The 56,921-nt window shown below is 60.8% G+C and carries 52 protein-coding genes and 4 tRNA genes (1 of these 56 running past the window's edge); 29 read left to right on the top strand and 27 right to left on the bottom strand.

Translation table 11 applies throughout. From position 1 onward, the window contains the following. Positions 1-182: 182 nt before the first annotated feature. The 6 genes from msrQ to EGM97_RS20385 form a co-directional block, all read right to left on the bottom strand. On the bottom strand, positions 183-803 hold the full coding sequence (gene msrQ, locus EGM97_RS20360) for a protein-methionine-sulfoxide reductase heme-binding subunit MsrQ (protein WP_238964058.1): 621 nt from the start codon (positions 801-803) through the stop codon (positions 183-185). Beyond that, on the bottom strand, positions 803-1,819 hold the full coding sequence (msrP, locus tag EGM97_RS20365; RefSeq protein ID WP_238964056.1) for a protein-methionine-sulfoxide reductase catalytic subunit MsrP: 1,017 nt from the start codon (positions 1,817-1,819) through the stop codon (positions 803-805). Before msrP ends, msrQ begins: the two co-directional genes overlap by 1 nt. Positions 1,820-1,894: 75 nt before the next feature. After that, complete coding sequence (pssA, locus tag EGM97_RS20370) at positions 1,895-2,740, bottom strand: CDP-diacylglycerol--serine O-phosphatidyltransferase (RefSeq protein WP_053153452.1); 846 nt, start codon at positions 2,738-2,740, stop codon at positions 1,895-1,897. Between the two features lie 144 nt (positions 2,741-2,884). Next, positions 2,885-3,901: a ketol-acid reductoisomerase gene (gene ilvC, locus EGM97_RS20375; protein ID WP_022641000.1), complete on the bottom strand. Its 1,017-nt coding sequence runs from the start codon at positions 3,899-3,901 to the stop codon at positions 2,885-2,887. A gap of 45 nt (positions 3,902-3,946) precedes the next feature. Next, positions 3,947-4,438, bottom strand: coding sequence for an acetolactate synthase small subunit (gene ilvN / locus EGM97_RS20380; RefSeq protein WP_003205610.1), 492 nt, complete (start codon positions 4,436-4,438; stop codon positions 3,947-3,949). A 2-nt stretch (positions 4,439-4,440) separates the two neighbouring features. Beyond that, positions 4,441-6,165, bottom strand: a complete 1,725-nt coding sequence (locus EGM97_RS20385; RefSeq protein WP_238964046.1) for an acetolactate synthase 3 large subunit — start codon at positions 6,163-6,165, stop codon at positions 4,441-4,443. Between the two features lie 401 nt (positions 6,166-6,566). Here EGM97_RS20385 and EGM97_RS20390 point away from each other — a divergent pair, with 401 nt between their 5' ends. Further along, a complete protein-coding gene (locus EGM97_RS20390; protein ID WP_238964045.1) occupies positions 6,567-6,992 on the top strand; it encodes a DUF4124 domain-containing protein in 426 nt (141 codons plus the stop codon). A gap of 6 nt (positions 6,993-6,998) precedes the next feature. Here the strand turns inward: EGM97_RS20390 and EGM97_RS20395 are convergent, their stop codons facing one another. The 3 genes from EGM97_RS20395 to mrcB are packed head-to-tail and all read right to left on the bottom strand — an operon-like array spanning position 6,999 to position 10,394. Continuing rightward, positions 6,999-7,328: a YqcC family protein gene (locus EGM97_RS20395; protein WP_238964042.1), complete on the bottom strand. Its 330-nt coding sequence runs from the start codon at positions 7,326-7,328 to the stop codon at positions 6,999-7,001. Then, the gene (locus EGM97_RS20400) at positions 7,328-8,059 is read right to left on the bottom strand and encodes a tetratricopeptide repeat protein (protein ID WP_238964039.1); all 732 of its coding nucleotides are present in this window, start codon (positions 8,057-8,059) and stop codon (positions 7,328-7,330) included. The genes EGM97_RS20395 and EGM97_RS20400 overlap by 1 nt, the downstream gene beginning before the upstream one ends. Positions 8,060-8,075: 16 nt before the next feature. Next, positions 8,076-10,394: a penicillin-binding protein 1B gene (gene mrcB, locus EGM97_RS20405; RefSeq protein ID WP_238964037.1), complete on the bottom strand. Its 2,319-nt coding sequence runs from the start codon at positions 10,392-10,394 to the stop codon at positions 8,076-8,078. A 149-nt stretch (positions 10,395-10,543) separates the two neighbouring features. On the opposite strand from mrcB, the gene EGM97_RS20410 reads away from it, so the two are divergent. From EGM97_RS20410 to EGM97_RS20420, 3 genes are all read left to right on the top strand, one after another. Then, positions 10,544-12,100: a bifunctional aminoglycoside phosphotransferase/ATP-binding protein gene (locus EGM97_RS20410; RefSeq protein WP_238964034.1), complete on the top strand. Its 1,557-nt coding sequence runs from the start codon at positions 10,544-10,546 to the stop codon at positions 12,098-12,100. Between the two features lie 90 nt (positions 12,101-12,190). Continuing rightward, a complete protein-coding gene (locus EGM97_RS20415; protein WP_053153470.1) occupies positions 12,191-12,532 on the top strand; it encodes a pentapeptide repeat-containing protein in 342 nt (113 codons plus the stop codon). Between the two features lie 230 nt (positions 12,533-12,762). Continuing rightward, on the top strand, positions 12,763-13,035 hold the full coding sequence (locus tag EGM97_RS20420; RefSeq protein ID WP_072398649.1) for a TfoX/Sxy family protein: 273 nt from the start codon (positions 12,763-12,765) through the stop codon (positions 13,033-13,035). Positions 13,036-13,272: 237 nt separating this feature from the next. Here the strand turns inward: EGM97_RS20420 and EGM97_RS20425 are convergent, their stop codons facing one another. Genes EGM97_RS20425 through EGM97_RS20440 form a run of 4 tightly spaced genes read right to left on the bottom strand, consistent with a single transcriptional unit; the run spans position 13,273 to position 16,813 of the window. Then, a complete protein-coding gene (locus EGM97_RS20425; RefSeq protein WP_238964032.1) occupies positions 13,273-14,112 on the bottom strand; it encodes a ChaN family lipoprotein in 840 nt (279 codons plus the stop codon). A 21-nt stretch (positions 14,113-14,133) separates the two neighbouring features. After that, the gene (locus tag EGM97_RS20430; RefSeq protein ID WP_238964024.1) at positions 14,134-14,901 is read right to left on the bottom strand and encodes a heme ABC transporter ATP-binding protein; all 768 of its coding nucleotides are present in this window, start codon (positions 14,899-14,901) and stop codon (positions 14,134-14,136) included. Further along, on the bottom strand, positions 14,901-15,884 hold the full coding sequence (locus EGM97_RS20435) for a FecCD family ABC transporter permease (RefSeq protein WP_238964062.1): 984 nt from the start codon (positions 15,882-15,884) through the stop codon (positions 14,901-14,903). The genes EGM97_RS20430 and EGM97_RS20435 overlap by 1 nt, the downstream gene beginning before the upstream one ends. Before the next feature lie 50 nt (positions 15,885-15,934). Continuing rightward, positions 15,935-16,813 (bottom strand): heme/hemin ABC transporter substrate-binding protein, encoded by an 879-nt coding sequence (locus EGM97_RS20440; protein WP_238964022.1) that lies wholly within the window; start codon positions 16,811-16,813, stop codon positions 15,935-15,937. A 190-nt stretch (positions 16,814-17,003) separates the two neighbouring features. Here EGM97_RS20440 and EGM97_RS20445 point away from each other — a divergent pair, with 190 nt between their 5' ends. Continuing rightward, a complete protein-coding gene (locus EGM97_RS20445) occupies positions 17,004-17,321 on the top strand; it encodes a Rieske (2Fe-2S) protein (RefSeq protein ID WP_238964020.1) in 318 nt (105 codons plus the stop codon). Here the strand turns inward: EGM97_RS20445 and sfsA are convergent. Together sfsA and EGM97_RS20455 are read right to left on the bottom strand one after the other, a co-directional pair. Continuing rightward, positions 17,277-18,032: a DNA/RNA nuclease SfsA gene (gene sfsA / locus EGM97_RS20450; RefSeq protein WP_238964019.1), complete on the bottom strand. Its 756-nt coding sequence runs from the start codon at positions 18,030-18,032 to the stop codon at positions 17,277-17,279. The genes EGM97_RS20445 and sfsA overlap by 45 nt on opposite strands. Beyond that, positions 18,032-19,204, bottom strand: a complete 1,173-nt coding sequence (locus EGM97_RS20455; protein WP_238964017.1) for a pyridoxal phosphate-dependent aminotransferase — start codon at positions 19,202-19,204, stop codon at positions 18,032-18,034. The genes sfsA and EGM97_RS20455 overlap by 1 nt, the downstream gene beginning before the upstream one ends. Positions 19,205-19,542: 338 nt before the next feature. Here EGM97_RS20455 and dksA point away from each other — a divergent pair, with 338 nt between their 5' ends. The 15 genes from dksA to EGM97_RS20530 all read left to right on the top strand — a co-directional run bounded on the left by dksA (position 19,543) and on the right by EGM97_RS20530 (position 39,591). After that, the gene (gene dksA / locus EGM97_RS20460; protein WP_072398641.1) at positions 19,543-19,986 is read left to right on the top strand and encodes an RNA polymerase-binding protein DksA; all 444 of its coding nucleotides are present in this window, start codon (positions 19,543-19,545) and stop codon (positions 19,984-19,986) included. A 231-nt stretch (positions 19,987-20,217) separates the two neighbouring features. Next, positions 20,218-21,105, top strand: coding sequence for a tRNA glutamyl-Q(34) synthetase GluQRS (gene gluQRS / locus EGM97_RS20465; RefSeq protein ID WP_238964015.1), 888 nt, complete (start codon positions 20,218-20,220; stop codon positions 21,103-21,105). 78 nt (positions 21,106-21,183) lie between these two features. Further along, the gene (locus tag EGM97_RS20470; protein WP_003176118.1) at positions 21,184-21,360 is read left to right on the top strand and encodes a hypothetical protein; all 177 of its coding nucleotides are present in this window, start codon (positions 21,184-21,186) and stop codon (positions 21,358-21,360) included. Next, positions 21,344-24,298 carry a sensor histidine kinase gene (locus EGM97_RS20475; protein ID WP_172679638.1) on the top strand — a complete coding sequence of 985 codons (2,955 nt, stop codon included), beginning with the start codon at positions 21,344-21,346 and terminating at the stop codon, positions 24,296-24,298. Before EGM97_RS20470 ends, EGM97_RS20475 begins: the two co-directional genes overlap by 17 nt. A gap of 22 nt (positions 24,299-24,320) precedes the next feature. Next, entirely contained in the window at positions 24,321-25,757 is a 1,437-nt protein-coding gene (locus EGM97_RS20480) for a sigma-54-dependent transcriptional regulator (RefSeq protein WP_238964013.1), read from the top strand. An 809-nt stretch (positions 25,758-26,566) separates the two neighbouring features. Then, the gene (locus EGM97_RS20485) at positions 26,567-27,955 is read left to right on the top strand and encodes a polynucleotide adenylyltransferase PcnB (RefSeq protein WP_238964012.1); all 1,389 of its coding nucleotides are present in this window, start codon (positions 26,567-26,569) and stop codon (positions 27,953-27,955) included. Positions 27,956-27,958: 3 nt separating this feature from the next. Continuing rightward, on the top strand, positions 27,959-28,441 hold the full coding sequence (folK, locus tag EGM97_RS20490) for a 2-amino-4-hydroxy-6-hydroxymethyldihydropteridine diphosphokinase (protein ID WP_238964010.1): 483 nt from the start codon (positions 27,959-27,961) through the stop codon (positions 28,439-28,441). Between the two features lie 242 nt (positions 28,442-28,683). Continuing rightward, positions 28,684-29,484, top strand: coding sequence for a 3-methyl-2-oxobutanoate hydroxymethyltransferase (panB, locus tag EGM97_RS20495; RefSeq protein ID WP_238964008.1), 801 nt, complete (start codon positions 28,684-28,686; stop codon positions 29,482-29,484). After that, on the top strand, positions 29,481-30,341 hold the full coding sequence (gene panC / locus EGM97_RS20500) for a pantoate--beta-alanine ligase (protein ID WP_238964007.1): 861 nt from the start codon (positions 29,481-29,483) through the stop codon (positions 30,339-30,341). Before panB ends, panC begins: the two co-directional genes overlap by 4 nt. A gap of 137 nt (positions 30,342-30,478) precedes the next feature. Further along, positions 30,479-30,859 carry an aspartate 1-decarboxylase gene (gene panD, locus EGM97_RS20505; protein WP_053153519.1) on the top strand — a complete coding sequence of 127 codons (381 nt, stop codon included), beginning with the start codon at positions 30,479-30,481 and terminating at the stop codon, positions 30,857-30,859. 348 nt (positions 30,860-31,207) lie between these two features. Next, the gene (gene pgi, locus EGM97_RS20510) at positions 31,208-32,872 is read left to right on the top strand and encodes a glucose-6-phosphate isomerase (RefSeq protein ID WP_238964005.1); all 1,665 of its coding nucleotides are present in this window, start codon (positions 31,208-31,210) and stop codon (positions 32,870-32,872) included. Positions 32,873-33,088: 216 nt separating this feature from the next. Then, the gene (gene acs / locus EGM97_RS20515; protein ID WP_238964003.1) at positions 33,089-35,026 is read left to right on the top strand and encodes an acetate--CoA ligase; all 1,938 of its coding nucleotides are present in this window, start codon (positions 33,089-33,091) and stop codon (positions 35,024-35,026) included. Positions 35,027-35,227: 201 nt separating this feature from the next. After that, positions 35,228-36,244 carry a class I SAM-dependent rRNA methyltransferase gene (locus EGM97_RS20520; RefSeq protein ID WP_238964001.1) on the top strand — a complete coding sequence of 339 codons (1,017 nt, stop codon included), beginning with the start codon at positions 35,228-35,230 and terminating at the stop codon, positions 36,242-36,244. Between the two features lie 118 nt (positions 36,245-36,362). Further along, a complete protein-coding gene (locus tag EGM97_RS20525; protein ID WP_238963994.1) occupies positions 36,363-39,293 on the top strand; it encodes a DUF748 domain-containing protein in 2,931 nt (976 codons plus the stop codon). A gap of 1 nt (position 39,294) precedes the next feature. Beyond that, positions 39,295-39,591: a DUF2845 domain-containing protein gene (locus EGM97_RS20530; protein ID WP_238963992.1), complete on the top strand. Its 297-nt coding sequence runs from the start codon at positions 39,295-39,297 to the stop codon at positions 39,589-39,591. Positions 39,592-39,899: 308 nt separating this feature from the next. On the opposite strand, the gene EGM97_RS20535 is transcribed toward EGM97_RS20530, so the two are convergent. Together EGM97_RS20535 and EGM97_RS20540 are read right to left on the bottom strand one after the other, a co-directional pair. Then, positions 39,900-40,256 carry a BON domain-containing protein gene (locus EGM97_RS20535; protein WP_238963990.1) on the bottom strand — a complete coding sequence of 119 codons (357 nt, stop codon included), beginning with the start codon at positions 40,254-40,256 and terminating at the stop codon, positions 39,900-39,902. A gap of 284 nt (positions 40,257-40,540) precedes the next feature. Next, on the bottom strand, positions 40,541-40,966 hold the full coding sequence (locus EGM97_RS20540; protein WP_238963989.1) for a pilin: 426 nt from the start codon (positions 40,964-40,966) through the stop codon (positions 40,541-40,543). A gap of 223 nt (positions 40,967-41,189) precedes the next feature. Here EGM97_RS20540 and pilB point away from each other — a divergent pair, with 223 nt between their 5' ends. Genes pilB through yacG form a run of 5 tightly spaced genes read left to right on the top strand, consistent with a single transcriptional unit; the run spans position 41,190 to position 45,807 of the window. Beyond that, a complete protein-coding gene (gene pilB, locus EGM97_RS20545) occupies positions 41,190-42,890 on the top strand; it encodes a type IV-A pilus assembly ATPase PilB (protein ID WP_238963987.1) in 1,701 nt (566 codons plus the stop codon). Between the two features lie 2 nt (positions 42,891-42,892). Then, positions 42,893-44,110 (top strand): type II secretion system F family protein, encoded by a 1,218-nt coding sequence (locus tag EGM97_RS20550; RefSeq protein WP_238963985.1) that lies wholly within the window; start codon positions 42,893-42,895, stop codon positions 44,108-44,110. A 1-nt stretch (position 44,111) separates the two neighbouring features. Then, positions 44,112-44,981, top strand: a complete 870-nt coding sequence (locus tag EGM97_RS20555) for a prepilin peptidase (RefSeq protein ID WP_238963979.1) — start codon at positions 44,112-44,114, stop codon at positions 44,979-44,981. Then, positions 44,981-45,604 carry a dephospho-CoA kinase gene (coaE, locus tag EGM97_RS20560; RefSeq protein ID WP_238963971.1) on the top strand — a complete coding sequence of 208 codons (624 nt, stop codon included), beginning with the start codon at positions 44,981-44,983 and terminating at the stop codon, positions 45,602-45,604. The genes EGM97_RS20555 and coaE overlap by 1 nt, the downstream gene beginning before the upstream one ends. Further along, positions 45,601-45,807, top strand: coding sequence for a DNA gyrase inhibitor YacG (yacG, locus tag EGM97_RS20565; RefSeq protein WP_238963969.1), 207 nt, complete (start codon positions 45,601-45,603; stop codon positions 45,805-45,807). The genes coaE and yacG overlap by 4 nt, the downstream gene beginning before the upstream one ends. Here the strand turns inward: yacG and EGM97_RS20570 are convergent. Then, positions 45,804-46,019 (bottom strand): hypothetical protein, encoded by a 216-nt coding sequence (locus EGM97_RS20570; protein ID WP_003185533.1) that lies wholly within the window; start codon positions 46,017-46,019, stop codon positions 45,804-45,806. The genes yacG and EGM97_RS20570 overlap by 4 nt on opposite strands. A 63-nt stretch (positions 46,020-46,082) precedes the next feature. Then, a complete protein-coding gene (locus EGM97_RS20575) occupies positions 46,083-46,769 on the bottom strand; it encodes an energy-coupling factor ABC transporter permease (protein ID WP_238963967.1) in 687 nt (228 codons plus the stop codon). A gap of 126 nt (positions 46,770-46,895) precedes the next feature. On the opposite strand from EGM97_RS20575, the gene EGM97_RS20580 reads away from it, so the two are divergent. The 3 genes from EGM97_RS20580 to EGM97_RS20590 all read left to right on the top strand — a co-directional run bounded on the left by EGM97_RS20580 (position 46,896) and on the right by EGM97_RS20590 (position 49,161). Beyond that, complete coding sequence (locus EGM97_RS20580; protein ID WP_024779575.1) at positions 46,896-47,522, top strand: DUF1780 domain-containing protein; 627 nt, start codon at positions 46,896-46,898, stop codon at positions 47,520-47,522. 68 nt (positions 47,523-47,590) lie between these two features. After that, positions 47,591-47,764, top strand: coding sequence for a DUF3094 family protein (locus tag EGM97_RS20585; protein ID WP_053153560.1), 174 nt, complete (start codon positions 47,591-47,593; stop codon positions 47,762-47,764). Between the two features lie 98 nt (positions 47,765-47,862). Next, on the top strand, positions 47,863-49,161 hold the full coding sequence (locus EGM97_RS20590; protein WP_238963965.1) for an NAD(P)/FAD-dependent oxidoreductase: 1,299 nt from the start codon (positions 47,863-47,865) through the stop codon (positions 49,159-49,161). A gap of 127 nt (positions 49,162-49,288) precedes the next feature. Here EGM97_RS20590 and EGM97_RS20595 read toward each other — a convergent pair whose 3' ends face one another. From EGM97_RS20595 to rluD, 8 genes are all read right to left on the bottom strand, one after another. Further along, positions 49,289-50,914, bottom strand: a complete 1,626-nt coding sequence (locus tag EGM97_RS20595; protein ID WP_238963964.1) for a methyl-accepting chemotaxis protein — start codon at positions 50,912-50,914, stop codon at positions 49,289-49,291. 146 nt (positions 50,915-51,060) lie between these two features. Then, a tRNA-Pro gene (locus tag EGM97_RS20600) sits at positions 51,061-51,137 on the bottom strand. A 94-nt stretch (positions 51,138-51,231) separates the two neighbouring features. Then, positions 51,232-51,307: transfer RNA gene (locus EGM97_RS20605), tRNA-Lys, on the bottom strand. 5 nt (positions 51,308-51,312) lie between these two features. Beyond that, positions 51,313-51,389, bottom strand: a tRNA-Pro gene (locus tag EGM97_RS20610). Between the two features lie 7 nt (positions 51,390-51,396). Further along, a tRNA-Asn gene (locus EGM97_RS20615) sits at positions 51,397-51,472 on the bottom strand. Between the two features lie 307 nt (positions 51,473-51,779). After that, positions 51,780-54,344 (bottom strand): ATP-dependent chaperone ClpB, encoded by a 2,565-nt coding sequence (gene clpB, locus EGM97_RS20620; RefSeq protein WP_238963962.1) that lies wholly within the window; start codon positions 54,342-54,344, stop codon positions 51,780-51,782. Between the two features lie 255 nt (positions 54,345-54,599). After that, on the bottom strand, positions 54,600-55,322 hold the full coding sequence (gene pgeF / locus EGM97_RS20625) for a peptidoglycan editing factor PgeF (RefSeq protein ID WP_238963960.1): 723 nt from the start codon (positions 55,320-55,322) through the stop codon (positions 54,600-54,602). Then, a complete protein-coding gene (gene rluD, locus EGM97_RS20630) occupies positions 55,319-56,281 on the bottom strand; it encodes a 23S rRNA pseudouridine(1911/1915/1917) synthase RluD (RefSeq protein WP_053153575.1) in 963 nt (320 codons plus the stop codon). The genes pgeF and rluD overlap by 4 nt, the downstream gene beginning before the upstream one ends. A gap of 151 nt (positions 56,282-56,432) precedes the next feature. On the opposite strand from rluD, the gene EGM97_RS20635 reads away from it, so the two are divergent. Further along, positions 56,433-56,921, top strand: the 5' portion of a protein-coding gene (locus tag EGM97_RS20635) for an outer membrane protein assembly factor BamD (protein ID WP_238963958.1). Its footprint extends 528 nt past the window's final position; the window shows 489 of its 1,017 coding nt (coding positions 1-489); the start codon lies at positions 56,433-56,435; the stop codon falls past the right edge of the window.

Raw genomic sequence — 56,921 nt, forward strand, 5'->3', positions numbered from 1 at the left:
AGAAGATCGAACCGTCAACTGAGCCCAAGAACGGCTCTAGCGACTCCTTCCGTGCTTCGATGACCTGAAGCCCCGCTTCACCGAAACTTACTTAACTCATTGAATTTCAAGGAGTTTACCGTTTCGACTGCGCCGGAAGTGGGGCGAATTATAGAGACTCAGAATCTGCCGTCAACCCTTAATTATGCTTTTGTTGAAAAAGGAACCTTGCGTCCCATTAGACGCGGGATCCGACGCATCACCGGCGGGACTCTCAGCACCAGCAGTAAGACGCCTATGCCAGCATAGATAGCCCATTCCTGAAGATCCGCCCGTACGATCCACAGCATATGTAGCAATCCAAGCCCGAGTATCGGATAGACCAAACGATGCAACTTTTTCCAGCGTGCACCCAATCGCCGTTGACTATAACGGTTGGAGGTAAGCGCCAAGGGCAATAAGCCGAGAAAGCCAAGCACACCGACGATGATGTAAGGCCGCTTGCTCAACTCGATCCCCAACTGCGACCAGTCGAAACCAAGGATGAAAGCCAGATAGCTGGACAGGTGCAACACCACATAGGTAAAGCACCACAAGCCCAGTTGACGCCGGAAAGAGATCCACCCTGCCCACCCCGTCAATTTCTGCAGCGGCGTCATGCTCAAGGTAAGCAGCAAAAGAATAAGCGCCCCCAAACCAAGCCTGTCCACCAACACTTTGCCAGGGTCAGGACCCAACGCATTCATCAGCGCCTGATAAAGCCATAACAACGGCCAGACAGCCGTTGCCACGAAAATGCCGATTCGCCACAGCGGAAAACGCATCAGTAGTCCTTCCTCAAATCCATCCCCGCATAAAGAGAAGCGACCTCGTCCTGATAACCATTGAACATCAAGGTATCGCGCACGTTGGGACTGAATAGCCCGCTCGGCAAACGACGCTCATGGGCTTGCGTCCAGCGCGGATGATCCACCGTCGGATTGACGTTCGCATAGAAGCCGTACTCATCTGGCGCGATGCTTTGCCATGTCGTTTTGGGCTGTTCGCTGACCAGGCTGATACGCACAATGGATTTCACACTTTTGAAACCGTATTTCCATGGCACCACCAACCGCAATGGCGCGCCGTTCTGGTTCGGCAACTCGCGTCCATACATGCCAACCGCGAGGATGGCCAGCGGATTCATTGCCTCGTCCAGCCGCAGTCCCTCGACATAGGGCCAGTCGATCAAGGCAAAGCCAGAACGCTGCCCGGGCATGACCTTGGGGTCCTGCAGTGTTTCAAAGCGTATGTACCTGGCCTTGGAGGTCGGCTCAACCTGCTTGAGCAAGGCAGAGATGGGGAAACCGATCCAGGGAATGACCATCGACCACGCCTCAACACAGCGCAAGCGATAAATCCGCTCCTCCAGTTGGTAAGGTTTCATGAAGTCCTCCAGAGCATAACGCCCCGGCTTACCCACCTCGCCGTCCACCACAACGCTCCAGGGCTCGGTTTTCAAGGAGCCCGCATTGGCAGCCGGATCTCCCTTGTCGGCCCCGAACTCATAAAAGTTGTTGTAATGGGTCGCGTCCTTGAACGGCGTCACCGACTCATCCTTGACGACGACCGCCCCCCACTGGGTAGACGGCAGTTTATCGGCGAACCAGGACGGTGCCTTGCCGGGCTCTACATCGGGATAACGTGCGGCGTCGGCAGCATATGCCCAGTGTGGCAGGCCACCCATGGCAAGGCCAGCCACCATGGTTGCCCCCAACATTTGACGACGGGACAGGTAGAGGGATTCAGGGGTGACGTCCGATTCACGGCAATCGGACGACTTGGGGATCTTGATCAACATGACGACTCCGCAGCATTGGAGGGCAGATGCACCAATAGACTGCGGAGTATGGGGGAAATTACATTAAGGCAACGTTTAGCGTCGGCGAAGGCGCAACAGGTACTGCACCGGCCCGGAAGCGGCATACGCGAGGAACACCAGCAGCAGGATCCGTGGCGGATCACTGAAAACCACCGCGAAGACCAGTACCACCGCCAGAATCGCAACGAACGGCACGCGCCCTTTCAGATCCAGCTCCTTGAAACTGTTGTACTTGATGTTGCTGACCATCAGCATACCGGCTGCTGCTACGAGCAAAGCCACCAGGAAAGACATTTTCGACCCCTGGATGCCATAGTCGCTGAACGCCCAGACAACCCCAGCCACGACACCTGCCGCAGCCGGACTGGCCAGGCCGATGAAATAGCGTTTGTCAGCCTTGCCGACCTGGGTATTGAAACGCGCCAGACGCAACGCGGCGCCCGCCACATAAATGAAGGCGACCATCCAGCCAACCTTGCCCATGTCTCCCAGCGCCCAACCAAACGCCAACAATGCCGGGGCCACGCCAAAGGCAACCATGTCGGACAGCGAATCATACTCAGCGCCGAACGCGCTCTGGGTATTGGTCATGCGCGCCACCCGCCCGTCCAGGCCGTCGAGCACCATGGCGACAAAGATAGCAATGGCGGCGAAGGCAAAATAACGACTCGCCCCGGCACTATCGCCAGCGCTCAATGCAGCCTGGGCGCTCATGGAACTGATGATGGAATAGAAACCGGCGAACAGGTTTGCGGTGGTGAACAGATTTGGCAGCAGATAAATGCCACGATGCCGGACCTTGCGGCCTTCAGCGTCATGACCTTCTTCGACGTGCTCATCGATGGGCAGCATGCTTTCGGCGTCAGGAGCCTGGTTTGGCTCGTCGGGACGTTCGCTCATGGACAGTACCTTGCAACGGTGTGAAAAATTTCGACAGGTGTCTGGGACGACGGTTCGGCCGCAAACGATGCAGCTTTATACCAGAAGCCGTCGCTCAAACGAAAAAACGCGGCCGAAGCCGCGTTTTCCGATCAAGCTCGCGACTCAGTTCTTGGTTTTGTCGACGATCTTGTTGGCGCTGATCCAAGGCATCATCGAGCGCAGTTGCTCGCCGATGATTTCGATACCGTGGGCAGCGTTGTTGCGACGCTTGGCGGTCATCGAAGGGTAGCCGGTGGCACCTTCGCTGATGAACATCTTGGCGTATTCGCCGTCCTGAATACGTTTCAGGGCATTGCGCATGGCCTGACGGGACTCGGCGTTGATCACTTCCGGACCGGTCACGTACTCACCGTACTCGGCGTTGTTGGAGATCGAGTAGTTCATGTTGGCGATGCCGCCTTCGTACATGAGGTCAACGATCAGCTTCAGCTCGTGCAGGCACTCGAAGTAGGCCATTTCTGGAGCATAGCCCGCTTCCACCAGGGTTTCGAAACCGGCCTTGACCAGCTCGACGGTACCGCCGCACAGAACGGCTTGCTCACCGAACAGGTCGGTTTCAGTCTCGTCCTTGAAGGTGGTTTCGATGATGCCGGTACGACCACCGCCAACGCCGGCAGCGTAGGACAGGGCCACGTTCTTGGCGTTGCCCGAAGCGTCCTGGTAGATGGCGATCAGGTCAGGGATACCACCGCCCTTGACGAATTCGGAACGCACGGTGTGGCCCGGAGCCTTCGGCGCGATCATGATCACGTCGAGGTCAGCACGCGGCACGACCTGGTTGTAGTGGATCGAGAAGCCGTGGGAAAAGGCCAGAGTAGCGCCCTTCTTGATGTTCGGTTCGATTTCGTTCTTGTACAGCGCGCCCTGGAATTCATCCGGGGTCAGAATCATGACCAGGTCGGCGGCGGCAACAGCAGTCGCCACGTCAGCCACTTTCAGACCATGGGCTTCTGCCTTGGCGACGGTAGCCGAGCCTTTGCGCAGACCGACGGTTACGTCGACGCCGCTGTCTTTCAGGTTGCACGCCTGGGCGTGACCCTGGGAACCGTAACCAATGATGGCGACTTTCTTGCCCTGGATGATCGACAGGTCGCAATCTTTATCGTAGAAAACTTTCATGAATTTCCTCTCTATCCGGCCATTCAGGCCATTCGCTAATTTGGTTTAGATGCTCAGCACTTTGTCGCCACGGGCAATCCCGGTGACGCCACTGCGTACGGTTTCCAGAATCGAGGCAGTGCCGATCGACTGAATGAAGCTGTCGAGCTTGTCGCTGGTACCGGTCAACTGAACGGTATAGACGCTGGCGCTGACATCGACGATCTGCCCACGATAAATATCGGTGGTGCGTTTGATCTCGGCGCGCTGCGCGCCGGTGGCCTTGACCTTGACCAGCATCAGTTCGCGCTCGATGTGAGCACTTTCCGACAGATCCACGAGCTTGACTACCTCGATCAGCTTGTTCAGGTTCTTGGTGATCTGCTCGATGATTTCATCGTGGCCCACGGTGGTCAGCGTCAGACGCGACAGAGTCGGGTCTTCGGTTGGCGCCACGGTCAGGCTTTCGATGTTGTAGTTGCGCTGCGAGAACAGGCCCACTACACGAGACAGAGCACCCGGTTCGTTTTCCAGAAGCAGGGAAATAATATGTCGCATGATTAGGTACGCTCCGTCTTGCTCAGCCACATATCGCGCATGGAACCGTCTTTGATCTGCATCGGGTAGACGTGTTCGCTGGTGTCCACCTGGATATCGAGGAACACCAGGCGGTCCTTCATGGCGAAGGCTTCTTCAAGCCCGGACTTCAAGTCCTTCAGGTCGGTGATGCGGATCCCCACGTGACCATAGGCTTCGACCAGCTTGACGAAGTCCGGCAGCGACTCCATGTAGGAATGCGAGTGACGGCTGCCGTAGCTCATGTCCTGCCATTGACGAACCATACCCAGCACGCCGTTGTTCAGGTTGACGATCTTCACCGGCAAACCGTACTGCATACAGGTGGACAGCTCCTGGATATTCATCTGGATACTGCCTTCGCCCGTGACACAGGCGACGTCGCTATCCGGGAAGCTCAGCTTCACGCCCATGGCCGCCGGGAAACCGAAGCCCATGGTGCCCAGGCCGCCGGAGTTGATCCAGCGGTTGGGCTTGTTGAACTTGTAGTACTGTGCGGCGAACATCTGGTGCTGGCCCACGTCGGAGGTCACGAAGGCGTCGCCCTTGGTCACTTCGCACAGGGTCTCGATCACGGTCTGCGGCTTGATCACGCTGCCATCGCCCTTGTCATAAGGGAACAGGCCACGGTCGCCACGCCATTCGTCAACCTGCTTCCACCAGCTGGCGACGGCCTCCTTGTTCGGGGTCTCGCCGATTTCCTTGAGGATGGCGACCATTTCGGTCAATACGCTTTCCACTGGCCCAACGATCGGCACGTCTGCCTTGATGGTCTTGGAAATGGACGCCGGGTCGATGTCGATATGGATGATCTTCGCGTTCGGACAGAACTTCGCCGGACCGTTGATGACCCGATCATCAAAACGCGCGCCAACGGCCAGGATCACATCCGCATGGTGCATCGCCAGGTTGGCGGTGTAGCTGCCATGCATGCCGAGCATGCCGATGAACTGACGATCGGTGCCCGGGAATGCACCCAGGCCCATCAGCGTATTGGTAACCGGCAGGTTAAGCATCTTCGCCAGTTCGGTCAGCGGCGCGGAGCCACCACCGAGGATCACGCCGCCACCGGAATACAGCACGGGACGTTTGGCCGCCAGCAGCATTTCGGCCGCCTTGCGGATTTGCCCGGAGTGGCCGCGTACGGCCGGACTGTAGGAACGCAGCTTGGCTTTTTTGGGGAAGACGTATTCGAATTTCTCGGCCGGGTTGGTCATGTCTTTCGGGACATCGACCACCACCGGGCCCGGACGACCGGACTCGGCCAGATAGAAAGCCTTCTTCATGACTTCCGGGATTTCCGAAGCGTGCTTGATCATGAAACTGTGCTTCACGATCGGCCGGGAGATACCGATCATGTCGGTTTCCTGGAACGCATCGGTACCGACCATGGTGCTGGGCACCTGACCGGAGATGATCACCATCGGAATGGAGTCCATGTAGGCAGTGGCGATACCGGTGATGGCGTTTGTGGCGCCAGGACCGGAAGTCACCAGTACCACGCCGGCCTTGCCGGTGGCACGGGCGTAGCCGTCAGCCATGTGGGTTGCTGCTTGTTCGTGACGAACCAGGATGTGGGTCACTTCCGGTTCTTTGAACAGGGCATCGTAGACATGAAGAAGAGCACCACCCGGGTACCCATAGATATATTTGACGCCTTCGTCACGCAAGAAGCGGACGAGCATCTCACCGCCAGATAAAAGCTCCACGTTGTTCACCTCTAAAACGCCAGAATACCGACCCTCGGGAAAGGGGACGGGTCTTAATAGGTTTACTTCTCGGCAGAGCATGAGCGACGGTGGTCGCCGACTACGTCAGCACTGACTGAGCAAGTATTGGGATCGTCCCAAGTGTTGCGGGCCTTTCCCACCCAGCGCGAGGTAACGCGTTGCGGGTGTAACAGGTCGACGCGGATATGCGCCTCATGATCTGCCGAGTGGGTCTGCTTCTGGCAGTCCCTCTACAGCGGACTTTGGATTCTTCTGTTTCGCCTTCTGCAAGTCAAGTCGTCTATGTGCTTTATTCAAGTAAGCGCATGAGAACGCAAGAAAAAACCTTTAAACGGCAACTGTGTTAGCTTCAATTGCGCAACCCAAGACAAGGAAACAGCATGCGAACGTTATTGTTGACCGCCGGCCTGCTGGTCGGCCTGAGCCCGATGTGCATGGCCGGCCAGGTCTATAAGTGGGTGGACGCCCAGGGTGTCACCCACTTCGGCTCCCAGCCTCCTCAAGGCACGGAAGCCACCACCGTGATCAAATCCGCTGCGCCGCCCGCCGGCAAACCGCCAGCGCCCCCTTCCGGCGGCGCCATTGGCGACCAGAAGGCCATCGACCAGGACGTGAAGAAACAGATCGCCGAGCAGGAAGCCCAGCTCAAGGTCTTCTGCGAACAGGCCCGGACCAACCTGGCGCAGCTGCAGAACAATCCCAGGCTGCGCGAAGAGGTAGAAGGGGAAATGCGCCGTCTTACGGACGAAGAGCGGAGCCAGCGTATCGATGAAACGCGCAAGCAGATCGAAGAGCACTGCCAGTGACGGCGGTTAACTGACCTCTGCGATCAATTGGTCGAACTGCGCCAGCAACCGTTGCAGTTCTATGCCCTGCCCTGGCCGCTGGGCATAGACCATCTCGGCCATGGCCAGGATGCCCGAGGCATTGGGCAGCGGCAGATCGTTTTCCAGGATGCTTTTCATCCGTGGCAGGAAAATCCACTGCAGCCACTGCTCGAAATCGAGGGTGTCGACCGCGAACGGCTCGACGCTGGCCAGCGCTTCGACCGAAGGCGAAACGCTGCTCCACCACCCCTGAACCCGTAGCTCTCGCTCGATCAGCAGCAACTGATCGGCGATCCGAGGGAAACGAACGTCCATCAGAGCGCAACCTTGGCCTTCTGACGGGCCAGCGCCGCGCCAGCGGAATCGCCCTGCTTCTCGCGAGCCTGGGCGATCAATTCCCACAGGCTGGCCTGAAGTGCCGGACGGCCACTGGTGAATGTCAGGCCACGACGGGCCAGTTGCTCGGCTTGTGGCGCATCGCCCTGGGCCAGACGCACCTGGGCCAGGCGATAGAGAACCTGGGGCTCACGAGGCGCAACGCGCTGCGCACGCTCCAGGCTCGACGAAGCACCGTTGAGGTCGCCACCGGCCTGTTGTTGCTGCGCCGTGGTCAGGAGAGCCAATACCGGTCCGTCCAGTTGTTCATCCGCAGACAAACCGCCGCTGTTGGACGGCGCAATGCTGCCGGGGGTCGACGGCATGCTGTAGCTACCCTGGTCGATTGGCGAACCACTGACAGGTCCGGGCGTAATCGGACCCGACGTGACCGGCCCTGGCGTGATCGGCTGGCTACTGATCGGAGCCGAAGTGGCGCCGCCACCCGGTACCATGACCACGACGCCGGAATCACCCTGAGGAATTGCCTGGGCCTGCCCCTGCGCCGGGCGCTTTATCGTCGTCTGGCGGAAACCGCCGCTGGCGGAGACCCGCTCGCTATTGGAAACCGCCGTGCCGGCATCCACCACCGGAATCGAACCACGTTGCACGGTGGAGCAACCGCTGAGCAAAGCCACGGCAGTCACCGCTGGAATCAACCACTTGTTCACTTGAAACCCTCTTTGCTTAATTCATCCAGTCCTTGACCCAATCCATCACCGATTCGGCGGGATTCGTACTGCCACAGGCGGCACCGGGTGGCGGTTCGCTGCCGCGAATATACGGCATCTGCACCGCTCCCGGACAATTGGCGTCAGAGCCCTGTCCGGTATGGGAATCTACCCAGGCCTGGACGATGTTGTCCGGTTGCGGCATGTCCAGCGGCAACGGATCGGCCTTGCGCATGAAGCTGGTCCAGACTTGCAACGCGCCGGTGGCCCCGGTGAATGGCGTCTTGCCATTGTCATCACGGCCAAGCCAGACCACAGCCAGCAGGTCCTGGCTGAAACCTGCGAACCAGCTATCGCGCGAGTCATTACTGGTACCGGTCTTGCCTGCCAACGTCAAAGTCCGGGGCAACACGTTATAAACCGAACTGCCGGTGCCTTCACGCATGACACGTTGCATGGCGTTCTGGATCAGATAAATGGAAGCCGGATCGAAGCGCTGCTGGATCTGGAACGGATAACGCTTGAGTGGCTCGCCGTCTGCGGTGAGCACGCTGCGGATACCGCGCATCGGCGTATTGAAGCCGCCATTGGCCAGCGTCTGGTACATGGCCGCCACTTCAATTGGCGTAAGACCGCCGGCGCCCAGCAACATTGATGGGAAGGCCGGCAGTTCGCGATTGACACCCAGGCGGGCCAGGGTCTTGAGCACATTCGGCACACCGACTTCCATTCCAAGGCGCGCAGTCGACAGGTTGTAGGAATGCGCCAAACCCTGGTACAGGAACACCGTGCCGTGAGTACGGCGGTCATAGTTCTGCGGTTTCCAGACCTGGCCGTCTGCCCCCTTGACTGAGAACGCTTCGTCGGACAGCCAACTGGTCAAGGTGTACTGGCTCGGTTTTTCCAGAGCCGTGAGGTATACCGCCGGCTTGATCAGCGAACCAATCGGACGCACCGCATCCAGCGCCCGGTTGAATCCGGCAAAGCTGGCCTGGCGACTGCCGATCATGGCTTGCACCTCACCCGTTTCGGGGTTGGTCACTACCATCGCGGCCTCGACCTCGTCCGCGCCCTTGCGCCCACCCAATCGCTTGAAGGTGTCTTCGACCGACGCTTCGGCCTTCATCTGCAGGATCGGGTCGAAACTGGTGAAAATCCGCAGGCCTTCTTCGGTCAGGTCTTCGTCGCGGTAGTCCTCACGCAACTGACGTTTGACCAGATCAAGGAAACCGGGAAACGAGCTATCCGCCAGGCTGCCGCGCTTGGTCACGCCCAATGGCATTTTCTTGGCCGCCTCGACTTGCTCGGCCGTCGCCACGCCCTGTTGCTGCAACAGATCGAGCACCAGGTTGCGCCGCTCCAGGGCGCGCTCGGGGTTGCGACGCGGGTTATAGGAAGAAGGCCCCTTGACCATGCCCACCAGCAATGCCACCTGGTGCAGCTTGAGCTCGGACAGGGGCTGACTGAAGAAGAACTGGCTGGCGAGACCGAAACCGTGCACCGCCCGCTGGCCATCCTGGCCGATGAACACCTCATTGAGGTACGCCTCGAGGATCTCCTGCTTGTCGTAATGCAACTCCAACAGCAGCGCCATCATGGCTTCGGTGAGCTTGCGGGTGAGGCTGCGCTCGTTGGTCAGGTAGAAATTCTTGACCAATTGTTGGGTCAGGGTACTGCCGCCCTGGCGCATGTGGCCTGACGATGTGTTGACCCAGACAGCCCGGGCAATCGACTTGGGCGAAACGCCAAAGTGGTGATAGAAATCGCGGTCCTCGACGGCGATCAGCGTGTCGATCAGGAACGGTGGCACCTGGTCGATCTTGATCAGGATCCGGTCTTCCAGATTCTTGGGGTACAGGCCACCAATCAGCAGGGGCTCAAGGCGCACCACCGAGAGATTCGTATTCTTGGCGCCAGTCAGCGCAGCCACATAATCGCCGGAAAAACGCACGCGCACCGATTGCGCCTGCTCCATGCCTTCGTAGAACTGGAAGCCACGGGTATTGAGGTCGACGGTATTGCCGTTGACGGAAGCGGCGCCCGGCCCGTTGGCCACGCTCTCGCGGCGGTAGCCCAAGGCATCGAGCTCGGTGAGGAAGTCGTCCCGGCTCAGTTTCTGGCCGACGAACAGCTCCAGGGGACGTGCGTAGACCTTGGCCGGAATCATCCAGCGTTTGCCGGAGAATTTTTCCTGGACGATGGCATCGAGGTAGACGGCAAAACCGACGAGCACGACAAGGCCCACCAGGCTCAGTTTAAGGGCCCAGCCCAACCAGGGCCGCAGGCGGCTGGCGGGTGGTTTCTTTGGGGTACGGGGGGATCGGGTACGAGTCATGGCGGCGGATTATACGCACTTTGCGACGGTTCAACATGAGCCTGCAAAACGGTCTGACAGAACGGAGCGGTCAGCCCCTGCGGTTTGCGTTAGCGCCGCTTGCAGCCATAATGACGGCCTTGAATTTTCCAGACTCTGAAGGATCGCCTGTGAGCCAGTCCCTGATCGCTGCCCTGCAAAACCCGGCCCTCTTCCCCCACCCCGTCGAAGGGTTCCAGGTCATCGAAACCCACATTTCCTGGGTCTTGCTCACCGGCCCTTACGCCTACAAGTTCAAAAAGCCGGTCAACTTCGGTTTCCTCGACTTCACCGACCTCGAGGCCCGCAAGCATTTCTGCGGTGAAGAACTGCGCCTGAACCAGCGCCTGACCCAGGATCTTTACCTGGAAGTGCTGCCGGTGACCGGCAGCGTCGACGCCCCACAGCTGGGCGGTGACGGCCCGGCCATCGAATACGCCCTGAAGATGCGCCAGTTCCCGCAGAGCCAACTGCTCAGCACCTTGCAGGCCAATGGCGAACTGACGACTGCCCACATCGACGAGATGGCCGAGCAGATTGCCCGCTTCCACCTTTCCACGCCCAAGGTCCCCGCCGAAAACCAGGCCGGCACTCCCGACAGCGTGATGGCACCGGTTCGGCAGAACTTCGAACAGATCCGCCCGTTCCTCAGTGACAAAGCTGACCTGGCTCAGCTCGAAGCGTTGCAAGCGTGGGCCGAAAGCAGCTTCGAACGCCTCAAGCCACTGTTCGCCCAACGCAAGGCCGAAGGTTTCATCCGTGAATGCCACGGCGACATCCACCTGGGCAACGCCACCGTGATCGACGGCAAAGTGGTGATTTTCGACTGCATTGAATTCAACGAGCCGTTCCGCTTCACCGACGTTTACGCCGACACCGGTTTTCTGGCGATGGACCTGGAGGACCGCGGTCTCAAATCGTTGGCCCGGCGATTCGTCAGCCAGTACCTGGAGCTGACCGGCGATTACCAGGGCCTGGAACTGCTGAACTTCTATAAGGCCTACCGTGCTCTGGTCCGGGCAAAGGTCGCGCTGTTCAGCATGCCGGCCGAAGCCGACCCAGTGCAGCGAGCCACTACCCTGCGCCAATACCGCAATTATGCCAACCTGGCCGAAAGCTACAGCACCATCCCTTCACCGTTCCTGGCCATTACCCATGGTGTTTCGGCGGTGGGCAAAAGCCATGTCGCGATGCGCCTGGTGGAGGCGCTGGGCGCGATTCGCCTGCGTTCGGATGTAGAGCGCAAGCGTCTGTTCGGCGAGCAACAGGTGCCGAACGACCCACAGGCCGGCATTTATAGCAGCAACGCCAGCAGCGCCACGTATGCACGCCTGCATGAAATCGCCGGCGCCATTCTGCGCGCAGGGTTTGCGGTGGTCATCGATGCCACCTACCTCAAACATGACCAGCGCGACGCGGCCGCGAAAATCGCCGAAGCGACAGGCGCCCCGTTCCTGATTCTGGACTGTGATGCACCGCAAGCGGTCATCGAAAGCCGCCTGGCACAGCGTCAGGCAGACCGTAAGGACCCGTCCGACGCCAACCTGGCCGTGATCGCCGCCCAACAGGCCAGCCGCGAACCCCTGACACCGGAGGAAATTCTGTGCAGCAAGCCGGTCCAGACCAATGAAAGCGTGACACTCGACGAGGTCGTCGCGCAGATTCGCCAGCGCCTCCCTGGCCTGTAAACCACTATCAGGCCGTGAAGCGACGCCCGGCTTCACGGCCGACAACTGGTGGCACTATACTGGCGTCATAAAACCAACAGGTGCTATGACATGAGCCATCCCAAGCTTCTCAATACCCCGCTTTATGCCTTGCTGCGCAAAGACGACATCGCGGGCTTCAACAGCGAGCGCCCCCAAGGCCCGGTCGACATGCGTGGCGGCGACTTCCGTGGCCTGGATCTACGGGAGCTGAACGTGGACGACGTCGACTTTACCGACGCGTACTTCCGCTCCGCCGACTTGCGCGGCGTCGATTTTCGCAAATCCAAACTGGAAGGCGCGAGCCTGGCCCACGCGCAGATATCCGGCGCTTATTTCCCGCCGGAACTGTCCGCCGACGAAATCCTCATGTCGATGAACTTCGGCACCCGGTTGCGTTATCGCACCCGCTGATGGCTCCGCTGGTGGGGCAGCTGGTGGGGTAGATACGACTGAGCACCACTGTTTCCAGCGCCCCCGCTTGCGCTGGATAGGGGCATGCCGATGTGTGCCGCGCTGTGTCGTGCGTTATGCCTTAGAAGCTTTTGCGACGATTCCGATCAAAGAATCACGCTTTTCCTACTGAGCGCTACACTCCTGAAAAGCTTGCCCACTGCAACAGTCGGCCGTCGCAAGGAGGCTCGATGAATGATGAATTGCAACATCTGAAAAACCTGGGCAAGACATCGGCCCAGTGGCTGCACGCCGTAGGCATCCACAGTGCTTCCGATCTGCGTCGGCTCGGAGCGGTCGACGCCTATCGCGCCGTGCGTACTCGTGGATTCCGGGCATCGAAAGTATTGCTATATGCCATCGAAGGCGCCTTGATGGATGTGCACTGGAACGACATCCCTGCCGAACGCAAGGAAGCCCTGAATCAACAGCTGGATGCCATTTCCACGCGCCACAAAGCCTGACCAAACCCGCTACCTGACGATGCGCGACAGACCGCCTTGGAGTATTTCGAGGTTTCGTTAAAAGAAAGTTTGACTTGGTAATGAGAATCGCTATGATTACCACATCCGGTCGCGAGACTGGTCGATATTTGAACAGCCCTTGGTTCGGACTCTCAGATATCTCCTCATCAGGCTAATCACGGTTATTCGACCCGGCTTTTGCCGGGTCTTTTTTTGCCCGCGGGACCGGTGCTCACCCTACCCCCCACGCATCTGAGCGCAATAATCCACCGCTGGCTTGGCTGGCGTGTACCACACGTAATCCGCCATGGCTGACGTTACCTCGCTGCCCTCCTCCGCCAGCATCAGGACCTTTGGCGCTTCTGACGCACCGAGATCCAATGTATGCAGCGGCACGCCAACGTCCTTGCGTCCATGCCAGGCGCCAGCAAACAACAAGGCGGGCTTCGGCGCCTCCAGCAATCGCTCGGCCATCCGCCGATCACGCTGTTGCTGGACGGCCAGCATGGCCGGCATTTTCGACGCTGGTAGCAGGCCACAATGCGAATCCCTGATCTGCCCCAGCAGTTGATCCTTCACGGCCGCCGCATTGGAGCGAGCCCCCGTCAGGCTCGATGACTGCCGGTAAAATCGCTGGATCTCGACGGTATCCAGGTTGGCAGCCAGCAGCGGATAGGGTTGTACCAGGGCAAATGTGATAACCGGCCCATACAGGTTCCAGTCCCAACCCGGCGACCAACCCAGGGCGGCAGGCAAATCCTGCGGCAAGACCGGTGACCGGCGGACCGCGTCGACCCGAGGTTGCTGCTCCGGCGTCAGCATTTCCAGCAACAGACTGCCCTGGCTCCGCTGCCCGTCCAGGGCCTGGAGCAACCACAATTGCAAGGCGTGATGATCCTGGTTGTCGTGTTGTTCGCCCACGATCAGCCGTGGAGCCTTTGCCAACTGCTCGACCAGCGCCTGGGGCGTGACGGCGCTGCCGGTGTGCAAATCGCGAATACGCCCGCTGAGCGGGGGCGGCGAGAAGCTCTGGCAAGCGGTCAATAGGCTCAGGAACAAGATCAGGATCAGGCGCACAGCGTCATCCTCATTGAGCCCTTAACGGGCGATGATCAATGGATGTCCGCGCTCCGGGTGGGGTTGCACCAGCACTTCAAGGCCGAATACCGCCTTGAGCGGTTCCGGGCGCAGCACATGTTGCGGTGTGTCCAGGGCCACCGGCCGGCCGGAGGCAAGCAACAACAGACGATCACAGTAGCGCGCCGCCAGGTTCAGGTCATGCAGAATCACCAGCACGGCACCGCCTCGATCTGCAAAATCACGCACCGCTTGCAGGATCGTATGTTGGTGCAACGGATCGAGCATTGAAGTCGGCTCATCCAGCAGCAAGGTCTGTCCTGCTTCCCCCGGCCATAATTGCGCAAGTACCCGCGCCAAGTGGACTCTTTGACGCTCGCCCCCCGACAACGCCAGGTAACTGCGACCCTGCAGATGCGCAGCGTCTGCGGCTTGCAGGGCCGAGGTCACGATTTGCTCATCTCGTGCACGACCGCTTTGATGCGGCAGGCGCCCCATGCCGACGACTTCTTCCACGCGAAACGCAAAATCCAGGGTCGAGGACTGCGGCAATACCGCAAGACGACGGGCACGTTGAGTGCCGTCCCACTGGACCAGGGGTTTCTCATCGAGCCAGACCTGTCCCTGGGTCGGGCGCAATTCACCACACAGGCCCGCCAGCAAGGTGCTTTTACCGGCACCATTGGGTCCAAGCACTCCGAGTACTTCGCCGGGATTGAGCGCCAGATCAACCTCCGCCAGCACCGTTTTCCGACCACGCTGAATGTGCAGGCTCTGCGCTCGCAACATCAGGCACGCCCTCGCAACAATAAATAAAGAAAGAACGGCGCTCCGATGAACGCCGTGACAATGCCGATCGGCAGCTCCGCCGGGGCCAGTGCCAGACGCGCCACCAGATCGGCGAACAGCAGCAGGCTTGCCCCCGCCAACACAGAGGCTGGCAGCAGGACGCGGTGGTCGGGACCGGCCATCAGCCGTACCAGGTGGGGCACCACCAGCCCGACAAAGCCGATCATGCCCGCCGCCGCTACCGCAGCGCCGACACCCAGGGCGGTGCAAAACACCAGTTCACGCTTGAGCTGTTCGACATCGATCCCCAAATGCGCGGCCTCGGATTCACCCAGCAACAGCGCGTTGAGGGCCCGCGCCCGCCGTGGCAGCCACAGCGAAACACCAGCGCTGACCAGCAGCAACGGCCATAAGCGCGCATAACTGGCACCGTTGAGGCTGCCCAGGTTCCAGAACGTCAGCGTACGCAGGGTCGCGTCATCCGCCAGATAGGTGAACAGGCCGACCGCGGCCCCGGACAATGCAGTGAGAGCAATGCCGGCCAGGAGCATGGTAGCGACATGGGTCTGGCCGTTGCGTCGTCCCAGGCGATAGACCAGCGCCGTGACCCCGAGCCCGCCAAGGAATGCACACAGCGACAGCAGGTAAGGGCCGAACACTTCGGGCAGCCCGCCCAACGCGGCCCCGCCGACGATGGCGAACGCCGCGCCCAGTGCAGCGCCGCTGGAAACGCCCACCAGGCCCGGATCCGCCAGCGGATTGCGAAACAGCCCCTGCATCGCTACGCCGGACAACGCCAGCACGCCGCCTGTTGCCAGGCCCAACAGCGTGCGCGGCAAACGTATCTGGCCAAGGATCAGTTCAGCCTGCTCCAGATTGTCGGCGGCCACCGGCAACCCCGACAGGCGTAACGCCGCGCGTGCAGTATCGAGCAAGGGCAGGCTCACCGGGCCCAGGGCCAGGGACAACCAGATCGCCAACAGACACAGCAGCCCCAGGCCGATAAACAACGTACGCGGCTTGACCAGTGGCGTCATGGCGTATTGGCCGTCTCATTCGGGTAAAACCGGGCCGTCAGGGCCGCGAGGCTTTGGGGCAAGCGAGGCCCCAAACCGCCCACCAGCAAGGTTGGATCAAGTTCCACGACACGCCCGTCCCGGGCGGCTCTGGTCGAGGCCAGAATCGGGTTGTCCTTGAACAGTGCCGCACGGGCCGCTTCGCCACTCAAGGCACGGTCGGCAAATACCAGCACCTCGGGATTCAATCCGGCCAGGGCTTCCACGGAAAAAGGTTTGTAACCACTGTGGGACGCCAGATTGCGGCCACCGGCCTGTTGCAGCAGCCAATCGGCGGCTGTGTCTTTGCCTGCGATCAGTGGCTTGCCGCCCGCATTCCCCAGCACCAGCAACACGCCGGGCGCCTGTCGCTTCAACTGGGCTTGCGCCACTCGCGCCTGTTGCCGGACGAGCTGCTGTTGGAAATGCTCGAACAACTGCGCGGCCTTCGCGTCAGCCCCCAGCAGGCGGCCCAGGTGCGCTAGATTGTCCTGTAGCGTCGATAAGTCGGGCGTGGCCGAGAACAGTTCCACCTGTACCCCGGCACTGCGAATCTGCGACAACACCGGCGGCGGGCCCATTTCTTCGGTGCCCACCAGGATCTGCGGACGCAGGCTCAGCACACCTTCCGCCGACAGTTGTCGCTGATAGCCGATACTGGGCAAGGCCCGCAGGGATTCAGGATGCTGGCTGGTGGAGTCAACCCCTACCAGCTTCGATTCCCCGCCCAGGGCACTGACCCATTCCGACAATGCCCCACCGGCACTGACCCAGCGTTGCGGCAACTCGGTCGAGCCGACCTGCTGGCTGGCCAGCAATGCGACACAAAGTGCGACTACGCGGATATTCAGGCGCATCTGGCAGCTTCCTCAAACGAAGTTGTTCACAGGAGCGGGCATTGCCCCGCCATGCCAAGTATCCTCGACGACCTGCGAAGGAGGAGCCATTTGATAATTGTTTTCATTTGACCGTCAAGCGTGGACATCCAGAACCGATATGCAAGCGGGCCCCCTACAGCCCGCCGCCGTCGGGCTATTGAGGACCTACATGAAATTTCTGTGTGCCAATACAGATTTGCCTGACAACGGCAGTCGCGGTTTCGACATCGAGGGGCGCAAGGTGCTGGCCGTGCGTCGTGCGGGTCAGGTGTATGTCTATCTCAACCGCTGCCCTCATCGCGGCGTGCCGCTGGAATGGCAACCGGACCAGTTCCTCGACGCCAGTGCCAGCCTGATCCAATGCGCGACCCATGGCGCGCTGTTCCTCATCGAAAGCGGCGAGTGCGTGGCCGGCCCCTGTGCCGGTCAGTTCCTGGCCGCCCTAGAGAGCCGGGAGGACGAGCGAGGCATCTGGGTTGAGCTGTAGCGGCTCAAGCAGAACCGGCAACGCACGGTCTACCCACATCTGCTGGGGCGTCAACGTGACGCCATAGGCCAGCACCTCCACGCCTGCCGCCACCGCCTCGCGTAACGCGGCCGCATAGAACGGATCGATTTCCTCGGCGGGACGCACGGCGTCGATGCCACTCAGGTTGACGCAATACAGCTGCACCGCACGCACGCCTTGTCGAGCCAGACAGGCCAGCTCCCTCAGGTGCCTGGCGCCGCGCTGGGTCACGGCATCGGGGAACGCGGCGACATTCGTCCCCTCGAAGCCCAGCGTGACGCTCTTGACCTCGACCCAGGCCGAGCCGTGATCGTAATCCAGGCGAAAATCGATACGGCTGTTCTCCACGCCATAGGCCACCTCACGCTTCAAGCCGGTGAAGCCGTTCAGCTCAGTGATCACCCCGGCGCGCAACGCCTCTTCGATCAACGCGTTGGCCCGCGCCGTATTGATGCAGGCCAGCCGTCCGTGAGGGGTCTCGCCTATTTCCCAGGTGCCGGGCAGCTTGCGCTTGGGGTCGCTGGAGCGACTGAACCAGACGCGCGCGCCTTCGGCCATGCAATTGAGCATCGAACCGGTGTTCGGGCAGTGAATGGTCAGTTGCTCGCCATCGACGGTTTCGATATCGGCGAGAAAACGCTTGTAGCGCCGGATCAGCCGACCTGCTTCCAACTCAGGAGAAAATCGCATCAGCCTTGCCAGCTCCGCAGCCCGCGGGCAATGCGCTCCACCGCTTCCTGGAGCCGTGGCAGGCTCTGGGTATAGGCGAAACGCACGTGATGCCCGGCCTGATGACGCCCGAAGTCCAGCCCTGGCGTGAACGCCACGTGTTCGGTTTCCAGGAAATGCTGGCAGAAGGCAAACGCATCGCCACCAAACGCACTGATATCAGCGTAAAGGTAAAACGCACCTTGCGGCTCGACCGCAATGCCGAAACCCAGCTCACGCAAGGCCGGCAGCAGGAAGTCGCGGCGCAACGCGAACTCGGCCCGACGCTGCTCGAAAATCTCGATAGTGGCCGGCTCGAAGCAGGCCAGCGCCGCATGCTGGGCCATGCTGGGTGCACTGATGTAAAGGTTCTGCGCCAGCTTTTCCAGCTCAGCGACCGCAGCCGAAGGGGCCACCAGCCAGCCCAGCCGCCAACCGGTCATGCCGAAATACTTGGAAAAACTGTTCAGGACAAAGGCCTCGTCATCGACTTCCAGCACGCTGGCGGCATCGGTGCCGTAGGTCAGGCCGTGGTAGATCTCGTCCACCACCAGATGGCCGTTGTGCCCCTTGATGGCCGTGGACAGCCCGGCCAACTCGTCCCGGGTGAGGATCGTCCCGGTGGGGTTGGCCGGCGAAGCCACCAATGCGCCAACGCTGTCCTGATCCCAGTAACGGTTCACCAGGTCCGGTGTCAGCTGGTAACGCACATCCGGGCCCACCGGCACCAGCTGCGCCGCGCCCTCCACCAACCGCAGGAAGTGGCGATTGCAAGGGTAACCGGGGTCGGCCAACAGCCAATGCTTGCCCGGATCCACCAGCAAGGCACTGGCCAGCAACAACGCACCGGACCCGCCCGGAGTGACCAGGATGCGCCGCGGATCGATCGCCACGCCGTAGCGCTGCTCATAGAAACCGGCGATGGCCTCGCGTAGCTCGGGAATTCCGCGAGCTGCGGTATAGCGGGTCTTGCCCGCCGCCAGCGCGGCCTGGCCGGCCTGGATGATCGGCTCGGCCGTGGTGAAGTCCGGTTCGCCGATCTCCAGGTGGATGACGTCGTGCCCGGCGGCCTGCAGTTCGTTGGCGCGGGCCAGCAGCGCCATGACATGGAAAGGTTCGATGGCGCGGCTGCGCGCACTGTAGGGCTGAGCCATGGGCCTTCCTTCGCGTAAAAAGAACCGATTCTACCCAACTCGCAAACGCGTGCGGGAACGAGCATCGATTCAAATGGGTCTGAGCCGTTGGATTGCAGGAAATGACTCCGGCGATTGACCCAGGCTTGACTAGAATCAAGCATTGAGCAGGATGACAGTTCCACCGGAGCGAACCCGACCGCGCCTCACAAAGCCCCGCCCGCCGCAGGCTCGACAACCGGGAGTAGCGCGGCCCGATTCGATCTGGTAAGTTCGCCCGCTTGCAGCCGCAGGGCCGGCAGGTGTCGGTGATGGAGCAATCCTGCGTAGTGGATTACAAGAGTAGAGGCGGTCCATTCATGCCCACCCAAGCAAAGCAGAATCAAAACCAGTCGCTCAGCGGGTTTGAGCCTTATGTCCCTAAAGAGGGCGAAGAGTACATGGGCGCCCCCATGCGTGCTCACTTCACCAGGATCCTGAACAAGTGGAAGCAGGACTTGATGCAGGAAGTCGACCGCACCGTGGACCACATGAAAGACGAAGCGGCCAACTTCCCCGATCCGGCCGACCGTGCCAGCCAGGAAGAAGAATTTAGCCTCGAACTGCGTGCCCGTGACCGTGAACGCAAGTTGATCAAGAAGATCGACAAGACGCTGCAACTGATCGAAGACGAAGAGTACGGCTGGTGCGAATCCTGCGGCATCGAAATCGGTATCCGCCGACTGGAAGCCCGCCCGACCGCCGACCTGTGCATCGACTGCAAGACCCTGGCCGAAATCAAGGAAAAACAGGTCGGCAAGTAATCGCCGGGCTGTAACAAAAAACGGAGCGTCCACACGCTCCGTTTTTTGTTTCTGGTATGAACACAGACAGTGAGACCCTTTGTGGCGAAGGGATTTATCCCCGTTGGGTCGCGAAGCGGCCCCATCCAGAGAGCACAGCCTTCAAGATCCCGGGGCTGCTTTGCAGCCCAGCGGGGATAAATCCCCTCGCCACAAGGCCGTGCCAGACTTAAACAACAGTAGCCATTCCTCATGAGCACCCGCACCTACATCGGCCGCTTCGCCCCCACCCCCAGCGGCCACCTGCATTTCGGCTCGCTGGTCGCCGCGCTGGCTTCGTACCTGGACGCCCGGGCCGTGGGTGGCCGCTGGCTGCTGCGCATGGAGGACCTGGATCCGCCCCGGGAAGAACCGGGCGCACAAGCGGCGATTCTCAAGGCCCTGGAAGCGTATGGTTTCGAATGGGACGGCGAAATGGTTCGCCAGAGCGATCGTCATGACGCCTACAATCAAGTCATCAACCGACTGTTCAGCCAAGGCCTGGCCTATGCCTGTACTTGCTCGCGCAAACAGCTGGAGGCCTACCACGGCGTTTATCCGGGGCTGTGCCGCAACGCCGGGCACGACATGCAGGACGCTGCCATCCGCCTGCGTGTCCCCGAGCTCGAGTACCCTTTCACCGACCGGGTACAGGGCCCATTCCGCCAGCACCTTGGTCGCGAGGTCGGCGACTTCGTGATCCGTCGTCGCGACGGGCTCCATGCCTATCAATTGGCCGTGGTGCTGGACGACGCCTGGCAAGGGGTGACCGACATCGTGCGTGGCGCCGACCTGCTGGACTCCACCCCGCGCCAGCTTTACCTGCAGGAACTGCTCGGCTTGCCGCAACCACGTTATTTGCATGTGCCGCTGATCACTCAACCGGACGGGCACAAGCTCGGCAAATCCTACCGTTCGCCGCCGCTGGCCGCCGACCAGGCGACCCCGCTTCTGCTACGGGCGTTGCGGGCGCTGGGCCAGCAACCGGGGCCCGAGCTGGTCAATGCCAGCCCCCGTGAACTGTTGAGTTGGGGCATTCGGCACTGGGATGTAGCCAGCATTCCACGCACACTGACCCTGCCCGAAGCGCAAATACGCTGACGGCCCTTGCAGCTTGGCGCCCATCCGTTACCATCGCCGCACGTTTTTCGGGCACGCGCTTAAAAAAGAGAGGCCGGGATGTACATCTATCGCTTGGTCCTGCTCCTGGTAGTGGGGATCTACCTGTTCTCCCCCGCCATCATGGATTGGTGGATCGACGCCACGGGTGCCTGGTATCGGCCTTATCTGCTCTGGCTGATCCTGATCGTCGTGACCTTCATCCTGCAGAGCCAAAAAGATGCCGATGAGCTTTAGCCTGACCCAGATGGTCCTGATCAGCGCCGTCTACCTGGCGGTACTGTTCGGCGTGGCCTGGATCAGCGAACGGGGCATGATCCCCCGGGCGATCATTCGCCATCCGCTGACCTACACCCTGTCGCTGGGCGTTTATGCCAGTGCGTGGGCGTTCTACGGTACGGTCGGTCTGGCCTACCAGTACGGCTATGGTTTCCTGTCCAGTTACCTCGGTGTATCAGGGGCATTCCTGCTGGCGCCGGTGCTGCTGTATCCGATCCTGAAAATCACCCGTACCTACCAGCTCTCTTCGCTGGCCGACCTGTTTGCCTTTCGTTTCCGCAGCACCTGGGCCGGGGCGCTGACCACGATCTTCATGCTGGTGGGCGTGCTGCCGCTGCTGGCTCTGCAAATGCAGGCCGTGGCCGACTCCATCAGCATTCTGACCCATGAGCCGGTGCAACACCGGGTGGCGCTGAGTTTCTGCGTCCTGATCATCCTGTTCACCATCTTCTTCGGCTCCCGGCACATCGCCACCCGGGAGAAACACGAAGGCCTGGTGTTCGCCATCGCTTTCGAATCGGTGATCAAGCTGATCGCCATCGGCGGCGTTGGCCTCTATGCGCTGTACGGTGTCTTCAATGGCCCGCAACAGCTCGAACTTTGGCTGCTGCAAAACCAGACCGCCCTCGCCGCCCTGCACACGCCGCTGCAAGAAGGTCCGTGGCGTACGCTGTTGCTGGTGTTCTTCGCCTCGGCGATCGTAATGCCGCACATGTATCACATGACCTTTACCGAAAACCTCAACCCGCGCTCGCTGGTCAGCGCGAGCTGGGGCCTGCCGCTGTTCCTGCTGCTGATGAGCCTGGCGGTGCCTTTGATCCTGTGGGCCGGGTTGAAATTGGGCGCCAGTACCAACCCGGAGTACTTCACCCTGGGCATCGGCATCGCCGCCAACAGCCCGGCCCTCGCCTTGCTGGCCTACATCGGCGGCCTGTCGGCGGCCAGCGGCCTGATCATCGTGACCACCCTGGCGCTGTCGGGGATGGCGCTCAACCACCTCGTGCTGCCGCTCTACCAGCCGCCGGCCGAGGGCAACATCTACCGTTGGCTGAAATGGACCCGGCGGGCGCTGATCGTGGCGATCATCATGGCCGGCTACGGGTTCTACCTGATGCTGGGGGACGGACAGGACCTGGCGAACCTGGGCATCGTCGCCTTCGTCGCCACCCTGCAATTCCTGCCAGGGGTGCTGTCGGTGCTGTATTGGCCGACCGCCAACCGCCGCGGCTTTATCGCCGGTCTGCTGGCGGGCATCCTGGTCTGGCTGGTCGCCATGCTGTTGCCGCTGCTGGGCAATCTGGAGGGTTTCTACATCCCTCTTCTGAACATGATCTACGTGCTCGACGACACCAGTTGGCACATGGCGGCCATCGCCTCGCTGGCGGCGAACGTGCTGATGTTCACCCTGATTTCCCTGTTCACCAACGCCAGCAGCGAAGAAGCCAGCGCCGCCGAAGCCTGCGCAGTGGACAATGTGCGTCGTCCGCAACGTCGCGAACTGCACGCTGCTTCGCCCCAGGAGTTCGCCACGCAACTGGCCAAGCCCCTGGGCGCCAAGGCCGCGCAAAAGGAAGTCGAACAGGCCCTGCGCGATCTCTACCTGCCTTTCGACGAACGCCGCCCGTATGCCCTGCGCCGCCTGCGCGACCGCATCGAAGCCAACCTGTCCGGCCTGATGGGCCCCAGCGTGGCCCAGGACATGGTCGAGACATTCCTGCCCTACAAGGCGGGCGGCGAAAACTATGTCACCGAAGATATCCACTTCATCGAAAGCCGCCTCGAAGACTACCACTCGCGCCTGACGGGCCTGGCCGCCGAACTGGACGCCTTGCGGCGATATCACCGCCAGACCCTGCAAGAACTGCCAATGGGCGTATGTTCCCTGGCCAAGGACCAGGAAATCCTGATGTGGAACAAGGCCATGGAAGAACTGACCGGGATCGCCGCCCAGCGCGTGGTCGGTTCACGCCTCAGTACCCTGGGCGAACCCTGGAGAGGCTTGCTGCAAGGGTTCATCGACCTGCCGGACGAGCACCTGCACAAGCAACACCTGGCCCTGGACGGCCAGACCCGCTGGCTGAACCTGCACAAAGCGGCGATCGACGAGCCATTGGCGCCGGGTAACAGCGGCCTGGTACTGCTGGTGGAAGACCTGACCGACACCCAGATGCTCGAAGACAAGCTGGTCCACTCCGAACGCCTGGCGAGCATCGGCCGGCTGGCCGCCGGGGTGGCCCACGAAATCGGCAACCCGATCACCGGCATCGCCTGCTTGGCGCAGAACCTGCGCGAAGAGCGCGAGGACGATAGCGAGCTGACGGAAATCAGCAGCCAGATCCTTGAGCAGACCCGCCGCGTGTCGCGCATTGTCCAGTCCCTGATGAGTTTCGCCCATGCCGGCGGGCACCAGCACAACGACGAACCCGTGTGCCTGGCCGAAGTTGCCCAGGATGCCATTGGCCTGCTGGCCCTGAACCGGCGCAATTTCGAAGTGCAGTTTTTCAACCTGTGCGACCCGGATCACTGGGTCGACGGCGACCCCCAGCGACTCGCCCAAGTGCTGATCAACCTGTTGTCCAACGCCCGCGACGCTTCACCGGCCGGCAGTGCGGTACGAGTCAAGAGCGAAGCCAGCGAACACACGATCGATCTGATCGTCGAAGACGAAGGCAGCGGCATCCCACAGAACATCATGGATCGACTGTTCGAACCTTTCTTCACCACCAAGGATCCTGGCGAAGGCACCGGACTGGGCCTTGCACTGGTCTATTCCATCGTTGAAGAGCATTATGGACAAATCACCATCGACAGCCCGGCCGATGTTCAAAGCCAGCGCGGCACCCGTATCCGAGTCACCCTGCCGCGCCATGTCGAAGCGACGTCCGCTGTGAACTGAGACCGTCGAGAGAATCGAATCAATGCCGCACATTTTGATCGTCGAAGACGAAACCATTATCCGCTCCGCCTTGCGCCGCCTGCTGGAACGCAACCAGTACCAGGTCAGCGAAGCCGGTTCCGTGCAGGAAGCACAAGAGCGTTTCAGCATCCCAACGTTTGACCTCATCGTCAGCGACCTGCGTCTGCCCGGTGCTCCCGGCACGGAGCTGATCAAGCTTGGCCAGGGCACACCCGTGCTGATCATGACCAGCTACGCCAGCCTGCGCTCGGCGGTCGACTCCATGAAAATGGGCGCGGTGGACTACATCGCCAAGCCGTTCGACCATGACGAAATGCTCCAGGCCGTGGCCCGCATCTTGCGCGACCGACAGACGGCAGCGAGCAATCCGTCGGAGCCGACGAACGGTAAAAGCGCAGCCTCCGCGAAAGCCGGCGCCGGCAATGCCAATGGCGAAATCGGCATCATCGGCTCCTGCCCTCCCATGCAGGACCTCTACGTCAAGATCCGCAAAGTGGCGCCGACCGACTCCAACGTCCTGATCCAGGGGGAGTCCGGTACCGGTAAGGAACTGGTAGCCCGCGCCCTGCACAACCTGTCTCGCCGGGCCAAGGCCCCGATGATTTCGGTGAACTGCGCGGCGATCCCGGAAAGCCTGATCGAGTCCGAGCTGTTCGGGCATGAGAAAGGCGCATTCACCGGTGCCAGCGCCGGACGCGCCGGATTGGTGGAAGCAGCGGATGGCGGCACGCTGTTCCTTGACGAAATCGGCGAACTGCCTCTGGAAGCCCAGGCACGGTTGCTGCGGGTACTCCAGGAAGGCGAAATCCGCCGGGTCGGCTCAGTCCAGTCGCAAAAAGTCGACGTACGCCTGATCGCAGCGACCCACCGGGACCTCAAGAGCCTGGCAAAGATTGGCCAGTTCCGTGAGGACCTGTATTACCGGCTGCACGTCATCGCGCTGAAATTACCGGCCTTGCGCGAACGAGGCGCGGACGTCAACGAAATCGCCAATGCCTTCCTTGCCCGCCAGAGCGCACGGGTCAACCGCACCGACCTGAAGTTCGCCCCGGACGCTGAGCAGGCCATTCGTCATTACGCCTGGCCAGGCAACGTACGAGAACTGGAAAACGCAGTGGAGCGGGCAGTGATCCTGTGCGAAAGCCCGGAAATCTCCGCCGACCTGCTGGGTATCGACATCGAGCTCAGCGATATGGACGATGAAGAATTCATTGGCCTGGCCCCTCAACAGGGCGGTGCTGCCAACAACACCAGCCATGAGCCGACCGAGGACCTGTCCCTGGAAGACTACTTCCAGCACTTCGTCCTGGAGCACCAGGACCACATGACCGAAACCGAACTGGCTCGCAAGCTCGGGGTAAGCCGCAAGTGCCTGTGGGAGCGCCGCCAGCGCCTGGGGATTCCACGGCGCAAGACCGGGGTGGCCAGCGAGAGCTGAGATTCTGTGGGAGCGAGCTTGCTCGCGATAGTGTCGGATCAACCGACATTGATGTGACAGGCACACCGCTATCGCGAGCAGGCTCGCTCCCACAAGTGGCACACTGCTGTACAACGTGATTGTGAAAAAACTGTTACCCCAGCTTTTTCACGTAACAGGAGCCGGGGTTTACGGTAACGAAACCCTGGCTTTTTTTCGCCCAGGAAAAATGGCTATAACCATAGAACCCCCGGTTTCGCTGGGCCTCGCAAAAGTTGGCACGCACCCTGCTATAGCTTTGGTACAAGAACAATAACAAGCAATGCACAAGACAATAAAAATAAGACGAATCGACTCACGCACAATAAAAACAAGACGGCGAGAGGCGCAGCTAACTGATTCTTTTGGAGAGGCGTTGTATTTGGGGCTTGCCCCACGACCAGGCCGAGAACAATAAAAACTGTCTCAAGACAGGCGCCTGAACTGGTTGGATCGACTGATCACTGCAACACAGCGACCAAAGCAATCCGTTTGCTCTTGGCTCCCGATTGGGAGGGTCACGAAGGGAAACCTCGTGGCGCGGGCACTCACAAAAACAAGAAGCCCAAAACCATAATAAAAACAGAGCACGCAACTAATTCTGGGGGAGCTTCGGCTCCCCTTGTGGTTTCTGTCATTCCCCTTCCCTCCGGCCTACAAGCCTTGTCGCTTGAAGCTTGCAGCTCAAAACTGCGGTGTCCTACACCATCCCCTGACTAAATGCTAGAATCCCCGCCCATCATGCGGCCATTCTCCGTTTTGGCCGAACATTCCTTCAAACAGTGCATCCCATGCTGAAGAAGCTGTTCCAGTCATTTCGTTCTCCCTTGCGTCGTACGCAACACATTCGCAGCACGCCTGAAGTGCTCAACAGCGGCCAGCATTCCTTGCAAAAGGCCCAGTTCAGCCGTTATGCGGTGAACATCGTCGAACGCCTGCAGAACGCCGGCTACCAGGCCTACCTGGTGGGCGGATGCGTGCGCGACATGCTACTTAACATCACCCCCAAGGATTTCGACGTCGCCACCAGCGCCACGCCGGAACAGGTTCGGGCCGAATTCCGGAACGCACGGATCATTGGTCGACGCTTCAAACTGGTTCACATCCATTTCGGTCGTGAGATCATCGAAGTGGCGACTTTTCGCGCCAACCACCCGCAAAACGAGGACGACGAAGACAGCAACCAGTCTTCTCGCAACGAGAGCGGGCGCATCCTGCGGGATAACGTCTACGGCACCCTGGAAGAAGACGCGCAACGCCGCGATTTCACCATTAATGCCTTGTATTACGATCCGGTCAGCGAACGCATCCTCGACTACGCCAACGGCGTGCACGACATCCGCAATCGTCTGATCCGCCTGATTGGCGATCCCAAGCAGCGCTACCAGGAAGACCCGGTACGCATGCTGCGGGCCGTGCGTTTCGCCGCCAAGCTGGATTTCGGCATCGAAAAACACAGCGCCACACCAATCCGCGACCTGGCGCCGACGCTGCGGGACATTCCCTCGGCGCGCCTGTTCGAGGAAGTGCTCAAGCTGTTCCTGTCGGGCAATGCGGCGGACACCTTCGAAATGCTGGTGGACCTGCAACTGTTCGATCCACTGTTCCCGGCCAGCGCCGAGGCGCTGGAGCACAACCCGACCTACACCCATACCCTCATTAGCGAAGCGCTGATCAATACTGATTTGCGTATCAAGCAGAATAAACCGGTGACCCCGGCCTTCCTGTTCGCCGCGCTGCTCTGGCCCGCGCTGCCGGCTAGGGTGTTGCGCCTTCAGGAGCGCGGCATGCCGCCGATCCCGGCCATGCAGGAAGCCGCTCACGAATTGATCAGCGAACAATGCCAGCGCATCGCGATCCCGAAGCGCTTCACGATGCCGATCCGAGAAATCTGGGACATGCAGGAACGCCTGCCACGGCGTAGCGGCAAGCGGGCCGACCTGCTGCTGGACAACCCGCGTTTCCGCGCCGGCTACGACTTCCTGTTGCTGCGCGAAAGTGCCGGTGAACAGACCGATGGCCTGGGCGAATGGTGGACCGATTACCAGGATGCCAACGACAGCGAGCGTCGCGAGATGATCCGCCAACTCAGCGGCAAGGACGACGGTGCCAGCGGTCCGCGCAAACGCCGGCGCAGTAGCGGCGCCAAGCGTAAACAGGTCGGCGCGTCGGGCGAATAATCCATGGAACGCGTCTATATCGGCATGGGCAGCAACCTGGCCGAACCCGCCGAACAACTGCGCAATGCCCTCCAGGCGCTGGCGCAATTGCCCGACACCCAACTGGCTGGCGTTTCGGCGTTCTATCAAAGCGACTCGCTGCTGCCCGGCCAACCGCGCTACACCAACGCGGTGGCCGCGCTGGACAGTCGCCTGGCGCCGCTGGCGTTGCTCGATGCGCTGCAAGCCATCGAAACCGGCCAGGGACGCGAACGCCTGGAACGCTGGGGCCCGCGCACCCTGGACCTGGACATTCTGCTGTTCGGCGATCGGCTGATCGACGAGCCTCGCCTGAAAGTCCCCCACTACCACATGCAGGCCCGGGCCTTCGTGTTGTACCCGCTGGCCGAGCTGGCCCCCGCCGACCTGCGCCTGGCCGATGGGCGCCTGCTCGAGGACCTGCTCGCAGCTTGCCCATTCGTCGGCCTGGAACGCTTGCCTGACTGACACCCCCCTCCCTCAGGGATCCGGTACCCAACGGTCAGATCCGATACGCTCCCCCACGCTGAAACGCATCAGTAACCCCGGTAACACCCGCCGGTAACACATCCAATTGACTTCCCCGGTGCTCCTCACGACTATAGGCGTCCCGTTGCCGCCAACGCGGCATTCAAGGGCGCAATCCAGGCCTTACAAGCACCACGCATAGAGGGTGCGCCTGAATACAAGCGTCCAATGAGGACTTTTTCATGCCAGCTATTACCCTGACCACGCTGCAAGGTCTCAAGCAAAAAGGTGAAAAAATCACCATGCTGACCTGCTATGACGCAACCTTCGCCCACGCCTGCAACGAGGCCGGGGTCGAAGTGCTACTGGTGGGCGATTCCCTCGGCATGGTGCTGCAAGGCCATGACAGCACGCTGCCGGCAACTACCGCGGACATGGCCTATCACGTGGCCTGCGTCAAACGCGGTAACACCGATGCGCTGATCCTCGCCGATCTGCCGTTCATGGCCTACGCCACCCTCGAACAGACCATGACCAACAGCGCCCAGCTGATGCAGGCCGGCGCCCACATGGTGAAAGTCGAAGGTGCATTGTGGCTGGCCGAGTCGATCCGGTTACTGGCCGAACGTGGCATCCCGGTGTGCGCACACCTGGGCCTGACGCCGCAGTCGGTGAACGTCCTCGGTGGCTACAAGGTCCAGGGGCGCAACGAAAACCAGGCGCGGCAGATGCGCGCCGATGCGATCGCGCTGGAACAGGCCGGCGCGGCGATGTTGCTGCTCGAATGCGTGCCCAGCGAGCTGGCTGAAGAAATCACCCAGGCGGTCAAGATACCGGTCATCGGGATCGGTGCCGGCAGCGCCACCGACGGCCAGGTGTTGGTGCTGCACGACATGCTCGGGCTGTCGATCACCGGCCGCGTTCCCAAGTTCGTGAAAAACTTCATGGCCGGACAAACCAGCATCCAGGCAGCCTTGAGCGCCTACGTGGCAGAGGTCAAAGCCGCGACCTTCCCTGGCGCCGAACATGGATTCTCTGCATGAACACCGTCAAGACCGTACGTGAACTGCGGGCCGCCGTGGCCCGTGCCCGCAACGAAGGCAAGCGCATCGCCTTCGTGCCGACCATGGGTAACCTGCACAGCGGCCACATGGCATTGGTGACCAAAGCAGCGCAACGGGCCGATTTCGTGGTGACGAGCATTTTCGTCAACCCCCTGCAATTCGGGGCAGGCGAAGACCTGGACAAATACCCCCGTACCTTGGCGGCGGACCAGGAAAAGCTACTGCAAGCTGGCTGCCACCTGCTGTTTGCCCCAAGCGTTGAAGAGATGTATCCCGACGGCATGGCCGGACAGACCCGGGTCAGCGTTCCGCAATTGTCCGAAGGCCTGTGCGGTGCCAGCCGTCCGGGCCATTTCGAAGGCGTGGCGACCGTGGTCAGCAAGCTGTTCAACATGGTCCAGCCTGACCTGGCGGTGTTCGGTCAGAAGGACTTCCAGCAACTGGCAGTGATCCGCGCGCTGGTCCATGACCTGAACATGCCGATCCAGATCATCGGGGAGCCGACCGTTCGTGCCGAGGACGGGCTTGCATTGTCGTCTCGCAACGGTTTCCTCAGTCCGGAACAACGCGCCGTGGCCCCAGCGGTCTACCGCAGCCTGACCCAGATTGCCGAGGCGATCAGACAAGGACAACGGGACTTTCCGGCACTGATCGGTGAACAGATCCGGCAACTCGAAGCCGCCGGGCTGCGCCCCGACTACCTGGAAGTCCGCCATGCCCGGACCTTGCGCCCGGCCACGGCCGACGACCGCGACCTGGTGATCCTGGTCGCGGCCTTCCTGGGCACGACTCGGCTGATCGACAACCTGCATCTGGATCTCGACGCGCGCGCCTGAACATCCTCCTGCGGGAACAAACTGTGGGGGAAAGCTGTGCTCCCACAGGTTCGCCCATAGGGCACTGCGGTGTTATTGCCGCCCCGGCAGCCTTCGGGCACACTGCCCGCCGTTTGGACCCGACCAGAGGAAACCCCATGCACGCCATCATGCTCAAGGCCAAGCTGCACCGCGCCGAAGTCACTCACGCCGTGCTCGATTACGAGGGCTCCTGTGCCATCGATGGTGAATGGCTGGACCTGTCCGGCATCCGCGAATACGAGCAGATCCAGATCTACAACGTGGACAACGGCGAGCGCTTCACCACCTATGCCATTCGTGGCGAAGATGGCTCGCGGATGATTTCGGTCAACGGCGCCGCAGCGCACAAGGCCAAGGTGGGCGACCGTGTCATCATTTGCGCCTACGCCCATTACAGCGAAGCCGAACTGGTGAATTTCAAACCCCGCATGCTGTACATGGCGCCAGGCAATGAACTGAGCCACACCAGCAACGCCATCCCGGTCCAGGTTGCCTGATTCGGCACGACCTTTCCTGTGGGAGCGGGCTTGCTCGCGAAGGCGGTGGATCAGGCGGCACTGAGGCTGACTGACCCACAGCCTTCGCGAGCAAGCCCGCTCCCACAATAGTGCTCAGTGTCCTTGAGTATGTTTCGAGCCCCGTCTGTCGGACCTATCCCGAGCCCGTTGTATAAAAAAGTACCGGGAACCGGTCAGACAAAGTCAAGACAGATCGCAACGCGAGGTTTACTGTAGTCGCCCTGCGCCCAGTGATCGTGTCGACGCAGTCGTCCGGACGCCCGCCTCGGGCCATGCCGGAGTTTTTAGTGTACAAAAGGTCGTTCAAGTAAAAGGAAACCCGCAGCGATGGCGTATTACCGAAACCCTCATGACGTGACCGCTCTGCCCGCCTGGCAAGCGCTGAATGACCACCGCAAAGCCATGCAGGATTTCAGCATGCGCGAAGCGTTCAACGCCGATCCGCAGCGTTTCAACCAATTCACCCTGTCGAGCTGTGGCCTGTTTCTCGATTATTCGAAAAACCTGATCAACGCCCAGACTCGCGACCTGCTGGTCAACCTGGCCAACGAAGTCGACCTCAAGGGTGCGATCAAGGCGCTGTTCGAAGGCGAAATCGTCAACGCCTCGGAAAACCGTCCGGCCTTGCACACCGCCCTGCGGCGGCCGGTGGGCGACAAATTGCTGGTAAACGGCGTCAACGTGATGCCGGATGTGCACAAGGTCTTGAACCAGATCACCGACCTGGTGGGCCGCATTCACGACGGGCTGTGGCGGGGCTATACCGAGAAGCCGATCACCGACGTGGTGAACATCGGCATCGGTGGCTCTTTCCTCGGCCCGGAACTGGTGTCCGAAGCGCTGTTGTCCTACGCGCAAAAAGGCGTTCGCTGCCACTACCTGGCGAACATCGACGGCAGCGAATTCCACGAGCTGACCATGAAGCTGCGCGCCGAGACCACGCTGTTCATCGTCTCGTCGAAATCCTTCAATACCCTCGAAACCCTGAAGAACGCCCAGGCCGCCCGCGCCTGGTACCTCGCCCAGGGCGGCTCCGAAGCCGAGCTGTATCGCCACTTCATTGCCGTCTCGAGCAACAACGCGGCGGCCGTGGCGTTCGGCATCCGTGAAGAGAACATCTTCCCGATGTGGGACTGGGTCGGCGGCCGTTACTCGCTGTGGTCGGCCATCGGGTTGCCGATCGCCCTGGCCATCGGCATGTCGAACTTCAAGGAACTGCTGTCCGGCGCCTATTCCATGGACCAGCACTTCCAGAGTGCGCCGTTCGAGCAGAACATGCCGGTGCTGCTGGCCTTGCTCGGCGTTTGGTACGGCAATTTCTGGGGCGCGCAGAGCCACGCGATCCTGCCGTACGACCATTACCTGCGCAACATCACCAAGCACTTGCAGCAATTGGACATGGAATCCAATGGCAAGAGCGTGCGCCAGGACGGTACCCCGGCATCGACCGACACGGGCCCGGTCATCTGGGGCGGCGTCGGTTGCAACGGCCAGCACGCTTACCATCAGTTGCTGCACCAGGGCACCCAATTGATCCCGGCCGACTTCATCGTACCCGTGGTCAGCTTCAACCCGGTGGCCGACCACCATCAGTGGCTGTACGCCAACTGCCTGTCCCAGAGCCAGGCACTGATGCTCGGCAAGACCCGCGCCGAGGCCGAGGCCGAATTGCGCGACAAGGGTGCCAGCGAAGAAGACGTGCAAAAACTGGCCTCCCACAAGGTCATCCCGGGCAACCGGCCGAGCAACACCCTCGTGGTCGAACGCATCAGCCCTCGTCGTCTGGGCGCACTGGTGGCGCTGTATGAACACAAAGTGTTCGTGCAAAGCGTGGTCTGGGGCATCAATGCCTTCGACCAGTGGGGGGTGGAGTTGGGCAAGGAGCTGGGCAAAGGTGTCTATAACCGCCTGGTGGGCAGCGAAGAGAACCCGGCCGAAGATGCCTCGACCCAGGGCCTGATCAACTACTTCCGCGGGCGTCATCGCGGCTGATCCCAGGTTTGCATTACCCTTGTGGGAGAGGGTCTTGTGGGAGCAAAGCTTGCTCGCGATAGCCGTATCAACCTGCGTGTTGAATGTGACGGCGTCATCGCGAGCAAGCTTCGCTCCCACCGGGCTCGCTCCCACAGTCATTTGTGCATGGCTTGAACCCTCCGGCAACTGGGCGCATCTTTATGGCTTGTCGCAAAACAAGAATAAGGAACCGCCATGCTCGATATCAGCCAGTTCCCCCAAGCCGATGCCGTCCGCCGGGCTGCGCAACTGAGTCAGGACGAATACAAGCGGCTCTACAAGGAATCCATCGAACACCCCAGCACCTTCTGGGCCGAACAGGCCACCCGCTTCCTCGACTGGATAACGCCCTGGCAAACCGTCCAGCGCTATGACCTCAAGATCGGGGATGCCACCTGGTTCGCCGGGGGCAAGCTGAACGTCAGCGCCAATTGCATCGACCGTCATCTCGACAAACGCGCCGACCAGACGGCGATCATCTGGGAAGGCGACAACCCCGCCGAATCGGCGGAAATCTCTTACCGAAAACTCCACCATCATGTGTGCCGCCTGGCCAACGTGCTGAAAAGTCGCGGGGTAAAGAAAGGCGACCGGGTTTGCATCTACATGCCGATGATTCCGGAAGCGGCCTATGCGATGCTCGCTTGCTCTCGTATCGGCGCGGTGCATTCGGTGGTGTTCGGTGGCTTTTCGCCGGACTCGCTGCGCGATCGGATTCTCGATGCCGATTGCCGCACGGTGATCACCGCCGACGAAGGCGTGCGCGGAGGACGGTCCATACCGCTCAAGCGCAATGTCGACCAAGCGCTGGAAAACTGCCCCGACGTCAGTACCGTCCTGGTGGTCGAGCGCACCCAGGCCGAGATCAGTTGGGTCGAAGGCCGTGACCTCTGGTATCACCAGGCCATGCACGACGCCAGCGACAATTGCCCGCCCGAACCGATGGACGCCGAGGATCCGCTGTTCATCCTCTACACCTCCGGCAGCACCGGCAAACCCAAGGGCGTATTGCACACCACCGGTGGCTATCTGCTGCAGGCCGCAATGACCTTCAAGTACGTGCTGGACTACCGCGATAATGAAGTGTTCTGGTGCACCGCCGATGTCGGTTGGGTCACCGGCCACAGCTACATCGTCTACGGCCCGTTGGCCAACGGGGCCACCACGCTGATCTTCGAAGGTGTACCGAGCCATCCCGACAGCTCGCGCTTCTGGCGGGTGATCGACAAGCATCAGGTCAATATTTTTTACACCGCCCCCACCGCCCTGCGCGCGCTGATGCGCGAAGGCATCGAACCACTGCAGAAAACCTCCCGCAAGAGTCTGCGACTACTCGGCAGCGTCGGCGAGCCGATCAACCCGGAAGCCTGGGAATGGTATTTCAACAAGGTTGGCGAGCAACGCTGCCCGATTGTCGATACCTGGTGGCAGACCGAAACCGGCGGCATCATGCTCAGCCCGCTGGTGAGTCAGCAACAGCTCAAGCCAGGCTGCGCCACCCGGCCGATGTTCGGCGTACAACCGGTACTGCTGGATGAAGCGGGCAAGGAAATCAGCGGTCCCGGCAGTGGCGTACTGGCGATCAAATCCAGCTGGCCCGGGCAGATCCGTAGCGTCTACAGGGACCATCAACGCATGGTCGATACCTACTTCAAGCCCTACCCCGGCTATTATTTCACCGGCGACGGCGCCCGTCGCGACGAGGACGGCGATTACTGGATCACCGGGCGTATCGATGACGTGATCAACGTTTCCGGACATCGCATCGGTACCGCCGAGGTGGAAAGCGCCCTGGTGCTGCACGACAGCATCGCCGAGGCAGCGGTCGTTGGCTATCCCCATGACCTCAAGGGCCAGGGCATCTACGCCTTCGTCACGCCCATGAACGGGGTCGAGGCCAACGAGGAACTGAAGAAGGAACTGCTGGCCCACGTCAGCAAGGAAATCGGCAGTTTCGCCAAGCCGGAACTGATCCAATGGGCGCCGGCGCTGCCCAAGACCCGTTCGGGCAAGATCATGCGCCGGATCCTGCGCAAGATCGCCTGCAACGAACTGGACAGCCTCGGCGACACCTCGACCCTGGCCGACCCGAGTGTGGTGGAGGGGCTGATCGACAAGCGCTTGAATCGCTGACCCTGTGGCGAGGGGATTTATCCCCGCTGGGGTGCGAAGCGCCCCCATGCAAACCGCCTGACGCACCACGATGTCGGGTTTTGGGGCTGCTTCGCAGCCCAGCGGGGATAAATCCCCTCGCCACAGAATGTGCTCCTGCCAGGACCCGGATTTCCATAACTGCTAAACTCCCGCGCCTCATTTCTCTAAGGCGCGCTTGGCATGTCTTCCTTGAATCAGGCGCTGCGCGCCGCCCTCGACCAGCGTCATGACCTGCTCGGCCAGTTGCAACAGCAAGGCACCGATTGCTACCGGCTGTTCCATGGCAGCCAGGAAGGCGCACCGGGCCTGACCGTCGATCGCTACGGCCCGCAGCTGTTGGTGCAGAGTTTTCATGAGCCCCTGGAACGCGATGCCTTGTTGCACATGCACGGCATCGTCAACCAATACCTGGGCCTGGACACGCTGCTGGTCTACAACGACCGCTCCCGGGGCAATTCACGGATAGATCGCCAGGACGCCGTCTACCAGGCTGACGAGGCCGCCCTGCAGGACCTCGTCGGCCACGAATGGGGTCTGAATTATCGCGTTCGCGGGCGCCATGCCGGACAAGACCCGTTGCTGTTCCTGGATCTGCGCAACGCCCGTGGCTGGGTCAAGGCACACAGCCACAACAAAAGCGTGCTGAACCTGTTCGCCTACACCTGCGGTGTTGGCCTGAGCGCCGCGGCCGGTGGCGCGCGGGAGGTATGCAACCTTGACTTCGCCGAAGGCAACCTCGCCGTGGGTCGGGAAAACGGCCTGCTCAATCCGGATTTACCGCCCATGGAGTTCGTGCAATCCGATTACTTCCCGGCGATCCGCCAACTGGCTGGCCTGCCCATCAGTCAGCGACGCGGACAGAAATTGCCGAGCTATGTGCGCCTGGAACCTCGCCAGTACGATCTGGTACTGCTCGACCCACCGGCCTGGGCGAAGAGTGCTTTCGGTACCGTCGACCTGTTGCGTGACTACCAGAGTCTGCTCAAGCCGGCGCTGCTGACCACCGCTGATGATGGCGTGCTGATCTGTTGCAACAACCTGGCGAAAGTCTCCATGGAGAATTGGCGCGAACAGGTGCTGCGCTGCGCGAGCAAAGCCGGTCGACCGGTGCGGGAATGGAGCGTGCTGGCACCCGGCGACGATTTTCCTTCCAGGGACGCAAATCCACCGCTCAAGACACTGATCCTTCAGTTCTAAGCCAACCTCCGCAGGCCTACGGAAAAAACGGACAAATCCGATAAATCTCAGTGGTTTCGGAACCGTAAACGCATGCCATACTCCAAGGCACTCCGATTCACACCAGACGAAGCCACACATGTCCAAAGGATTGAAGCGCGCTTTCGCCGCACTGCTCATCGCACTGGCCCTCTACAGCCTGCTGGGATTTCTGATATTGCCGGGCATCGCCTTGCGGATCGCCAACCAGCAACTGGCCAGTCACGCCACGGTTCCGGCTCAGCTCCAGCGCATCGAACTCAATCCTTTCAGCCTTGAAGTCACCCTGTGGGGGCTGAATGTGGGCGAACCGGGCAAGGAGCAGGTCGGCTTCGAACGGCTGTACGCCAACCTGCAAGTCGATAGCCTGTGGTCCGGCGCCCTGCACCTGGCCGACATCGAGCTGGACAAGCCCAGGACCGAGATCGTGTTCGCCAAGGATGGGCAACTGAACCTTTTGGGCCTGTTCAAATTACCGCCCAGCGAGCCTGCTCCAGCGAACCCGGACGCCAAGCCGTTTCCCCTGCGGGTCGATAGGATCAAGCTCGCTACCGGATATGTGCATTTCCAGGACCTGCGCCCCAGCGAGCCCATCGAGTTCCTTTACGACGCGCTTGATTTCGAGCTGAAGAACCTCAGCACCCTGCCCGACGACAGCGCCGACATGACCCTGGTCGCCGCCGGTCCCGAAGGCGGGAAAATCGACTGGACCGGCAATTTCAGCCTTTCGCCAATCGCCTCCGAGGGCAAGCTCAAGGTCACCGATGGTCAGATGAAATTCTGGTGGCCCTATGTACGCGATGCGGTCCCCCTGGTGTTGGAAAACGGCATCGTCAACCTGAGCACCGACTACAAACTCAACCTGGCCAAGGGCACCGAACTGCTCTTGAGCAACGCTGCCGTCAGCGTCGCGCCCTTCGCCATCAAGTCTCCCGATGGTCGTCCGCTGGCCAGGCTCGAACGCCTGGATGTCAGCGAAACCACGGTGGACCTGGCCAAACAGCAAGTGCTGGTGGGCAAGGTCCGCAGCCAGAAACTGGAAACCTGGGCGGCCCGGGAGGCAGACGGTCAACTGGATTGGCAGAAACTGTTCGCCAGCCAGCCGGCCAAGCCCCAGGTCAAGGTGGAACCGGCATCGGCGCCGGCAGCCGCCGACTCACCCAAACCCGAACCCGCTCCGCCGAGCAAACCCTGGCAGGTCCTGTTGAAGGACGTGCAATTGCGCGACTACCAGGTGCACCTGGCCGATCGCCAGGCCCAACCCGCCGTGGCGCTGGACGTCGGCCCGCTGAACCTCGACCTGCAGAACTACGACACCCTCAACGGTTCGCCCTTTACCCTCAAGCTGGACACTGGCCTGGGTAAACAAGGCAAGATCCTGGCCGACGGCGAGGTCAACCTGAACCCGGTCACCGCCAGGCTCAAGGTCAAGACCCAGGACATCGACTTGCGCGTCGCCCAGGCCTATATCAATCCTTTCATTCGGCTGGAGCTACGCTCCGGGATGCTCGGCAGCGACCTGGCGGTAGACCTCAAGGGCACCGACCCGCTGGCATTCGCGGTCACCGGTCGCGCCCAGGTCGACCAGTTGCACACGCTCGATACCCTCAAGACCCGCGACTTCGTCAAATGGCAAAGCGTGGTCGTCGAGGGCATCAACTATCAGCATGGCGACAGTCTCTTCATCGACAAGGTCAACCTGTTCCAGCCCTACGCGCGCTTCATGATCAACGACGATCGCACCACCAACGTCGATGACCTGCTGATCCCGCAACCGCCCGACAGCGCGAAGAACACGGCGGCCAAACCAGCGTCCCAGGGGAAACCGCTGGGTATCCACATCGGTGCGATTGCCATCAATGACGGCTCCGCCAACTTCGCCGACTTCAGCCTGACGCCGAATTTCGCCACCGCCATCCAACAGCTCAACGGCCAGATCGGCACCATCGACAGCCGCCAGGCCAAACCGGCCAGCGTGGACGTCAAGGGCAAGGTCGATCGCTATGCCCCGGTCACCATCAAAGGTGCACTCAATCCGTTCGACCCCATGGCCAGCCTCGATATCGCCACCAGCTTCAAGCGGGTCGAGCTGACGACCCTGACGCCCTATTCCGGCAAATTTGCCGGGTACCGCATCCGCAAGGGCCGGCTCAATCTCGATTTGCATTACCGCATCACCCAGGGCCAGCTCCAGGCCGAGAACAAGGTGGTGGTCGAGCAATTGCAGTTGGGCGAAAAGGTCGACAGCCCGGACGCCGTCAGCCTGCCGTTGAAGCTGGCCGTTGCCCTGTTGAAGGATTCCGAAGGCAGGATTTCCATCGAGTTGCCCGTGTCCGGCAACCTCAACGATCCGCAGTTCAGCGTGATGCCGATCGTCTGGCAGACCCTGCGTAATCTCGTGGTGCGAGCGGCCCAGGCACCGTTCAAGCTCATTGGCGGGCTGGTGTCGGGAGGAGGGTCCGAAGACCTGGGCAGCGTGGCGTTCGCACCGGGCTCCAGCGAGCTGAGCAAGGAAAACGAAGGAGTGCTGCTCAAGCTGTCCGAAGCGCTCGGTAAACGTCCGGAACTGCGCCTGGAGATCGAAGGCACCGCCGCCGAGAGCAGCGACGGCCCATTGCTGGCCTCCCAGCGCCTGGAGCGTGAGTACCAGTACAACTACTACAAGATGCTGCAACGTCGGGGCGATAAAGTCCCGGCCAAGGCGTCGTTACTCGAAGTTCCGGAAGACGAAAAGGCTCCGCTGCTGGAAGGCATCTACCGCACCCGCCTCAAGACACAACCGCCGGCCGAATGGTCGCAACTGGATAAAAAAGCCCGCATCGAGAAACTGCGCGAAGGGGTCATCAAATTCTGGAGCGGCAGCGAGGTATTGCTGCGCGAACTGGGCCAGGAACGGGCGAGCAGCATCAAGGACTTCCTGGTGGACAAAGGCAAACTGGCCGACGACCGTGTCTATTTTATCGACGCCAGCCTCGGCCAGGCCGAAAGCGACGGGCGCGTGATCACTCCCATGCATCTGGATGCCGAATAAGATGAAACGCGCTTGCTGGCTCTACCTGGTTTTGTTGCTGGTTGCGAGTCAGGCACCGGCTGCCGACACGTTGCGCTGCGGCAGCCAGTTGATCAGCGTCGGTAACCGCTCCAGCGAAGTGCTGCAAAAATGCGGAGAACCGGCGGCTCGGGATGACCTGGGTTACAAGCGCAGTGTCAATCGACGGGAAGAATACCCGGTGGAAGAGTGGACCTATGGGCCCAACAGCGGCATGTACCAATACCTGCGCTTCGAGGGCAATCGACTGGTTCAGATCACCAGCAAGCGTGGGCGCTGAACCGCAACTGCTTCATGGCAAACAAGGTTGATGCCTGTTCCACCGCCATCGCGAGCAGGCTCGCTCCCACAGTGTCTTGTGTGCCCTCATTACGACAGTTCACCGCCAATCCCTTGTGGGAGCGAGCCTGCTCGCGATACTGGCGACCCGATCTCTGACCACTGAATAGAACAGGCCCCCGGCAAACGCCGGGGGCCTGTGGACGGCCACCTCCCTGTGGCCTTTCGCATGAACTCCAAAGCAACGGCAAACGTATGACTCGGCCCGTTTGCCGTGCCTTCTCCCGGTCCAGGCGAGAAGTCTTGGCGTTATTCGGCCTTCAGGCCATCAGCCGATACGGCTTGCACGCCTTTGATTTTCTTGGCAATCGCCACGGCGGTTTCCTTCTGTGCCTTCGTGACAGCGACATCCGACGACAGGGACACAACGCCTTTGTTGGTTTCGACCTTGATATCGGTGCCTGGAATGCCTTTTTCGGTGACCAGGTCCGCTTTGACCTTGGTGGTGATCCAGGTGTCTTTGGTTTCTTCCTTGGCTTTCGTAACTTCGCCAGCAGCCAGCATCATTGGAGCCTGCGTCGCTTGAACGTTCTGGGCAAATGCGGCGTTAGCCATGGTCAGGGTCAGTGCGGTAGCAGCAGCGGCAGTGATAGCGAACTTCTTCATACGAGTAACTCCTGTTTTTCTCAGAAACTGCCGGCTAATGCATTCCGGCAGGGCTGTCAGGAGTAGTGCGAAGGGTGTGCCAGTTTTTTCGTCTTAAGAAAATATATGTAAATCAATAAGTTAAGCGAAACGGCATTTTACGGAATCATGCAAAATGCATGACCTCTCGATTTTGTACATGCAACATGCGGGTTTCGGCCATGGCTTAAGCCACTGAATTGCAGAGCATTTTCCTAAACAAAAACCCCGCTAAAAGCGGGGCCGGTCAGATCAACCTTTATGCCTCAACTACCTGCAGCGGCGGCACCGGTGCAGCCCTTCGGAGCGTATTCCTGTTCAGCCGTGGTGGCACAGGTCCATACACCGGTGCCCGAACGACTCAGCGTAATCGTCTTGCCCACCACCGGGCCCGGCGCATTGAGGATGGTGCAGCCAATGGTGCCGACCCCTGTAGAGGCAACACCCGAGGCAGTGGTGGTGCAGTTACTGGTCGTTGCCGTCCCGCCAACAAGTTCGAGGGTCGGGTTGGTTCCCGAGTTGATCGTGTCCTCGAACGGCACTTTCAACGCGGTGATCTCCGCCAGGCCCGCCGTCACCTTGGCCCGCGCCTGGTATTTGGAATATTGCGGCAACGCAAAGGTCGCCAGGATGCCGATGATCGCCACGACGATCAGCAGCTCGATCAGGGTAAAGCCACTCTGCTTGTTCATAGATATCTCCATACATGAGGCGAAATCTCATGGTTGGGGCAGCCGTTGCAGGGCACATGCCAACCGTCCGGAGCCATGCCCACCGAGGGTTCAGGGCCGTAGAAGGCCTGCGCCCCACCCCAACAACCGCACTATCTGACATTTTTTGTCACCCCACCCCGCTGGTTTGGTGTTGATGCTTGACTAGGCTATAAGTCATGAACTGTCTGCGTCCGGGATCCCCATGAATGACATCGCTCTCAGCGGCCTGACCAAGCAACTGGTGCTGGCCGAACTGCTCACCGAACAAAGTGCGCAACAGGCGCACCAACAGGCCCAACGCACTCGCATGCCCCTGGTCAGTTATCTGGTGCAGAACAAACTGGTCCAGAGCCGCCAGGTTGCGGAGATCGCTTCAGAACACTTCGGCGTCGCCCTGCTGGATCTCAACAGCCTCGACAAGGAGGCCCAGCCTACGGGTCTGGTCAGCGAGAAACTGGTTCGCCAGCACCATGCGCTGCCGTTGTGGCGGCGAGGCAACAAACTGTTCGTGGGCATCTCCGACCCCACCAACCACCAGGCTATCAATGACATTCAGTTCAGTACCGGCCTGACCACCGAAGCCATCCTGGTGGAGGACGACAAACTCAGCGACGCCATCGAAAAGTTCTTCGAATCCAGTACCACAGGCCTGGAAGGCATGGGCGATGTAGACCTCGATGGCCTGGACATCGAGTCGGGCGATGACCACAAGCAGGACGCCATCGCCGGCCTGGACGCCGACGATGCGCCGGTGGTGCGCTTCGTCAACAAGATGCTGCTGGATGCGATCAAGGGCGGCTCTTCCGACCTGCATTTCGAGCCCTATGAAAAATCCTACCGTGTGCGGGTACGCACCGACGGCATGTTGCGCGAAGTCGCCCGTCCGCCGATCCAGCTGGCGACCCGCATCGCTGCGCGCCTGAAGGTCATGGCCAACCTGGATATTTCCGAACGGCGCAAGCCTCAGGACGGGCGGTTGAAAATGCGCTTGTCGAAAACCAAATCCATCGATTTCCGGGTCAACACCCTGCCCACGCTCTGGGGCGAAAAAGTGGTGATCCGGATTCTCGACCCCTCCAGTGCGCAGATGGGCATCGACGCCCTGGGCTACGAACCGGACCAGAAAGAGCTGTACCTGGCGGCCCTCAAACAACCGCAAGGTCTGATCCTGGTAACCGGGCCGACCGGCTCGGGCAAGACCGTCTCGCTCTACACGGGGTTGAATATCCTCAATACCGTGGACATCAACATTTCCACTGCCGAAGATCCGGTGGAAATCAATATGGAAGGGATCAACCAGGTCAACGTGAACCCACGCCAGGGCCTGGATTTCGCTCAGGCGCTGCGTTCGTTCCTGCGCCAGGACCCGGACGTGATCATGGTCGGTGAGATCCGTGACCTCGAAACAGCTGAAATCGCCATCAAGGCGGCCCAGACCGGGCACATGGTGTTGTCGACACTGCACACCAACAGCGCTGCCGAAACCTTGATCCGTTTGCAGAACATGGGCATTCCCGGCTTCAACATCGCCACGGCGGTCCACCTGATCATCGCCCAGCGACTGGCGCGCAAGCTGTGCAGCCATTGCAAGAAGGCCATCGAAATTCCCGAAGAGACATTGCTCAAGGAAGGTTTCCCCCGGGAACGCATCGGCTCGTTCACGATCTATGAGCCGGTCGGTTGCGAACAGTGCAACAACGGCTACAAGGGACGCGTGGGGATTTATGAAGTGGTCAAGAACACACCCGAGCTGCAACGGCTGATCATGGCCGAGGGCAACTCGCTGGAAATCGACCTGCAAATGCGCAAGGACGGCTTCAACGACCTGCGCGCCTCCGGGCTGCTCAAAGTGATGCAAGGAATGACCAGCCTCGAAGAAATCAACCGGGTCACCAAGGATTGAGCATGGCGGTCAAGGCAGTCAAAACCGATACCTATACGTGGGAAGGCAAGGACCGCAAGGGCACGAAGATGTCCGGCGAGCTGGCCGGCCAGAGCCCGGCCCTGGTCAAGGCACAATTGCGCAAGCAAGGCATCAACCCGGAAAAGGTGCGCAAGAAGTCCACCTCGATATTCGGCAAGGGCAAGCGCATCAAGCCGCTGGATATCGCTCTCTTCACCCGCCAGATGGCCACGATGCTCAAGGCCGGCGTGCCGTTGTTGCAGGCGTTCGACATCATTGGCGAAGGCTTCGACAACGCCAACATGCGCAAGCTGGTGGATGAGGTGAAACAGGAAGTCGCCGCCGGCAACAGCTTCGCCGCGTCGCTGCGCAAATGCCCGCAATATTTCGATGAGCTGTATTGCAACCTGGTGGACGCCGGTGAACAGGCCGGCGCACTGGACACGCTGCTGGACCGGGTTGCCACCTACAAGGAAAAGAGCGAGGCCCTCAAGGCCAAAATCAAGAAAGCCATGACATATCCGACGGCCGTCATCCTCGTCGCTGCGGTGGTCACGGGCATCCTGCTGGTCAAGGTCGTCCCGCAATTCGAGTCGGTGTTCGCCGGGTTCGGCGCCGAACTGCCGGCGTTCACGGTCATGGTCATCGGCCTCTCGGAGTTCATGCAGCAATGGTGGTGGCTGCTGCTGGGGGGCCTGGTGGGCGGCTTCTTCGGCGTGAAGTACGCGCTCAAGCGCTCCCAGGGGTTTCGTGACTGGCGCGATAAATGGCTGCTCAAGCTACCGCTGGTAGGTGCCCTGATGTACAAATCCGCGGTGGCCCGCTACGCCCGCACGCTGTCCACGACTTTCGCGGCCGGCGTGCCGCTGGTGGAAGCCCTGGACTCGGTTTCCGGCGCCACTGGCAACGTCGTGTTCAAGCGTGCGGTGCAGCGCATCCGCCAGGATGTCTCGACCGGCATGCAACTGAATTTCTCCATGCGCGCCTCGGGCATCTTTCCGAACCTGGCGATCCAGATGACTGCCATCGGCGAGGAATCCGGCGCGCTGGACGACATGCTCGACAAAGTGGCGAGCTTTTATGAGGCCGAAGTGGACAATCTGGTGGACAACCTCACCAGCCTGATGGAACCCTTCATCATGGTGATCCTGGGGGTGGTGGTCGGCGGCCTGGTGGTCGCGATGTACTTGCCCATCTTTCAACTCGGCTCTGCGATCTGACATGCCCCTGACCGAATTCTTCGTGCTGTATCCCTTGGCCTTTGTGCTGGCGGCACTACTGCTCGGGCTGATTGTCGGCAGCTTTCTCAACGTCCTGGTGTGGCGTCTGCCCAAGATGCTCAGCCGCGAGTGGCGGCTGCAAGCCCACGACTTGCTCGGCCTGCCCGCCGAAACGCCCGGCCCGGCCTACAACCTGGTGTTGCCTCACTCCCAATGCCCCCATTGCGGACACCGCATCCGGGCCTGGGAAAATATTCCGTTGCTGAGCTACCTGGCGCTGCGCGGGCGTTGTTCCAGCTGTGCAGCCCCCATTGGCAAGCGTTACCCATTGACCGAACTGGCCTGTGGCGCATTGTCGGCGTTTGTCGCCTGGCATTTCGGCTTCGGCTGGCAGGCCGCGATGGTGATGGTCCTGACCTGGGGCCTGCTGGGCATGAGCCTGATTGATGCCGAGCATCAATTGCTGCCCGATACGCTGGTACTGCCGTTGTTGTGGCTGGGCCTGATCGTCAACAGCTTCGGTGTATTCGTTTCGTTGAACGAGGCGATGTGGGGCGCCGTGGCCGGTTATCTGGTGCTGTGGTCGGTGTTCTGGGTATTCAAGCTGATCACCGGCAAAGAGGGCATGGGCTATGGGGATTTCAAACTGCTGGCGATGCTGGGGGCCTGGGGCGGCTGGCAAATCCTGCCTCTGACGTTGCTGTTGTCTTCCCTGGTGGGTGCCGTCGTCGGCATTGTCATGCTGCGCATGCGGGATGCGCCGACATCGACTCAGATTCCCTTCGGACCTTATCTGGCGATTGCCGGCTGGATTGCCTTGCTCTGGGGTGGTCAAATAACGGACTTTTATTGGCAGTCTGTCGGTTTCTAATGAACACCTCTTTGGAAAAACCCTGGATCCTCGGCCTGACCGGCGGCATCGGCAGTGGCAAAAGCGCGGCGGCGCAGCACTTCATCGACTTGGGTGTGCACGTCGTCGACGCCGATCACGCGGCACGCTGGGTCGTCGAGCCGGGGCGCCCGGCGCTGGCGGAAATCGCGAGGCATTTCGGCCCCGGCGTGTTGCAGGCCGGCGGCGCCCTCGACCGTGGAGCGCTGCGCACACTGATCTTTGAAAATGCCGAGCAACGGCGCTGGCTCGAAGCCTTGCTGCACCCGTTGATAGCCGATGAGATCGCGCACCACTTGGCCTTGGCACAATCGCCGTATGCGATTCTGGTATCGCCGCTGCTGATCGAGTCGGGACAATACGCCATGACCCAGCGCATCCTGGTGATCGATGCCCCGGAACAGCTGCAGATCGAACGCACCTTGCAGCGCGACCAGACCAGCGAACAGCAGGTCCAGGCCATCCTCAAGGCACAGTCCAGCCGCCAGGATCGCCTGAGCCATGCAGACGACGTGGTGGTCAACGACCGCGACCTCGCGTGGCTGCACGCCGAGGTCGAACGCCTGCATCACTTTTACCTTACCTTGCGTGGAGGCCAGTCATGAGCCAGACCCAAATCGTCAATTGCCCGACCTGCGGCGCACCTGTGGAATGGAGCCCGGAGAGCAAATTCCGACCGTTCTGTTCCGATCGCTGCAAACTGATCGACCTGGGCGCCTGGGCGTCGGAAGAACACAAAATCCCGGTCAGCCCGGATGCCGAGGATGAACTGTTCAGCGAGGACTTCAATCCTCGCTCGCACCACTAAGGTCGCATAAAACCGTAATCCTGTTCATCGTCGAGGTTCTCCGCCAGGAAACTCAACTCATCGGCCAGGTCTTCAACGCTGCGCACTGTCTTGCTCTGTTGCACGATTGCACTGAGCAAGGCGCGCAGGCTCAGGCCTGGATCGAAGCCGATCTCCATCGCCGCGTCGTGACTGCGCCTGATCTCTTGTCTCGCCCACTCATAAACACTCATGGCTGTGCTCCTGGAAATTTTCCAGAGCATGAAGCGCCGCTGCCTGCCCGGCCTTGATGTGAATCAAGGCTTGTCGTCATCCTTCCAGGGCGCCGACAGATAGCGCGTGCGGTTGAACGTCTCGAGCCATTCGGGACTGAATACCACCAGGGCGCTGACCACCATGCCGTTGATGAAGGCCTCGGGAAAAATGATCAGCCAGAGGTAGCCGACGAAATCGCCCAACCAGTACGGCATGGCGAATACCCCGTCGTACCACAGCAAGCCGAGCCCCAGCAGCAGGCACAGCAACGCCGACAGAGCAGCGGCAAGAAAACCTGAACAGAAGATGTACACGAACAGATTACGCGGCTGGGCACGCTCCACCAGGATTGCACAGCACTCGGTGACCCATACCGGCAACAGGACCAGCAACACGCCGTTGACACCCATCGCCGCCATGTCCTGGCGCCCCAACAGCACCAGCGCAAGCTGCGCAGAAAGCCCGCCGAGGATCGCCAGCGGCCAGTCCAGCAGCAGCGTGACCGCCGTCATGCCAATGAAGTGATACGAGACACCGGTCTCGAAGTCCCGTCGCACCAGCCACAACATGAACAGTGCCAGCACCGTGCCGAACAGCAGGTGCTGACGACGGCTGTCGGTGAACAGCTCGACCCACGGCGCCCGCCATACCGCCCAGGCCAGCACCGGTACATAAATCAGCCAACCAACCGTCAGTGTCTGTGGTGAGAGCAATTGAGCTCCGATCATGGACTACACCTTTCGCCTGCCCTGGCGTCATTTAAGAGTTCAATCCGGCAGTCTACACCCCACCTACCCCCCATTAATCAACGCAACGCTTTCAGCTTGTCGCAATTGAACGCTAAGCTTGGGTTCATGGATGACTCCGACTACTTACGCCTGCTGACCATCGCGGCCGAGCAAGCCAACGCTTTTCTCTCCAACGCCCGCAAATGGGAGCGTGAGCGTTGGGTCTGCCAGCGGCTGTTGCAGGGGCTGAACGTGCCCTATCGCGCCGATGAGTTCACCCCCGCGGGGGAGCCGCCGGACGTATTGTTCCGCGACGCGAACTTCGAGGTATTTTTCGTCCTCGACGAAGGTCGTCGCCTCAATGACGAATGGCGCGACGAACTGCAACGCCGCCGCAGTGCCTTTTCCCTCAGCCAATTGGTACGCCGCGAGGCCAAGCCCAGGCGGATTCCGGCCAATGAGTTCCTGTTGAGGCTGGCGCCGACCTTGCGCAAGAAAGCCCACAACTACACAGAACGGGGCATGGACCTGGGGGAACTGGACATCATCGCGTTTGCCAGTCTCAAGCGTGAAGTGCTGGACCTCAACAGCCACTTCCCGCCCCCAACCGAATACCTGCGCCAGGGCTGGCGCTCGCTGTCGTTGGTGGGGCCGACCTTCGCCCGGGTGCTGTTCGCCCATCCCGACGCGCCGGATTTCCTGCGGGGCAACCTGGGTCGCAGCATCGTGTTCGATGTCGGGATCAGTTTGTGAAGTCCCATGCCCGATTACATTGCCTGTAACGTCTGTACACTTCGTAACGTCTACCTGACGAGGCCTTTATGACGAGCCGCCTGAACCCCGAAGACCAGAAGCATGTCGAAGAGTACCTGCAACTGTCCCAGCACCGAGTTGAGCGCCGGCCTTTCCGGCCGTGGCTGCTCCTGGTGGTGGTACTGGCCGTGACCATCGGCCTGGGTCTGTTGAGCCGACTGATCAGTTACCTGACGCTATGAGCAGGTGTTGTGCCTCACAAACAGTATTTGTGAGGCACAACACCTTTTGCTCGCGAGGGTAACGGCACCGATTTCCTTTAGCCTTGCGAGATATCCCCATGACTCACCGTATCGTTATCGTTGGCGGCGGCGCCGGCGGCCTGGAGTTGGCTACCCGCCTGGGTAAGACCCTGGGCAAGCGCGGCACGGCCAGCGTGATGCTGGTCGACGCGAACCTGACCCACATCTGGAAACCACTGCTGCACGAAGTGGCCGCCGGCTCTCTCAACTCCTCCGAAGACGAACTCAATTACGTCGCCCAGGCGAAATGGAACCACTTCGAGTTCCAGCTTGGACGCATGAGCGCCCTGGACCGGGAACGCAAGCGCATCCAACTGGCCGCCACGTATGACGAGGCTGGCCTGGAACTGTTGCCGGCCCGGGAATTGAGCTACGACACCCTGGTGCTTGCAGTCGGCAGCACCACCAATGACTTCGGCACCGAGGGCGCGGCGCAGCACTGCCTGTTCCTCGATACCCGCAAGCAGGCCGAACGCTTCCACCAACAGCTACTCAACCATTACCTGCGTGCCCACGCCGGCCAGACCGACACCGAGGAGCGGATCAGCGTCGCCATCGTCGGTGCCGGGGCCACCGGCGTCGAACTGGCAGCCGAGTTGCACAACGCGGCCCATGAGCTGGCGGCCTATGGCCTGGACCGGATCAAGCCGGAAAACATGCACATCACCCTGATCGAGGCCGGGCCAAGGGTGCTGCCGGCATTGCCCGAGCGCATCGGCGGCCCGGTGCACAAGACCCTGGAAAAACTGGGGGTCAACGTGATGACCAATGCCGCCATCGGTCGGGTCACCGCCGACAGCCTGATCACCGTCGATGGCAAAGTGATCGACGCGAGCCTGAAAGTCTGGGCTGCCGGGATTCGCGCCCCGGAATTCCTCAAGGACATCGACGGACTGGAAACCAACCGGATCAATCAGCTGTTGGTACTGCCGACCCTGCAGACCACCCGCGACGAGAACATCTTCGCCTTCGGCGATTGCGCGGCCTGCCCGCAGCCGGGCTCCGACCGCAACGTACCACCCCGTGCCCAGGCCGCGCACCAGCAGGCCTCGCTGCTGGCCAAGTCCCTGAAACTGCGGATCGAAGGCAAGGCGCTGCCGCACTACAAGTACACCGATTACGGCTCGTTGATTTCCCTGTCACGGTTTTCGGCGGTGGGTAACCTGATGGGCAACCTCACCGGCAGCGTGATGCTCGAAGGTTGGCTGGCGCGGATGTTCTACGTGTCGCTGTACCGCATGCACCAGATGGCGCTATACGGCATGTTTCGCACGGCCATGCTGATGCTGGGCAGCAAGATCGGGCGCGGGACCGAGCCTCGGCTCAAGTTGCACTGAGCCTGACACGCCGCCATCGCGAGCAGGGCTCGCTCCCACAGGGATCGCATTCTTTTGAGGACACTCGATCAACTGTGGGAGCGAGCCCTGCTCGCGATGAGGGCAACACTGTCAACCCGCCCTGCAATCACACCTGAAACCGCTGCACCATCGTGCGCAACGAGTTCGCCAGTTGCGACAGCTCATGGCTGGAGGCGCTGGTCTGGTCCGCTCCGGTAGCCGAGCGCACGGACAGATCACGGATGTTCACCAGATTGCGATCCACTTCGCGGGCCACCTGTGCCTGTTCTTCGGCGGCGCTGGCGATCACCAGGTTGCGCTCGTGAATCTCACTGACCGACGCCGTGATGGTCTGCAACGCCTCCCCTGCCCGTTCCGCCATCGCCAGTGTACTGGCTGCGCGAGAGGAGCTGGCCTGCATGGAGTCCAGGGCCTGGGTGGCGCCGGTGCGCATGCCCTGAACCATCTGCTCGATTTCCTGGGTTGATTGCTGCGTGCGATAAGCCAACGCCCGGACTTCGTCCGCCACCACCGCAAAACCGCGACCACTTTCGCCGGCCCGTGCGGCCTCGATGGCCGCGTTGAGCGCGAGCAGGTTGGTTTGCTCGGCAATGGCCCGGATCACGTCCAGGACCTTGCCGATATCCTGCGACTGGTTCGCCAGGGACTGCACCAGGCCACCGGTCACTTCTACATCGTTGGCGAGGGCGCCAATCGCGTCGACCGTGTCGCTGACCCGCTGCTGCCCAAGGGACGCCGATTCGCTGGATTGGCGCGTGGCATCGGAAGTGGAAACTGCGTTGCGCGCCACTTCCTCGACAGCTGTGGTCATTTCGGTGACAGCGGTGGCGGCCTGTTCGATTTCGTTGTTCTGCTGTTGCAGGCTATGGGTGCTGTCGAGGGTGACCGCGTTCAGCTCATCCGCCGCCGTTGCCAGCTGCGTCGCCGAGCCACTGATGCTTTGCAACGTATCACGCAGGTTTTGTTGCATGGTCGCCAGCGCCTTGAGCAAGCGGCTCACTTCGTCGCTGCCATGGGTTTCGATCGGCCGGGTCAGGTCCCCTTTGGCCACGCTCTCTGCGGCGTTCAGTGCCTCGCCCAAGGGCTTGACGATGCTGCGCGTCAGCAGCATTGCCAAGGCCACCGTCGCCAGCGCAGCCAGCACAATGAACAGGGTGACGATCATGCGGGAATTGGCGTAGTGCTCCTGGGACTTCTGGCTCTCGATAGAGACTTGTTTGGAGAACAGCTCCGCCAGATCGTTGAGCTGCTTGCCGGAACCGTCCACTACGGTCTTCATGTCCACCAGCAGCAGCTTGATCAGTTCATCCCGACGCCCTTGCTCGGCGAGGGTGAAGGATTGCGCAATACCCGCACGGTAGGCGGCAAACGTCTGCTTGAACTGGTCATAGAGCGCTTTGCCTTCAGGCGTCACGACGAGCCGTTCGTAACTGGCGATCTTTTCGCTCAGTTCCTTATCGCGGGTGTCCATTTGTCCCCGGTAGACCGAAGTGTTCTTCGGATCCTGGTCCAGGGCCATGCGCAGGGAGATGGTGCGAATACGCAGCATCAATTCGCGAATCTCGTCACCACCGCGAATGCTCGGCAACCACTGGGTTTCAACGGCGACCTCACTGTCGCGGATGCTCGACATCTGCCCCAACGCAAAGACTCCGAGCAGCGCCACCAACAGGGCGATCAAGGCAAAACCCAACGCGGCACGGCGGGCGATATTCATCTGACGAAGAAACATAATGGAATGCCTTTTTTATTGTTGGCGTGAAATGGTGTGGAGTCCCTGTCGGCGGTTTATCGGCCAGTTGTACGACAACTTGAAGCGTTGCGCTTTTTCGCATGCAAAAAAAATCCCCGTATCTTTCGATACGGGGATTTTCTATATGGTCGGGGTAAGGGGATTCGAACTCCTGACATCCTGCTCCCAAAGCAGGCGCGCTACCGGACTGCGCTATACCCCGGTAAAAAAAAGGCGACCTTCGCAAGTCGCCTTCCTCGATCAGCGCTTTTGGCCTCTGATCTTGAGATTCGATTCCAGCGAACTGGTTTCAAAAATGGTGGGTCGTGTAGGATTCGAACCTACGACCAATTGGTTAAAAGCCAACTGCTCTACCAACTGAGCTAACGACCCAAATATGGTCGGGGTAAGGGGATTCGAACTCCTGACATCCTGCTCCCAAAGCAGGCGCGCTACCGGACTGCGCTATACCCCGATTGAAATGGCTCCGTGACCAGGACTCGAACCTGGGACCCAATGATTAACAGTCATTTGCTCTACCGACTGAGCTATCACGGAACTGATATTTCAAGTTACAACATTGAAGCTTGTCTAATCTCGCTTCAACCTCTTCTACCCGTCTGCATCGCTGCGTTCGCGTGTCTGAGGCGCGCTATTCTACAATCTTCAAAACCGCTGTCAACCCCCTAAATTGCTTTCAAGACAATGATTTGCAACTTGTTTTGGATTCCTTCCCGGTGAGAAGTAACCCGTGGGTGACTGACTGCGGGGCGCACTTTACAAGCCTTTTCCTTTGAGTTCAACGGCCTGATGAAAAAAATGGCCTCGCAATGCGAGGCCATTCGATCAAAGCACGTGCTGGCTGTCAGTTGAAGACGATTTCGTCGTTCTCCACCGTGCCAGTCACGGTTTCGCCTGGCATGAAGCGCCCGGACAAAATCAACTGAGCCAACGGGTTCTCGATCCAGCGCTGAATCGCACGCTTGAGCGGTCGTGCGCCGTACACCGGGTCGTAACCCACGGCAATCAGCTTGTCCAAGGCTTCGTCGCTCAATTGCAACTTCAGCTCGCGCTCGGTAAGGCGGCTGCGCAGACGGCCCAACTGGATTTCGGTGATGCCGGCGATCTGGTCACGGGCCAGCGGCTCGAAGATCACCACTTCATCGACCCGGTTGATGAATTCCGGGCGGAAGTGCGTGGAGATCGCGTCCATCACCGCGGCACGCTGCGCCTCGCGATCACCCACCAGCTCCTGGATCTGCGCCGAGCCCAGGTTGGAGGTCATCACGATCACGGTATTGCGGAAGTCAACCGTACGCCCGTGACTGTCGGTCAGACGCCCGTCTTCCAGCACTTGCAACAGGATGTTGAATACATCCGGGTGCGCCTTCTCGACCTCATCGAGCAGGATTACCGAGTACGGTTTACGCCGCACCGCCTCGGTCAGGTAGCCGCCCTCTTCATAACCGACGTAGCCCGGTGGGGCACCGATCAGCCGCGCCACGGAATGCTTCTCCATGAACTCAGACATGTCGATGCGCACCATGGCTTCTTCGGTGTCGAAGAGGAATTCGGCCAACGCTTTGCACAATTCGGTTTTACCGACACCGGTCGGGCCGAGGAACATGAACGAACCGCTTGGACGGTTAGGGTCCGAAAGCCCCGCACGGGACCGACGCACGGCATTGGACACGGCTACGACGGCCTCTTCCTGACCAATCACACGCTGGTGCAGCAGGGTTTCCATCTTCAACAGTTTGTCGCGCTCGCCTTCGAGCATTTTCGACACCGGGATGCCCGTCCACTTGGACACCACTTCGGCAATCTCTTCCTCGGTCACCTTGCTGCGCAGCAACTGGTTCTCACTCTTGCCGTGCTGGTCGACCATTTGCAGGCTGCGCTCCAGATCCGGGATCACCCCGTACTGCAGCTCGGCCATGCGATTGAGGTCGCCTTTACGACGAGCCGCTTCCAACTCCTGGCGCGATTGCTCGATCTTCTGCTGGATCTGCGCCGAACCCTGGACTTCGGCTTTTTCCGAGTTCCAGATTTCCTCCAGATCGGAATACTCACGCTCGTGACGGACGATCTCTTCCTGCAGTTTCTCCAGGCGCTTCTTCGCCGCTTCGTCGCTTTCTTTCTTCAGGGCCTGGGATTCGACCTTGAGCTGAATCAGGCGCCGCTCCAGGCGATCCAGCACCTCCGGCTTGGAGTCGATCTCCATGCGGATGCGGCTGGCGGCCTCATCGATCAGGTCGATGGCCTTGTCCGGCAACTGGCGGTCGGTGATATAACGATGGCTGAGCTTGGCCGCCGCGATGATCGCGCCATCGGTGATCGCCACCTTGTGGTGCACCTCATAGCGCTCCTTCAGGCCGCGCAGGATGGCAATGGTGTCTTCCTCGCTCGGCTCGTCCACCAGCACTTTCTGGAAGCGCCGTTCAAGGGCCGCGTCCTTCTCGATGTATTGGCGATACTCGTTGAGGGTGGTCGCGCCGACGCAATGCAACTCACCACGGGCCAGCGCGGGTTTGAGCATGTTGCCCGCGTCCATCGAACCTTCGCCCTTGCCGGCACCGACCATGGTGTGCAGTTCGTCGATGAACAGGATGATCTGCCCTTCCTGCTTGGACAGCTCGTTGAGCAGGGCCTTGAGCCTTTCTTCAAACTCGCCACGGTACTTGGCACCGGCAATCAGCGCCCCCATGTCCAGGGACAACAGGCGCTTGCCCTTGAGGCCGTCCGGCACCTCACCGTTGATGATGCGCTGGGCCAGACCTTCGGCGATGGCGGTCTTGCCGACGCCGGGTTCACCGATCAGCACCGGGTTGTTCTTGGTGCGACGCTGCAGCACCTGGACCGTGCGGCGGATTTCATCGTCGCGGCCGATGACCGGGTCCAGCTTGCCCTCTTCGGCGCGCTTGGTCAGGTCGACAGTGTATTTGTCCAGCGCCTGTCGGGACTCCTCGTGGTTGGCGTCGTTTACCGCTTCGCCGCCACGCAGGTTGTTGATGGCATTTTCCAGGGCTTTCTTGCTCACGCCCTGGCCAAGCAACAATTTGCCGAGCTTGCTGTTCTCGTCCATGGCGGCGAGCAGCACCAGTTCGCTGGAAATGAACTGATCGCCCTTCTGCTGGGCCAGTCGGTCGGCCTGGTTGAGCAGCCGCGCCAGATCCTGGGACATATTCACGTCGCCGGTGGGGTTCTGGATCTTGGGCAAGTGGTCGAGTTCTTTCGCCAGCTCTTTGCGCAGGCTGTTGACATCAAAGCCCACCTGCATCAGCAGCGGCTTGATGGAACCGCCCTGTTGTTCGAGCATGGCCTGCATCAGATGCGCCGGTTCGATACCGGGATGGTCCATGCCGACAGCCAATGACTGGGCGTCGGACAAGGCCAATTGCAGTTTGCTGGTTAAACGGTCAATACGCATAGGGTCACCTTCCTTTTGAGCAGGCCGGACCTGAAAACCATCCTGAATGAAGAAACCTGCCAGATACCGCTATAGATGTGGTCGATTCTGGGAGTTTCAAGACGGGGCCCGTTGACCCAGATCAGTAAGGATGAAGCCCTGTGGGAGCGAGCCTGCTCCCGATTGCGGTGTATCAGATCGATTAAAGGTTAGCTGACACACCGTCATCGCGAGCAGGCTCGCTCCCACAGCTTGATTCAGCCAGACATCCTTCTCTTATTCGATCCAGACCAGGGAGGCGAAGCGACCGGTGCGCGGGTTGCGGCGGTAGGAAAAGAAACGCGGGTCGCTCACGGTGCACAGCCCGCCGCCGTAGACCGCCGTGACACCACGTGCCGCCAGGCGCAAGCGTGCCAGGGTATAAATGTCGGCCAGGAACTTGCCGGCGTTGTGGCTGGGTACGAAAGCTTCTGCCGCCTCGGGCAGTGACGCAATAAAAGCTTCACGCACCTCGGGACCGACCTCGAACGCTTGCGGACCAATGGCCGGCCCGAGCCAGGCCAGCACTTCACCTGTAGGAACTTCAAGGCTATCGAGCGTGGCTTCCAGTACGCCGTTCGCCAGCCCACGCCAGCCAGCATGGGCCGCCGCGACGCGGGTGCCGGCACGGTTACAGAACAGCACGGGCAGGCAGTCCGCAGTCATCGCTGTGCAGGCGATACCCGGCGTAGCGGTCCAACTGGCGTCAGCGATGAGCACCTGCGCCGGGTCAGCCTCGACCACATTGATTCCATGAACCTGCTGCAACCAGGCCGGGTGAATGGCGAATCGGTCGGTGAGACGGCGACGGTTCTCGGCGACGGCTTGCGGATCGTCATCCACATGATTGCCCAGGTTGAGGCTGTCGAACGGCGCCAGACTGACGCCGCCCCCGCGAGTAGTGACGCAGGCCTTTACCCGGGTCGGCGCAGGCCAGTCGGGTATCAGCCAGTCACTCATCCGACGAATGCCTCGCGATCCTGCTTGAGCAGAGTCAGCAGCCAGACGAAGTCATCCGGCAGCGGCGACTCCCAGCTCATGCGCTTGCCGGTGGTCGGATGATCCAGCTCCAGGAAGCGTGCATGCAGCGCCTGACGCGGGAAGTTCTTCAGGGATTCGACCATGGTCACGCTGGCCGCCGGCGGGATGCGGAAACGACCGCCATAGGCCGGGTCGCCCACCAGCGGGAAATTGATGTGGGCCATGTGTACGCGGATCTGGTGGGTACGACCGGTTTCCAACTTGACCCGCACATGGGTGTGGGAGCGGAAGCGTTCCAGCACGCGGTAATGGCTGACCGCCGGCTTGCCGCCTTCCATCACCGCCATGCGCTGGCGTTGCTGGCCATGACGACCGATGGGGGCATTGATCTTGCCACCCGCGGTGACCACGCCGATCACGATGCATTCATAGATACGGCTGACGCTGCGACTTTGCAGCTGCGCGACCAGTTGTGTCTGCGCCTGGATGGTCTTGGCCACCACCATGAGACCGGTGGTGTCCTTGTCCAGGCGATGAACGATGCCGGCACGCGGGACATTGATGATGTCCGGTACGTGATGCAGCAAGGCGTTGAGCAGGGTGCCATCGGCATGGCCCGCCGCCGGGTGCACCACCAGGCCCGCCGGCTTGTTGATGACCAGGATGTCGTCGTCTTCATAGACGATGTCCAGGGCAATGTCCTGGGCGACCCATTCACCCTGGGCCTCCTGCTCGGCGGTCAGCTCGAGGACGGCGCCGCCATGGACGATGTCGCGCGGGCGCACGACCGCCCCATCCACTGTCAGGCGGCCGTCCTTGATCCAGGCGGAAAGGCGCGAGCGCGAATGCTCGGCAAAGAGTTGGGCGGCGACTTGATCGAGGCGTTGGCCGCCCAATTCGGACGGCACCTCTGCGCGAAGTTCTATTTTATCGGACATGCTCGGACTGGGCGTCGGCACAGCCTTTGGTTTCGGCTGCGCGCTTGTGGTTAAATACGGCGTCTTTTGCCCCGAGGCTTTTCAACGGGGCGCTCATCATAACAGGACGGCCCCGCCCAAGACAGCGGCCGTCATAGGGACGCAAGCCGCCATGCAAGTGAAACACCTGCTGCTGATCGCCATCCTCGCATTGACTGCTGCTTGCTCGTCGAAGGAAGTCGTAGACGAAAACCTGAGCGAAGTCGAACTGTACCAACAGGCGCAGAACGACCTGGACAACAACAGTTACACCAGCGCCACCGCCAAGCTCAAGGCCCTGGAGTCGCGGTATCCGTTCGGTCGCTACGCCGATCAGGCCCAGCTGGAGCTGATTTACGCCAATTACAAGAACGCCGAGCCGGAAGCTGCGAAATCCGCCGCCGAGCGTTTCATTCGTCTGCACCCGCAGCACCCGAACGTCGATTACGCTTACTACCTCAAGGGCCTGACCTCCTTCGACCAGGACGTCGGCCTGCTGGCGCGCTTCCTGCCGCTGGACATGACCAAGCGTGACCCGGGCGCCGCGCGCGACTCCTACAACGAGTTCGCCCAGCTGACCAGCCGCTTCCCCAACAGCCGCTACTCGCCGGACGCCAAGCAG

It is taken from the genome of Pseudomonas sp. AF32 (assembly GCF_022342325.2).
Lineage (GTDB): Bacteria > Pseudomonadota > Gammaproteobacteria > Pseudomonadales > Pseudomonadaceae > Aquipseudomonas > Aquipseudomonas uvaldensis.

What these genes read in the sequence shown, in the direction of transcription:
- msrQ (WP_238964058.1), bottom strand. Translation starts at nt 803, where the DNA reads ATGCGTTTTCCGCTGTGGCGAATCGGCATTTTCGTGGCAACGGCTGTC.
- msrP (WP_238964056.1), bottom strand. Translation starts at nt 1,819, where the DNA reads ATGTTGATCAAGATCCCCAAGTCGTCCGATTGCCGTGAATCGGACGTC.
- pssA (WP_053153452.1), bottom strand. Translation starts at nt 2,740, where the DNA reads ATGAGCGAACGTCCCGACGAGCCAAACCAGGCTCCTGACGCCGAAAGC.
- ilvC (WP_022641000.1), bottom strand. Translation starts at nt 3,901, where the DNA reads ATGAAAGTTTTCTACGATAAAGATTGCGACCTGTCGATCATCCAGGGC.
- ilvN (WP_003205610.1), bottom strand. Translation starts at nt 4,438, where the DNA reads ATGCGACATATTATTTCCCTGCTTCTGGAAAACGAACCGGGTGCTCTG.
- EGM97_RS20390 (WP_238964045.1), top strand. Translation starts at nt 6,567, where the DNA reads ATGCGAACGTTATTGTTGACCGCCGGCCTGCTGGTCGGCCTGAGCCCG.
- EGM97_RS20395 (WP_238964042.1), bottom strand. Translation starts at nt 7,328, where the DNA reads ATGGACGTTCGTTTCCCTCGGATCGCCGATCAGTTGCTGCTGATCGAG.
- mrcB (WP_238964037.1), bottom strand. Translation starts at nt 10,394, where the DNA reads ATGACTCGTACCCGATCCCCCCGTACCCCAAAGAAACCACCCGCCAGC.
- EGM97_RS20415 (WP_053153470.1), top strand. Translation starts at nt 12,191, where the DNA reads ATGAGCCATCCCAAGCTTCTCAATACCCCGCTTTATGCCTTGCTGCGC.
- EGM97_RS20420 (WP_072398649.1), top strand. Translation starts at nt 12,763, where the DNA reads ATGAATGATGAATTGCAACATCTGAAAAACCTGGGCAAGACATCGGCC.
- EGM97_RS20430 (WP_238964024.1), bottom strand. Translation starts at nt 14,901, where the DNA reads ATGTTGCGAGCGCAGAGCCTGCACATTCAGCGTGGTCGGAAAACGGTG.
- EGM97_RS20440 (WP_238964022.1), bottom strand. Translation starts at nt 16,813, where the DNA reads ATGCGCCTGAATATCCGCGTAGTCGCACTTTGTGTCGCATTGCTGGCC.
- EGM97_RS20445 (WP_238964020.1), top strand. Translation starts at nt 17,004, where the DNA reads ATGAAATTTCTGTGTGCCAATACAGATTTGCCTGACAACGGCAGTCGC.
- sfsA (WP_238964019.1), bottom strand. Translation starts at nt 18,032, where the DNA reads ATGCGATTTTCTCCTGAGTTGGAAGCAGGTCGGCTGATCCGGCGCTAC.
- EGM97_RS20455 (WP_238964017.1), bottom strand. Translation starts at nt 19,204, where the DNA reads ATGGCTCAGCCCTACAGTGCGCGCAGCCGCGCCATCGAACCTTTCCAT.
- dksA (WP_072398641.1), top strand. Translation starts at nt 19,543, where the DNA reads ATGCCCACCCAAGCAAAGCAGAATCAAAACCAGTCGCTCAGCGGGTTT.
- gluQRS (WP_238964015.1), top strand. Translation starts at nt 20,218, where the DNA reads ATGAGCACCCGCACCTACATCGGCCGCTTCGCCCCCACCCCCAGCGGC.
- EGM97_RS20470 (WP_003176118.1), top strand. Translation starts at nt 21,184, where the DNA reads ATGTACATCTATCGCTTGGTCCTGCTCCTGGTAGTGGGGATCTACCTG.
- EGM97_RS20475 (WP_172679638.1), top strand. Translation starts at nt 21,344, where the DNA reads ATGCCGATGAGCTTTAGCCTGACCCAGATGGTCCTGATCAGCGCCGTC.
- EGM97_RS20480 (WP_238964013.1), top strand. Translation starts at nt 24,321, where the DNA reads ATGCCGCACATTTTGATCGTCGAAGACGAAACCATTATCCGCTCCGCC.
- EGM97_RS20485 (WP_238964012.1), top strand. Translation starts at nt 26,567, where the DNA reads ATGCTGAAGAAGCTGTTCCAGTCATTTCGTTCTCCCTTGCGTCGTACG.
- folK (WP_238964010.1), top strand. Translation starts at nt 27,959, where the DNA reads ATGGAACGCGTCTATATCGGCATGGGCAGCAACCTGGCCGAACCCGCC.
- panB (WP_238964008.1), top strand. Translation starts at nt 28,684, where the DNA reads ATGCCAGCTATTACCCTGACCACGCTGCAAGGTCTCAAGCAAAAAGGT.
- panC (WP_238964007.1), top strand. Translation starts at nt 29,481, where the DNA reads ATGAACACCGTCAAGACCGTACGTGAACTGCGGGCCGCCGTGGCCCGT.
- panD (WP_053153519.1), top strand. Translation starts at nt 30,479, where the DNA reads ATGCACGCCATCATGCTCAAGGCCAAGCTGCACCGCGCCGAAGTCACT.
- pgi (WP_238964005.1), top strand. Translation starts at nt 31,208, where the DNA reads ATGGCGTATTACCGAAACCCTCATGACGTGACCGCTCTGCCCGCCTGG.
- acs (WP_238964003.1), top strand. Translation starts at nt 33,089, where the DNA reads ATGCTCGATATCAGCCAGTTCCCCCAAGCCGATGCCGTCCGCCGGGCT.
- EGM97_RS20520 (WP_238964001.1), top strand. Translation starts at nt 35,228, where the DNA reads ATGTCTTCCTTGAATCAGGCGCTGCGCGCCGCCCTCGACCAGCGTCAT.
- EGM97_RS20525 (WP_238963994.1), top strand. Translation starts at nt 36,363, where the DNA reads ATGTCCAAAGGATTGAAGCGCGCTTTCGCCGCACTGCTCATCGCACTG.
- EGM97_RS20530 (WP_238963992.1), top strand. Translation starts at nt 39,295, where the DNA reads ATGAAACGCGCTTGCTGGCTCTACCTGGTTTTGTTGCTGGTTGCGAGT.
- EGM97_RS20535 (WP_238963990.1), bottom strand. Translation starts at nt 40,256, where the DNA reads ATGAAGAAGTTCGCTATCACTGCCGCTGCTGCTACCGCACTGACCCTG.
- EGM97_RS20540 (WP_238963989.1), bottom strand. Translation starts at nt 40,966, where the DNA reads ATGAACAAGCAGAGTGGCTTTACCCTGATCGAGCTGCTGATCGTCGTG.
- pilB (WP_238963987.1), top strand. Translation starts at nt 41,190, where the DNA reads ATGAATGACATCGCTCTCAGCGGCCTGACCAAGCAACTGGTGCTGGCC.
- EGM97_RS20550 (WP_238963985.1), top strand. Translation starts at nt 42,893, where the DNA reads ATGGCGGTCAAGGCAGTCAAAACCGATACCTATACGTGGGAAGGCAAG.
- EGM97_RS20555 (WP_238963979.1), top strand. Translation starts at nt 44,112, where the DNA reads ATGCCCCTGACCGAATTCTTCGTGCTGTATCCCTTGGCCTTTGTGCTG.
- coaE (WP_238963971.1), top strand. Translation starts at nt 44,981, where the DNA reads ATGAACACCTCTTTGGAAAAACCCTGGATCCTCGGCCTGACCGGCGGC.
- yacG (WP_238963969.1), top strand. Translation starts at nt 45,601, where the DNA reads ATGAGCCAGACCCAAATCGTCAATTGCCCGACCTGCGGCGCACCTGTG.
- EGM97_RS20570 (WP_003185533.1), bottom strand. Translation starts at nt 46,019, where the DNA reads ATGAGTGTTTATGAGTGGGCGAGACAAGAGATCAGGCGCAGTCACGAC.
- EGM97_RS20575 (WP_238963967.1), bottom strand. Translation starts at nt 46,769, where the DNA reads ATGATCGGAGCTCAATTGCTCTCACCACAGACACTGACGGTTGGTTGG.
- EGM97_RS20580 (WP_024779575.1), top strand. Translation starts at nt 46,896, where the DNA reads ATGGATGACTCCGACTACTTACGCCTGCTGACCATCGCGGCCGAGCAA.
- EGM97_RS20585 (WP_053153560.1), top strand. Translation starts at nt 47,591, where the DNA reads ATGACGAGCCGCCTGAACCCCGAAGACCAGAAGCATGTCGAAGAGTAC.
- EGM97_RS20590 (WP_238963965.1), top strand. Translation starts at nt 47,863, where the DNA reads ATGACTCACCGTATCGTTATCGTTGGCGGCGGCGCCGGCGGCCTGGAG.
- EGM97_RS20595 (WP_238963964.1), bottom strand. Translation starts at nt 50,914, where the DNA reads ATGTTTCTTCGTCAGATGAATATCGCCCGCCGTGCCGCGTTGGGTTTT.
- clpB (WP_238963962.1), bottom strand. Translation starts at nt 54,344, where the DNA reads ATGCGTATTGACCGTTTAACCAGCAAACTGCAATTGGCCTTGTCCGAC.
- pgeF (WP_238963960.1), bottom strand. Translation starts at nt 55,322, where the DNA reads ATGAGTGACTGGCTGATACCCGACTGGCCTGCGCCGACCCGGGTAAAG.
- rluD (WP_053153575.1), bottom strand. Translation starts at nt 56,281, where the DNA reads ATGTCCGATAAAATAGAACTTCGCGCAGAGGTGCCGTCCGAATTGGGC.